Origin of the sequence: Dendrosporobacter quercicolus (assembly GCF_900104455.1) — a bacterium.
GTDB classification, from domain to species: domain Bacteria; phylum Bacillota; class Negativicutes; order DSM-1736; family Dendrosporobacteraceae; genus Dendrosporobacter; species Dendrosporobacter quercicolus.
On the sequence record NZ_FNHB01000003.1, the window covers coordinates 1 to 57,671 of the forward strand.

General features: G+C 48.1%; 57 protein-coding genes (1 of these 57 running past the window's edge). 43 read left to right on the plus strand and 14 right to left on the minus strand.

What is annotated here, in order from left to right; translation table 11 throughout:
* Positions 1-624 precede the first annotated feature (624 nt).
* From BLR06_RS08175 to aguB, 10 genes are all read left to right on the plus strand, one after another.
* Positions 625-1,983: a putrescine aminotransferase gene (locus BLR06_RS08175; RefSeq protein ID WP_217636865.1), complete on the plus strand. Its 1,359-nt coding sequence runs from the start codon at positions 625-627 to the stop codon at positions 1,981-1,983.
* Between the two features lie 19 nt (positions 1,984-2,002).
* Complete coding sequence (locus BLR06_RS08180) at positions 2,003-3,388, plus strand: amidohydrolase family protein (RefSeq protein ID WP_092071192.1); 1,386 nt, start codon at positions 2,003-2,005, stop codon at positions 3,386-3,388.
* Between the two features lie 215 nt (positions 3,389-3,603).
* The gene (locus BLR06_RS08185) at positions 3,604-4,812 is read left to right on the plus strand and encodes a PucR family transcriptional regulator (RefSeq protein ID WP_092071195.1); all 1,209 of its coding nucleotides are present in this window, start codon (positions 3,604-3,606) and stop codon (positions 4,810-4,812) included.
* A 276-nt stretch (positions 4,813-5,088) separates the two neighbouring features.
* Complete coding sequence (locus BLR06_RS08190) at positions 5,089-6,564, plus strand: aldehyde dehydrogenase family protein (protein WP_092071199.1); 1,476 nt, start codon at positions 5,089-5,091, stop codon at positions 6,562-6,564.
* Between the two features lie 22 nt (positions 6,565-6,586).
* On the plus strand, positions 6,587-7,708 hold the full coding sequence (locus tag BLR06_RS08195) for an ABC transporter ATP-binding protein (protein ID WP_092071202.1): 1,122 nt from the start codon (positions 6,587-6,589) through the stop codon (positions 7,706-7,708).
* A gap of 48 nt (positions 7,709-7,756) precedes the next feature.
* Positions 7,757-8,659 (plus strand): ABC transporter permease, encoded by a 903-nt coding sequence (locus BLR06_RS08200; RefSeq protein WP_245698078.1) that lies wholly within the window; start codon positions 7,757-7,759, stop codon positions 8,657-8,659.
* A complete protein-coding gene (locus BLR06_RS08205; protein ID WP_092071205.1) occupies positions 8,659-9,441 on the plus strand; it encodes an ABC transporter permease in 783 nt (260 codons plus the stop codon). Before BLR06_RS08200 ends, BLR06_RS08205 begins: the two co-directional genes overlap by 1 nt.
* 105 nt (positions 9,442-9,546) lie before the next feature.
* A complete protein-coding gene (locus BLR06_RS08210) occupies positions 9,547-10,617 on the plus strand; it encodes a polyamine ABC transporter substrate-binding protein (protein ID WP_092071916.1) in 1,071 nt (356 codons plus the stop codon).
* A gap of 101 nt (positions 10,618-10,718) precedes the next feature.
* Positions 10,719-11,753, plus strand: coding sequence for an agmatine deiminase (gene aguA, locus BLR06_RS08215; RefSeq protein ID WP_092071208.1), 1,035 nt, complete (start codon positions 10,719-10,721; stop codon positions 11,751-11,753).
* A gap of 17 nt (positions 11,754-11,770) precedes the next feature.
* Entirely contained in the window at positions 11,771-12,652 is an 882-nt protein-coding gene (gene aguB / locus BLR06_RS08220) for an N-carbamoylputrescine amidase (RefSeq protein ID WP_092071211.1), read from the plus strand.
* 119 nt (positions 12,653-12,771) lie between these two features.
* Here aguB and BLR06_RS08225 read toward each other — a convergent pair whose 3' ends face one another.
* Complete coding sequence (locus BLR06_RS08225; protein WP_092071214.1) at positions 12,772-13,341, minus strand: nitroreductase family protein; 570 nt, start codon at positions 13,339-13,341, stop codon at positions 12,772-12,774.
* A 487-nt stretch (positions 13,342-13,828) separates the two neighbouring features.
* Here BLR06_RS08225 and BLR06_RS08230 point away from each other — a divergent pair, with 487 nt between their 5' ends.
* Genes BLR06_RS08230 through tsaA form a run of 7 tightly spaced genes read left to right on the plus strand, consistent with a single transcriptional unit; the run spans position 13,829 to position 21,740 of the window.
* A complete protein-coding gene (locus BLR06_RS08230; RefSeq protein ID WP_173812985.1) occupies positions 13,829-15,913 on the plus strand; it encodes a TonB-dependent receptor plug domain-containing protein in 2,085 nt (694 codons plus the stop codon).
* A gap of 28 nt (positions 15,914-15,941) precedes the next feature.
* Positions 15,942-16,688: a DUF364 domain-containing protein gene (locus tag BLR06_RS08235; RefSeq protein ID WP_092071220.1), complete on the plus strand. Its 747-nt coding sequence runs from the start codon at positions 15,942-15,944 to the stop codon at positions 16,686-16,688.
* Between the two features lie 2 nt (positions 16,689-16,690).
* Positions 16,691-17,779 (plus strand): ABC transporter substrate-binding protein, encoded by a 1,089-nt coding sequence (locus BLR06_RS08240; protein WP_173812983.1) that lies wholly within the window; start codon positions 16,691-16,693, stop codon positions 17,777-17,779.
* 16 nt (positions 17,780-17,795) lie between these two features.
* Positions 17,796-19,025 carry an ABC transporter substrate-binding protein gene (locus tag BLR06_RS08245; protein ID WP_092071226.1) on the plus strand — a complete coding sequence of 410 codons (1,230 nt, stop codon included), beginning with the start codon at positions 17,796-17,798 and terminating at the stop codon, positions 19,023-19,025.
* A 37-nt stretch (positions 19,026-19,062) separates the two neighbouring features.
* The gene (locus tag BLR06_RS08250) at positions 19,063-19,908 is read left to right on the plus strand and encodes an ABC transporter ATP-binding protein (protein ID WP_092071229.1); all 846 of its coding nucleotides are present in this window, start codon (positions 19,063-19,065) and stop codon (positions 19,906-19,908) included.
* Positions 19,902-20,927, plus strand: coding sequence for a FecCD family ABC transporter permease (locus tag BLR06_RS08255; protein ID WP_092071232.1), 1,026 nt, complete (start codon positions 19,902-19,904; stop codon positions 20,925-20,927). The genes BLR06_RS08250 and BLR06_RS08255 overlap by 7 nt, the downstream gene beginning before the upstream one ends.
* Before the next feature lie 24 nt (positions 20,928-20,951).
* On the plus strand, positions 20,952-21,740 hold the full coding sequence (tsaA, locus tag BLR06_RS08260; protein ID WP_092071235.1) for a tRNA (N6-threonylcarbamoyladenosine(37)-N6)-methyltransferase TrmO: 789 nt from the start codon (positions 20,952-20,954) through the stop codon (positions 21,738-21,740).
* Positions 21,741-21,841: 101 nt separating this feature from the next.
* Here tsaA and BLR06_RS08265 read toward each other — a convergent pair whose 3' ends face one another.
* Positions 21,842-22,756: a hypothetical protein gene (locus tag BLR06_RS08265; RefSeq protein ID WP_092071238.1), complete on the minus strand. Its 915-nt coding sequence runs from the start codon at positions 22,754-22,756 to the stop codon at positions 21,842-21,844.
* Between the two features lie 226 nt (positions 22,757-22,982).
* Positions 22,983-23,915 (minus strand): helix-turn-helix transcriptional regulator, encoded by a 933-nt coding sequence (locus tag BLR06_RS08270; protein ID WP_092071241.1) that lies wholly within the window; start codon positions 23,913-23,915, stop codon positions 22,983-22,985.
* A 289-nt stretch (positions 23,916-24,204) separates the two neighbouring features.
* Between BLR06_RS08270 and modA the strand changes: the two genes are divergently transcribed.
* The 4 genes from modA (at position 24,205) to BLR06_RS08290 (ending at position 26,868) form a co-directional block, all read left to right on the plus strand.
* Complete coding sequence (gene modA / locus BLR06_RS08275; RefSeq protein ID WP_092071244.1) at positions 24,205-25,005, plus strand: molybdate ABC transporter substrate-binding protein; 801 nt, start codon at positions 24,205-24,207, stop codon at positions 25,003-25,005.
* Positions 25,006-25,122: 117 nt separating this feature from the next.
* Positions 25,123-25,842: a molybdate ABC transporter permease subunit gene (gene modB / locus BLR06_RS08280; RefSeq protein ID WP_245698092.1), complete on the plus strand. Its 720-nt coding sequence runs from the start codon at positions 25,123-25,125 to the stop codon at positions 25,840-25,842.
* Entirely contained in the window at positions 25,823-26,464 is a 642-nt protein-coding gene (locus BLR06_RS08285; RefSeq protein WP_092071250.1) for an ATP-binding cassette domain-containing protein, read from the plus strand. The genes modB and BLR06_RS08285 overlap by 20 nt, the downstream gene beginning before the upstream one ends.
* Positions 26,465-26,661: 197 nt before the next feature.
* A complete protein-coding gene (locus BLR06_RS08290) occupies positions 26,662-26,868 on the plus strand; it encodes a TOBE domain-containing protein (protein WP_092071253.1) in 207 nt (68 codons plus the stop codon).
* Positions 26,869-26,991: 123 nt separating this feature from the next.
* Here the strand turns inward: BLR06_RS08290 and fba are convergent, their stop codons facing one another.
* From fba to BLR06_RS08310, 4 genes are all read right to left on the minus strand, one after another.
* Entirely contained in the window at positions 26,992-27,921 is a 930-nt protein-coding gene (gene fba / locus BLR06_RS08295) for a class II fructose-1,6-bisphosphate aldolase (protein ID WP_092071256.1), read from the minus strand.
* 104 nt (positions 27,922-28,025) lie between these two features.
* Positions 28,026-28,898, minus strand: a complete 873-nt coding sequence (locus BLR06_RS08300; RefSeq protein ID WP_092071259.1) for an RluA family pseudouridine synthase — start codon at positions 28,896-28,898, stop codon at positions 28,026-28,028.
* 275 nt (positions 28,899-29,173) lie between these two features.
* Positions 29,174-29,641 carry a hypothetical protein gene (locus BLR06_RS08305; protein ID WP_092071261.1) on the minus strand — a complete coding sequence of 156 codons (468 nt, stop codon included), beginning with the start codon at positions 29,639-29,641 and terminating at the stop codon, positions 29,174-29,176.
* A gap of 71 nt (positions 29,642-29,712) precedes the next feature.
* Positions 29,713-30,036, minus strand: a complete 324-nt coding sequence (locus BLR06_RS08310; protein ID WP_092071264.1) for a hypothetical protein — start codon at positions 30,034-30,036, stop codon at positions 29,713-29,715.
* Between the two features lie 217 nt (positions 30,037-30,253).
* Here BLR06_RS08310 and BLR06_RS08315 point away from each other — a divergent pair, with 217 nt between their 5' ends.
* Positions 30,254-30,508, plus strand: coding sequence for a hypothetical protein (locus tag BLR06_RS08315; RefSeq protein WP_092071266.1), 255 nt, complete (start codon positions 30,254-30,256; stop codon positions 30,506-30,508).
* A gap of 16 nt (positions 30,509-30,524) precedes the next feature.
* Complete coding sequence (locus tag BLR06_RS08320; protein WP_092071269.1) at positions 30,525-31,019, plus strand: YajQ family cyclic di-GMP-binding protein; 495 nt, start codon at positions 30,525-30,527, stop codon at positions 31,017-31,019.
* 152 nt (positions 31,020-31,171) lie between these two features.
* Here BLR06_RS08320 and uraA read toward each other — a convergent pair whose 3' ends face one another.
* A complete protein-coding gene (gene uraA, locus BLR06_RS08325; RefSeq protein WP_092071272.1) occupies positions 31,172-32,422 on the minus strand; it encodes a uracil permease in 1,251 nt (416 codons plus the stop codon).
* A gap of 246 nt (positions 32,423-32,668) precedes the next feature.
* On the opposite strand from uraA, the gene BLR06_RS08330 reads away from it, so the two are divergent.
* From BLR06_RS08330 to BLR06_RS08375, 10 genes are all read left to right on the plus strand, one after another.
* The gene (locus BLR06_RS08330) at positions 32,669-33,784 is read left to right on the plus strand and encodes a hypothetical protein (protein WP_092071275.1); all 1,116 of its coding nucleotides are present in this window, start codon (positions 32,669-32,671) and stop codon (positions 33,782-33,784) included.
* Positions 33,785-33,882: 98 nt separating this feature from the next.
* Positions 33,883-34,278: a class II SORL domain-containing protein gene (locus BLR06_RS08335; protein ID WP_092071278.1), complete on the plus strand. Its 396-nt coding sequence runs from the start codon at positions 33,883-33,885 to the stop codon at positions 34,276-34,278.
* A gap of 242 nt (positions 34,279-34,520) precedes the next feature.
* The gene (locus tag BLR06_RS08340; protein ID WP_092071281.1) at positions 34,521-35,747 is read left to right on the plus strand and encodes an aspartate kinase; all 1,227 of its coding nucleotides are present in this window, start codon (positions 34,521-34,523) and stop codon (positions 35,745-35,747) included.
* Positions 35,748-36,108: 361 nt separating this feature from the next.
* Positions 36,109-36,972 (plus strand): hypothetical protein, encoded by an 864-nt coding sequence (locus BLR06_RS08345; RefSeq protein ID WP_092071284.1) that lies wholly within the window; start codon positions 36,109-36,111, stop codon positions 36,970-36,972.
* Between the two features lie 152 nt (positions 36,973-37,124).
* A complete protein-coding gene (locus BLR06_RS08350) occupies positions 37,125-37,328 on the plus strand; it encodes an alpha/beta-type small acid-soluble spore protein (protein WP_092071287.1) in 204 nt (67 codons plus the stop codon).
* Positions 37,329-37,647: 319 nt separating this feature from the next.
* The gene (locus BLR06_RS08355; RefSeq protein ID WP_092071290.1) at positions 37,648-38,895 is read left to right on the plus strand and encodes a pyridoxal phosphate-dependent aminotransferase; all 1,248 of its coding nucleotides are present in this window, start codon (positions 37,648-37,650) and stop codon (positions 38,893-38,895) included.
* Positions 38,896-38,979: 84 nt separating this feature from the next.
* Complete coding sequence (locus tag BLR06_RS08360) at positions 38,980-39,162, plus strand: hypothetical protein (RefSeq protein ID WP_092071293.1); 183 nt, start codon at positions 38,980-38,982, stop codon at positions 39,160-39,162.
* Between the two features lie 234 nt (positions 39,163-39,396).
* Positions 39,397-40,023, plus strand: a complete 627-nt coding sequence (locus BLR06_RS08365; RefSeq protein ID WP_092071296.1) for a DUF47 domain-containing protein — start codon at positions 39,397-39,399, stop codon at positions 40,021-40,023.
* Complete coding sequence (locus BLR06_RS08370; RefSeq protein ID WP_092071299.1) at positions 40,016-41,005, plus strand: inorganic phosphate transporter; 990 nt, start codon at positions 40,016-40,018, stop codon at positions 41,003-41,005. Before BLR06_RS08365 ends, BLR06_RS08370 begins: the two co-directional genes overlap by 8 nt.
* A gap of 156 nt (positions 41,006-41,161) precedes the next feature.
* Positions 41,162-42,829 carry a nucleoside kinase gene (locus BLR06_RS08375; protein WP_092071302.1) on the plus strand — a complete coding sequence of 556 codons (1,668 nt, stop codon included), beginning with the start codon at positions 41,162-41,164 and terminating at the stop codon, positions 42,827-42,829.
* Positions 42,830-42,935: 106 nt separating this feature from the next.
* On the opposite strand, the gene BLR06_RS08380 is transcribed toward BLR06_RS08375, so the two are convergent.
* Entirely contained in the window at positions 42,936-44,282 is a 1,347-nt protein-coding gene (locus BLR06_RS08380; protein WP_092071305.1) for a pyruvate carboxylase subunit B, read from the minus strand.
* A 364-nt stretch (positions 44,283-44,646) separates the two neighbouring features.
* A complete protein-coding gene (locus BLR06_RS08385) occupies positions 44,647-46,890 on the minus strand; it encodes a diguanylate cyclase (protein WP_245698079.1) in 2,244 nt (747 codons plus the stop codon).
* An 87-nt stretch (positions 46,891-46,977) separates the two neighbouring features.
* Between BLR06_RS08385 and BLR06_RS19220 the strand changes: the two genes are divergently transcribed.
* Positions 46,978-47,211, plus strand: a complete 234-nt coding sequence (locus BLR06_RS19220) for a hypothetical protein (RefSeq protein ID WP_139164466.1) — start codon at positions 46,978-46,980, stop codon at positions 47,209-47,211.
* Between the two features lie 55 nt (positions 47,212-47,266).
* The gene (locus BLR06_RS08390) at positions 47,267-47,656 is read left to right on the plus strand and encodes a DUF1540 domain-containing protein (RefSeq protein ID WP_092071308.1); all 390 of its coding nucleotides are present in this window, start codon (positions 47,267-47,269) and stop codon (positions 47,654-47,656) included.
* Between the two features lie 156 nt (positions 47,657-47,812).
* Here BLR06_RS08390 and BLR06_RS08395 read toward each other — a convergent pair whose 3' ends face one another.
* Complete coding sequence (locus BLR06_RS08395) at positions 47,813-48,685, minus strand: LysR substrate-binding domain-containing protein (protein ID WP_092071311.1); 873 nt, start codon at positions 48,683-48,685, stop codon at positions 47,813-47,815.
* A 114-nt stretch (positions 48,686-48,799) separates the two neighbouring features.
* Between BLR06_RS08395 and BLR06_RS08400 the strand changes: the two genes are divergently transcribed.
* Positions 48,800-49,048 carry a hypothetical protein gene (locus tag BLR06_RS08400; RefSeq protein WP_092071314.1) on the plus strand — a complete coding sequence of 83 codons (249 nt, stop codon included), beginning with the start codon at positions 48,800-48,802 and terminating at the stop codon, positions 49,046-49,048.
* An 86-nt stretch (positions 49,049-49,134) separates the two neighbouring features.
* Here the strand turns inward: BLR06_RS08400 and BLR06_RS08405 are convergent, their stop codons facing one another.
* The 3 genes from BLR06_RS08405 to dat all read right to left on the minus strand — a co-directional run bounded on the left by BLR06_RS08405 (position 49,135) and on the right by dat (position 51,473).
* On the minus strand, positions 49,135-50,295 hold the full coding sequence (locus BLR06_RS08405; protein ID WP_173812981.1) for an MFS transporter: 1,161 nt from the start codon (positions 50,293-50,295) through the stop codon (positions 49,135-49,137).
* Between the two features lie 32 nt (positions 50,296-50,327).
* Positions 50,328-50,519: a DUF896 domain-containing protein gene (locus BLR06_RS08410; RefSeq protein WP_245698080.1), complete on the minus strand. Its 192-nt coding sequence runs from the start codon at positions 50,517-50,519 to the stop codon at positions 50,328-50,330.
* Between the two features lie 99 nt (positions 50,520-50,618).
* On the minus strand, positions 50,619-51,473 hold the full coding sequence (dat, locus tag BLR06_RS08415; protein WP_092071323.1) for a D-amino-acid transaminase: 855 nt from the start codon (positions 51,471-51,473) through the stop codon (positions 50,619-50,621).
* Between the two features lie 232 nt (positions 51,474-51,705).
* Here dat and BLR06_RS08420 point away from each other — a divergent pair, with 232 nt between their 5' ends.
* The 7 genes from BLR06_RS08420 to BLR06_RS08455 form a co-directional block, all read left to right on the plus strand.
* Positions 51,706-52,464 (plus strand): flavin reductase, encoded by a 759-nt coding sequence (locus BLR06_RS08420; RefSeq protein WP_092071327.1) that lies wholly within the window; start codon positions 51,706-51,708, stop codon positions 52,462-52,464.
* Between the two features lie 16 nt (positions 52,465-52,480).
* A complete protein-coding gene (locus BLR06_RS08425; RefSeq protein ID WP_092071331.1) occupies positions 52,481-53,386 on the plus strand; it encodes an NAD(P)/FAD-dependent oxidoreductase in 906 nt (301 codons plus the stop codon).
* Positions 53,387-53,639: 253 nt separating this feature from the next.
* On the plus strand, positions 53,640-53,909 hold the full coding sequence (locus BLR06_RS08430; protein ID WP_092071334.1) for an ACT domain-containing protein: 270 nt from the start codon (positions 53,640-53,642) through the stop codon (positions 53,907-53,909).
* Between the two features lie 68 nt (positions 53,910-53,977).
* Positions 53,978-55,336 carry a PFL family protein gene (locus BLR06_RS08435; protein ID WP_092071338.1) on the plus strand — a complete coding sequence of 453 codons (1,359 nt, stop codon included), beginning with the start codon at positions 53,978-53,980 and terminating at the stop codon, positions 55,334-55,336.
* A gap of 160 nt (positions 55,337-55,496) precedes the next feature.
* Complete coding sequence (gene nth / locus BLR06_RS08440) at positions 55,497-56,132, plus strand: endonuclease III (protein WP_092071341.1); 636 nt, start codon at positions 55,497-55,499, stop codon at positions 56,130-56,132.
* Between the two features lie 152 nt (positions 56,133-56,284).
* Entirely contained in the window at positions 56,285-56,737 is a 453-nt protein-coding gene (locus BLR06_RS08445; protein WP_092071344.1) for an N-acetyltransferase, read from the plus strand.
* A 541-nt stretch (positions 56,738-57,278) separates the two neighbouring features.
* A protein-coding gene (locus BLR06_RS08455) for a bifunctional 3-deoxy-7-phosphoheptulonate synthase/chorismate mutase (RefSeq protein ID WP_092071350.1) crosses the window boundary here: on the plus strand, positions 57,279-57,671 show its start. It continues 423 nt past the right edge of the window; the window shows 393 of its 816 coding nt (coding positions 1-393); it begins with the start codon at positions 57,279-57,281; its stop codon lies beyond the right edge, outside the window.

Below are 57,671 nucleotides of genomic sequence, written 5' to 3' on the forward strand. Positions count from 1 at the left end.
GCGACGGCCCAGAAAGGGCCTAGTGCTGATGCCATTATGGGCATACAGTGCGACGGCCCAGAAAGGGCCTAGTGGCTGATGACACTATGGCAAACGGCCTGGGAGGACAAGGAAATGGCCGGTTGAAAAAGGTTCATCTTAGGATGAGTTTTTTTGTTTTAGGGACAAGAAGGCTGCTTCGATCTGTTCCATACCATCGTCGCCTTCCTGGTGTATGTTGTACAATAGAAACGAAGCTTTTTTGGTAAGGGTTAATATATACAGACTTTATTCGTAGTGTTATAATTTTTACAAGAAGTTAGCGGCGTTAGGTAGCAAAGCTGGGCTAGATATTATTGTTTGGCGGAAGCTGGGTTTAAAGATGAATAATTGAAGCAAAGGCGCTTTTCATTGATACTTGTATCAGAAGAAGAGCGCCTTTTTAGCATCCCAGCTGCCTATTGTACAATGCGTTGTAATAGCGCCGAGCCGCTTTTTACAAAAATAATGGAATCTACGGGAAAACTTCCTGTGCCTCTGGGCTCGAATGATTCTTAAATGATCATAAAGGATGCTGATAACAACACATGGGTATTGAATGGTCTGATGTCATAAGAAAATAATAATAAGGGGGACGTAAACATCTTGAGCCAAAACTGTGAAGCTATTTATGAATATTCTGCAAAGGTGCTTGATTTGATTAGCAAAGCGGATGTAGACCAAACCGAAGCGAGCTGGATTACCAAACAGACGGTGGAGGGATTTAGGGAATATGTCAATCCCGGTTTTTTAGCCTACCGTAAATCTGTTACGAAAGGCGGGCAATACGCTTCAGTGGAGTGGCGTGATTCCGGGCCAAATTGTTTTATTGACCTTCATGGCAAGGAATATATAGACTGCCTGGGGGGATTTGGAATTTATAATGTGGGCCACCGTCATCCTAAGGTTATAAAAGCGGTCAAGGATCAAATGGATAGGCAGGCGCTTCATAGTCAGGATTTACTGGATCCATTGCGGGCAATGCTGGCAAAGATACTAGCCGAGTTGACACCAGGGGATTTAAAGTATTCATTTTTTACCAATAGTGGTACAGAATCAGTGGAAGCCGCCATAAAAATGGCTAAAATCCATCAAAATAATAAAGGAAAGCATACATTTCTTGCCACAACCAGGGCTTTTCACGGTAAAAGCATTGGCGCACTTTCCGGGACAGCCAAGAGTGGTTTCCGAAAGCCTTTTTTACCATTGGTTGGCGGTTTTCGCCATGTTGCTTTTGGCGATATTGATATGATGCAGAAAACAATGCAGGCTTGCGCAATGGTCGGGGAGGATGTTGCGGCGATTTTGGTTGAGCCGATACAGGGTGAGGGCGGCGTAATTATTCCGCCTGATGATTATCTGCGCAATCTGCGGGAGTTGTGCGATCAATATGAAGCCTTGCTGATTTTTGATGAAGTGCAGACCGGGATGGGACGTACGGGCAAAATGTTTTGCAGCGAGCATTATCAGGTAGTGCCGGATATCATGTGCCTGGCCAAGGCTTTTGGCGGCGGTGTTATGCCGGCCGGAGCAACCATTGCTTCAGAAAAAGTGTTTGCCAACTTATTTGAAAATCCATTTTTGCATACAACAACTTTTGGCGGCAATCCCCTGGCTTGCGCGGCGGCTATTGCGACAATAAATGTCCTGTTGGAGGAACGGCTGCCTGAGCGGGCAGCCGAAATCGGCAGCTGGTTTTTGGCGGAACTAAAAAACGCGGTAAGCGGTCATGAAGATAAGGTGCTGGAAGTAAGAGGCAAGGGCTTATTAATCGGGCTTGAATTCCTCAATGACCAAATCGGCTATGAAGTTTCCAAAGGGCTGTTTGATCATGGTATTCTGGTAGCCGGAACTCTGATTAATGCTAAGACCATTCGAATTGAGCCGCCGCTGACCATTACAAGAGAACAATGCACCAAGGTGTGCAATGCCCTGCGCAGTGTGCTGGCAGGCCTGACAAAATAAGGCAGAGGAACGTTGAACAATGCATGAATTTGAGCTGGTAATTGAGAACGGAACCCTGGTTGACCCGGAGCGAAATAAGATCACTGTGGGAAATCTGGGTATTTGCCGTGGCAGGATTGTGGCAATTACCCGGGAACAATTGTCGGGGCGGCAACACATAGACGCCGGCCTGGCAGTTGTATGCCCCGGTTTTATTGATATTCATACGCATGTGGATAATGGCCTGGATGGCGCCTATGCTATGCTCAAACAGGGGGTGACAACAGCGGTTGGCGGCAATTGCGGGATGGGAACAGGCGATATGGCTGGATTTTTCCAGCCGTTTGAGTACGGCGGTTTTCCCATTCATCAACTCATGTTTGCCGGTGAAAGCTTTACCCTGCGGGAAAAAGCCGGTATTGTAAATCCATATCAACCGGCCACAGCCGAGCAAATTAGACAAATCGCTTATTTAGCCGAGGAAGCGTTAGAACAGGGCGCTGCCGGTATTTCTTTCGGCTTGGAATATGCGCCCGGAACTTCCTTTGAGGAAATTGCAGCTGTCAGCCGGGTGGCCGCCCGCTATGGGAAGCTGGTTGCCATACATACCAGACATGACGGCTGGGCAGGACTTGGCGCCATCAAAGAAGCAATTGACGTTACCCGTCTGACCGGGGCTGCTGTGCAAGTGTCCCATTTGGTCTATATGGTGGGGATGGGCATGATGGCTGATGCGATAAGACTATTGCAAGAGGCTGTGGACAGCGGTCTGGACATCACCGCCGATAGCGGAATGTACCATGCGTTTGCCACGCATATTGGCTCAGCGGTGTTTGCCGCCGGTTGTGTCGAAAAATGGGAATGCCAGTATAGTGATTTGCTGGTTTGTACAGGTCCTTTTGCCGGTGAGCGTTGTACTAAAGAGCTTTATGAAGAGCTGCGCAGCAATTATCCTGAAGAACTGGTTGTGGCTTATGTGGGTAAGGAAGCGGATATTTACACCGCTCTGGCGGCTGAATTTGTCATGGTTTCAAGTGATGGAGGACTGGGCAGTTTTATTCCGGGAACAGGTCATCCTCAGAATGTGGGAACTTTCCCCCGCTTTTTTCAGACTATGGTCCGGGAACGACAGCAGTTATCGCTGCTAGAGGCAGTTCGGCGTTGTACTTTACTGCCCGCCGGACGCCTGGGTTTAAAAAATAAAGGACGGCTAAAGGTAGGCTGTGATGCCGATTTAGTCATCTTTCACCCTGCGCGGATTAAGGACTGCGCCGCTTATTTGGGAGACGGCAGGCCTGATGCGGAACCGGCGGGACTGGAGTGCGTTATCGTAAACGGACATATTGCCGTGCGGCAGGGCGAACTTGGCGCGGCTGTGTCCGGCCGGTCAATGAAAGTTGAAAACCGCTGCTGGAACTGGATGTAGCAGTAAAGAGCAAACCGAGGTATGGCTGCCTTGGTTTGTTCTTTAACCAGCGATGATCATCCGCCTGTCTGGTCTGGTGTTTCGCGCCGGTAGGCAACAAGAGGATTTTACATTGAGATAACGAAATAACTATAAAAAATATATTGTGGACAACAAAGAGGCAGCTATTGTTGCCCGCTTACAGGTTTTACAGCCAAGGAGAGAGGAGGAAAACTATGGTAAGCTGTAAAGACCTTTTGGAACTGGCTTCCTTAAAAAATTTAAAAATCAGAGGGGGCCAAGGCGGGTTAGATAGGGATGTGCGCTGGGTTCATTTTATCGACCTGCCGGACGTTCTGCCCTGGGTGCAAGGCGGTGAACTGCTATTTATTACCGGTATTGCGCTTACAGCGGTCGAGCAGGACTTGTTAAAGCTGCTAAACGGCATAGCGAGCAAGAACCTGGCCGGTTTAGTCATTAATATCGGGCCGTATATAGCGGAAATCCCGGCATCAGTGATTGCTCTTGCCGACGAATTGGCGTTCCCGGTATTTGAACTGCCGTGGGAAATGAAGATGGTTGATATTACGCAGGATGTTTCACGCTATATTGTGATGAAACAGATGGAAGAAAAGTCGATCAATGACTTACTGGAGAATATTTTGTTTAGCAGCGGCTATGATGCCGCAGCTTTAGCCCGGCGGGCGGCCTATTACGGCTATGATTTAAGTCAGCCCCATCAAATTGGGATCGTACGGGCAAGTGATTTTAACAATTTTTTGCCCGAGCACCAAGATGAAATAGCCCGGATGAAAATGCGGGAGAGGTTTGAAGGGGCAGCGCGGGAAATATTGAACAAATACTATCATAAAGTACTGTCCATCATTAGAATAGACTCGATCATTTTTTTAATGCCGGAGACGGTTTATAAAAACCGCAGTAAACTTGATAATACGGCGATCGGCGAGGAAATTGTCAGTCATTGTCAACTGAAATTGCCGCAACTGAATGTGAGTATGGGCTTGGGTAATTGCTTTACCGATATAGAGCAGGCTAAAATCAGTTTTGATCAAGCCCGCCTGGCGTTAAAGTTCGCCGATTTTAGCGGTGAGCAAAACCGGCTATATTGTTATCAAGATTTGGGCGTGTATAAATTATTATTTGAACTGGACGAGAGAGTGCTGGAGGCTTATTATCAGGAAACCCTGGGTGAACTGGCCGAGTATGATGATAAGCACGGAGCGGAATTAATTCCTACTTTACTGGTGTACTTACAGGAAAACGGCAACTCCATTCAGGCTGCCAAGAAATTATTCATCCATAAGAATACATTGATCTATCGGCTGAAAAAGGTGGAAACAATCACTGGCAAAAATGTTGATAAAATGCAAGACCGTATTACACTGCTGATGGGGTTGATTATCGGCAGGCAGATTGTTTATTAAGGGGGCAAGACGTAATATGCTCACAAAAAGCCGGATATATTTTTGTGCAAGTTGCACATAGACGTCTGATGATTGTTGTGTTAAAATTTTGCCATGTATTTTCAGGTAAAAACCAACTGATAAAAATATTAGTGACCGGAAAACAAAGCAGTTTTCTTTCGTACATGAATTTGTAGTGTACTAAAGAAAACTTTTTTTATTTTATCGCAGTGTCGCGGCGATGAACGCTAAGACGTTAATCAGCCAAGTTCCGTAAACAGGAGGAGGTTTATATAAATGTCAGAGGTATTGAAAATGTATATTGATGGCGAGTGGGTCTTAGCCGCAGCCGGCGGAGAAAGAAAAATTATCAATCCTGCAACCGGAGAGGTAATTGCAACTGTTGCTGAAGGAACCGAGGTGGATGTCCGCAAAGCAGTTGCGGCTGCCAGAAGAGCTTTTGACGGGTCTGAGTGGCAAGATTGCAAAGGCAGCTCGAGGTCGAAGTTATTATTTGGCTTGGCTGATTTAATTGAGGAACAGGCGGAGGAATTCGCCGTGCTGGAGACAACGAACAGCGGCAAGCCGTTGCGCGAGTCGCAGTTTGACGTCAGTGACTGCTGCGCTTGTTTCCGGTATTATGCCGGCCTGACGAATAAGCCGCAGGGACAGACCTACGAAGTGGCGGATCCGATGCAGGCATTAACGGTACGGGAACCGATCGGCGTATGCGGACAAATTGTGCCGTGGAATTATCCCCTGCTAATGGCCGCCTGGAAGATGGCGCCGGCTTTGGCGGCAGGCAATACCGTGGTATTCAAGCCGTCGGAGCTTACCCCGCTGACGGTGATCAAATTATTCGAACTCATTGACAAGGCCGGTTTCCCCAAGGGCGTGGCAAACCTGGTTTTAGGGGCTGGCGCAACTGTGGGGCATGAATTGGCGGTAAATGAGGCGGTTGATAAAATTGCATTTACCGGCGGGACGATAACCGGCAAACATATTATGCAGTCGGCAATCGGCAATTTAAAAAAGGTTTCGCTGGAGCTTGGCGGGAAATCGCCTAACATTGTTTTTGCTGACGCCGATTTTGAAACTGCGGTTGATTATGCTTTATTTGGCATTTTTGCCAATCAGGGCCAGGTTTGTGCAGCCGGATCGCGGCTATTGCTGGAAGATGAAATTTATGATAAATTTATATCCAGGCTGGTTGAACGGGCCAGGCTGATCAAAGTCGGGGACGGCTTAAATGCAGGCGTTGAAATGGGGCCGCTGATATCCGCGGCGCAGATGGAAAAAGTCTTAAACTATATAAAAATCGGCCTGCAGGAAGGCGCTGAGCTGCTATGCGGCGGCAATCGTCTAACCGCCGGGGATTTGGCTAAAGGATATTTTGTTGAGCCAACCATTTTCGTTAATACTACGGAAGATATGCGCATTGTAAAAGAGGAAATCTTTGGTCCGGTGCTGGTTGTTCAAAAGTTTACCGGCGAAGCCGAGGCAGTTCGAATGGCCAATAATAGCATTTACGGACTGGCCGGGGCAGTGTTTACCAATGACGGCGCCCGGGCTTTGCGCGTCGTGAAAAAACTCCGGGCAGGCATTACCTGGGTGAATTGTTATCATCCTACTTATAACGAAGCTCCGTGGGGCGGTTATAAGCAAAGCGGCAACGGCCGGGAGCTTGGCAGCTACGGCTATGAGCAGTACACTGAGGTAAAACAGATCAATATCAATTTACAGGTAGAACCGACAGGCTGGTTTGCAAAATAATTACTCGAAGGGGTGCTGACAGATGCAGGATACGGCGGTGCAGCTCATCAATTTAGTAAAGGAATTCGCCGGACATACAGCAGTTAACGATATTAGTATGGATATCAAACAAGGTGAATTTTTGACATTGCTGGGACCAAGCGGCTGCGGAAAAACTACCACCTTACGGATGATCGCCGGTTTTGAACAGCCGACAAGCGGCATTATTCTATTGGATGGACAGCATGTTGAACATACGCCGCCTTATGCGCGTAATGTCAATACGGTATTTCAAAGCTATGCGTTGTTTCCTCATATGAATATTTTTGATAATATTGCGTTTGGCTTGACAATGAAGAAGCTGCCCAAAGACCGAATTAAAGAAAAAGTGGCTGAAGTCCTGGCGTTAGTCCAACTGGAGGGGTTCGCCAGCCGCAGGCCTGAGCAGCTCAGCGGGGGTCAACGCCAGCGCGTCGCCATTGCCCGGGCTTTGGTAAACAGCCCCAAGGTTTTGCTGCTGGATGAGCCGATGGGCGCTCTGGATTTGCAGCTGCGCAAGCAAATGCAGATTGAACTAAAGCGGCTGCAAAAAAAGCTGGGCATAACGTTTATCTATGTTACGCATGATCAGGAGGAAGCCTTAACAATGTCAGACCGGATTGCGGTCATGAATGCCGGTGTGATTGAACAGATTGGCAAGCCGGATGAGATTTATGAACATCCGGCAAGCCGTTTTGTAGCCGGGTTTATTGGGGAAACCAACTTATTTGAAGGTACGGTTGCCAGTGTGGATGGCAAATATGCCGTGATCAGTCTGGGCAGCAGCCGTGTTCCGGTGCTCAATCGTAATTTAAGCGTTGGCGAGATTGCTTATATTGCCGTCCGCCCTGAGCGGCTGGAAGTGAGCAATTCCTCCAGCGGAAAAGCCTTTGCTCTGCAAGGAACCTATAAAGAGCAAATTTATGTGGGTGCGCAAATGAAAACAATTTACAATGTTGGCAATCAGATGGAGGTTGTTGTCAACGAACCGGTTGGGGGCAGTTCATATGAAAAGCTGCAGCGGGATAAAGCGATCTTCATTTCCTGGAATCCTGACTGCGCCACTGTGGTTAAAGACCGTCAAAGCGAAGAAAAAATCGTTTTTTCAAAACAGCTGGCAGGCTGAACCGAATGAATTTCAATAATAAAGGCGATAAAGATAGAAGGTGTTTTAGTGAAAAATAGCGATGGTGCTGTACCAACAGCGATAACGGCAGTTAAAAAGCCGGGACATGGACGGCAGTTGCTGGCGATGATTGGTCCGGTAGCTTTCTGGATGGGAAGCTTTGTCGCTTTACCGCTGGTGCTGGTCATTCTGGTCAGCTTTATGCAAAGAGGCTTGTATGGCGGTATTGAATATCAGTTTACTATGAGTAATTATGCTAAACTGATCAATCCAATGTATTTTAAAATATTGTGGAGTTCGCTCGAATTATCTTTGTTAACAACGGTTATTTGTCTGCTGGCCGGCTATCCCTTTGCCTATTTTATTGCCAAATCGCCAAAGTCAATCCGGGGAATATTACTGATGTTAACCATTTTGCCGTTTTGGACAAATTCGCTGGTAAGAACCTATGCCTGGATTATGCTGTTGAGAACAGAGGGCTTAATCAATCGTATCCTGTTGGACTGGGGGCTGATCCAGGCTCCGCTGGCCATGCTGTATAATGAAACCGCTGTACTGGTGGGGCTTGTGTATGTATTGTTTCCTTTTATGGTGCTGCCGCTGTATACTTCTATCGAGAAGCTTGATCCGGCGCTGCTGGAAGCAGCCGGAGATTTGGGAGCGGCTCCCTTTAAAGCCTTTTTAAAAGTAACGCTGCCTTTGACCAAGCCGGGCATTATGGCTGGTTCAATTTTAGTGTTCATTCCGTCTCTCGGCTATTTTTTCATTCCCGACCTGATGGGCGGAAGTAAAACAATGCTGATCAGCAATCTGATTAAAAACCAGTTTCTTACCGCCCGCGACTGGCCCTTCGGTTCAGCGATTTCCATTGTGCTCATTGTCATTACACTGGTTATTCTGTTTCTTTACTTCCGCAACGCCGGCAGTAAAGAGAAACTGGAGGTATTTTAATGAATGCCAAGCTCTTCCGGTGGACATCTATCCTGTATGCCTGTTTAATTTATTTATTTTTATATATTCCTATTTTGGTGTTAATCGCGTTTTCCTTTAATGATTCCAAACTAAATATTATCTGGACAGGTTTTACGGTAAAATGGTATACAACGTTATTTGACAGTCCCGAAATTCTTAATGCCTTTAAGGTTAGCCTGCTATTGGCGGTGCTGAATACCATTGTTGCGGCAATGATCGGAACTTTGGCCGCTGTCGGAATGTACCGCTACAACTTTAGGGGAAAAAGCATTCTGGATGGATTATTATATATACCGATCCTAATACCGGAAATTGTTATGGGGATAGCTTTGCTGGCGTTGTTTACCATGCTCAGCATTCCGACCGGTTTTTCAACATTGTTGTTGTCGCATGTGGCATTTAGCATCCCGTTTGTGGTAATCGTGGTCAGAGCCCGTCTGGACGGGTTTGACCGGTCAATTGAGGAAGCGGCCATGGATTTGGGAGCCAATCACTGGCAGACCTTTACCAGGGTAGTGCTGCCGATTATTATGCCGGGCATTGCCTCCGGGGCATTGCTGGCCTTTACCCTGTCGCTGGATGATGTGATCATTAGTTTCTTCGTATCCGGTCCGGACAGCCTAACTTTGCCGCTGAAGATTTTTTCCATGGTAAAATTCGGCGTTACACCGACAATTAATGCCTTATCGACAATTTTGTTGCTGCTTACGCTGTTGCTGGTGCTGGTTACTGAATATCTGAACAAAAAGAAAGTGGCTTAACCAGGCAATAGCCGTGAATAAGGAAGCAGAGCAGGCGAGCGGCCGCATCCATCGGCCGGCCTGGAGGAAAAAGTATTTTGAGAGGTGGCGGAAACATTGAAAAAGATGAGAAGTTTAACCATATTACTGGTCCTATGCAGTTTTTTGGCAGTGGTGCTGACCGGATGCGGCAGTAAGCAAAACGACGCGGAAGATAAGGAAAAACTGGCCTCCCAATTAAATTTGTTCATCTGGTCTAATTATATGCCTCAGGCGGTATTGGACAAATTCCAGGAAAGATACGGAATCAAGGTAAATCAGGCGAACTATTCTTCGAATGAAGAAATGCTGGCTAAATTGCAGGTTGGCGGCTCCCGGTACGATTTGGCGGTAGCCAGTGATTACATGGTTGAAATTATGCTCAAGCAAAAAAAGCCGATCCTTCAAGGCATTGATTTAGCCAATGTGCCGAATTTAAAGAATATCGATCCGCAATACAAAAATAAAGACTTTGATAAGGATAACAAGTATTCCATTGCCTATATGTGCGGCAGCGCTCTGCTGGCTGTAAATACGGATAAAATTAAAGAACCTGTGAAAAGCTATAGGGATTTAATGGATCCCAAATTCAAAAATTCCCTGGTTGTTTTAGATGACCAGAGAGCCATTATTGGTATGGGTCTTAAAATGCTGGGTTATTCTTTAAACGAAACTGACCCGGCTAAAATTAACCAGGCTAAAGCCGAGGTAGCTAAGCTGCTGCCCAATATTAAAGCCTATGACAGTGACAGTCCTAAAACTTTGTTAATCAATGGCGAGGCTGCGGCCGGCCTGATGTGGAGTGCGGAGGCTTCACTGGCTAAGCGGGAAAATCCCAATATTGCCATTGTCTTCCCGGAGGAAGGCATGTATTTGTGGCAGGATAATTTTGTTATTCCCCAGGGCGCGCCGCATAAGAAAGAAGCCGAGTTGTTTATCAATTTCATCTTAGAGCCGGAAATCAGCGCCATGATTGCCCAGCAGCTTCCCTATACCAATCCTAATCTTGAGGCTCATAAGCTGATGGATAAGGCAATACTGGAGGATATATCGGCTTACCCGCCGGATGAGGTATTGGCGAAAGGCGAGTTCTTGCGGGATGTCGGTGAAGCAACCCAGGTATATGACCAAGCCTGGTCCGAACTGAAGCAAAAATAAACAGCAATTGTTAGCTGTATTAGGCAAGAGGCGTCATGATAGAGAAGCAGCCATTCTTGCCATGACGCTTTTGCCGGTAATATAGGACGGGAGATAGCATAATGGTACCAGCAAAGATGGGGTTTCGCATGCCGGCGGAATGGGAGCCGCGGGAGCGTACGTTTATGGCCTGGCCGGTAAGAACTGAAATATGGCCTGACGGCTTAAAGGAAGCCCAGGAGGGTTATGCCCGCATTGCCAGGGAAATCGCCGCTTTTGAAGAAGTGGTTATGTTGGTCCAGCCGCATTTGGCGGACGAGGCTGGAAGGATGTGCGGAGCCGCAGTTGAAATTTTGCCGATGGAACATGATGATTCGTGGCTGCGCGATAATGGACCGACTTTTCTGATCAACGGCCAGGGTGAGCTGGCGGCGGTTAACTGGCAGTTTAACGCCTGGGGCGGCAAATACCAGCCGTATGATCAGGACAATGCGGTAGCCGGTAAGCTGCTGGCGCGTTACGGGGTACCGGTCTTTGAAGCGCCGCTGGTGCTGGAAGGCGGCTCTATTCATGTGGATGGTGAAGGCACGCTGATGACTACCGAGCAATGTTTGCTGAATAAGAATCGCAATCCACAGCTTGGCAAGCGGGAGATTGAGCGCTTGCTTGGTCAGTATCTGGCAGTGGATGTCATTTTCTGGCTGAAGCAAGGGCTGGCGGCTGATGAAACTGACGGACATGTCGATAATGTCGCCTGTTTTGTCAGACCGGGCGTTATTGCCATACAGGCTTGTCATGATCCTGCTGATTTAAATTATTCAGCCAGCCAGGAAAATTTAAAGCTGCTGGCTGACTTTACAGATGCCCAAGGCCGGAGAGCCGAGGTAGTTCAGATTGAACAGCCGCCGGTGCGTTACTGGCGCGGGCAGAGACTGAGCATGAGTTATCTCAATTATTATCCGGTGAACGGCGGCATTATTGTTCCGGTGTTTGGGGGAGACGCCCAGGCTACGGATGAAGCGGCAGTCCGTACCTTGCAGCGGCTTTATCCTGACCGAAAAATTGTACCGGTTGATGGTATGCCAATCATTAAAGGCGGCGGCAATGTGCATTGCATTACCCAGCAAATGCCGGCAGGAATTCCGGCCAGGCTGTAGTAAAGGAGAGCAAAGCGATGGGAAGGGTAAAAGTAGCGGCCACGCAAATGTCTTGCGGCTGGAATCTGGCCGACAATATCGCCAAAGCGGATAAGCTGGTGCGGGAGGCGGTCCGTCAAGGGGCGCAGATTGTTCTGTTGCAGGAATTGTTCGAAACGCCGTATTTTTGCCAGAAAGAAAAGCCGGAATTTTTTCAATACGCAACAGAGCTGGAACAAAATATTGCGGTTTCGCACTTCCGGGCAGTGGCGGCAGAGCTGGATATTGTGCTGCCGGTCAGTTTTTTTGAGCGAAAAAACAAAGCCAAATATAATTCTCTGGCGCTGATTGACGCCGGAGGCGAAATACTGGGCGTATACCGTAAAACACATATTCCGGATGGACCGGGTTATGAGGAGAAGTATTATTTTAATCCGGGGGATACTGGTTTTCAGGTCTGGCGTACGAAGTATGGCGCCATCGGGGCCGGCATTTGCTGGGATCAGTGGTATCCGGAAACGGCCAGAAGCCTGGCTGTGCTGGGCGCCGAACTGATCTTTTATCCCACTGCTATTGGTTCGGAGCCGCAAAATCCCGGATTTGACTCGCGGGATCATTGGCAGCGTTGCATGCAGGGCCATGCCGCCGCCAATCTGGTGCCGGTTATTGCCTCAAACCGGATTGGGGTTGAAACCATTGACGACTCCAGCATTACCTTTTATGGCTCCTCGTTTATTACCGATCATACGGGCCGGAAACTTCAGGAGGCCGGCCGGAGCGAGGAAACGGTTCTGGTACAGGAATTTGATCTTGATGCCATGGACAAGGCCCGGTCCTGCTGGGGAATTTTCCGGGACCGGCGTCCGGAAATGTATCAAGCGTTATTAACCTATGACGGGATTACCGGCGGCAGACCATGAAACCAGCAACCGGGGGTGTCTGAAAACGCAACAGCGTTTTCAGACACCCCCGGTTTGCATTCTGACGGCGCTTAGCCAGGATTTCCTGAAATGAACCCTTCCCTGTTGGTAAGCCCTGACTAATTCAACAGGATATCCTTTAGTTTACGCTTAGGTACATGATGTACGGCCTGTTCGTCACGCCAGTATTTGATGTCGCCGTCCCGGTCAATTTCGTCGATAACAACCGTTTCTTTCGGTTTACCGAGCGCAATTGCCAGGACAATTTCATAGTTCGCGGGAATGCCCAGCGCTTCACGGAGCTGTTCCTTCTGGATGCTGGCAATGATGCAGCCGCCCAGTCCCAATTCGACGGCGCCCAGCAGAATTGTCTGGGCGGCGATACCGCTGTCCGCCGGTGTCGCCATTTTAAAGCCTTCTTTCTGGACAACAATGATGTAAGCGGATGGGCGTTCGCCGGCCTCAGGACCGGGCCAGGCAGGCAGGTAGCCGGCCCAGGCCAAGGTTCGGAAAATTTTCTCATTTTGTTCCGGCGCATTGGCAACGTAGTATTTTAAGGCTTGCTTGTTGGCGCCTGAAGGCGTCAGCCGGGCGTAATCTACTAAGTTTACCAGCGTCTCCCGGTCAATTTTTTCGTTTTCGTTGAAACGCCGGTAACTGCGATTGGCTTTTACAAGGTCACGAAACATAGTTTTCCCTCCTGATTGTTTAATTTAACTTGCTGTACTTAGCTGATTGAGGATTTCAAGCAATGAAGCGCTGCATGCTGATAAGAGTCCAAAGATCAGCCATAAATGTTCCCTGCTTTTCTCCATGTTATCAGTTTGCGATTTGGAAGACAAGTCTAATTATTCCATTTATAGTATCCACTTTTGCATCCCGGACATGCCTTGTGGGGCTGATTGAGCCGCAAAAGGATTTAATCCATAATATAAACAAACAAAAACCAATTTAAATGTAAAAATATCCATACTTAGTTGAGTTCTGTTTGGTTATATGGTATTATGTTTGAGTAAAGTTAATAAGCAAGCAAGTTAACACACCTTCCTCGGCAATAAGCAAAGCTGCTTTGATCGTCAGGACATGTGTGTTTTTTATTTGGCAGAGGAGGGATTGGCAAGGCACACTGCAATGAGAAGAGCAAGCAATAGCAATAGCATAAGGGGGAGCAGTTTTATGGCAAATAGCGGTATGCGCAGTTTGGCGCTTATTCACTGTATTTTACTGGCATTGTCCGGTTCGGCGCTGGCGGATGGAACAACTGATGAGGCTGGCGGCGAGATCACGTTAGAGGAGGTGGTGGTGACGGCAGCCCTGCCTTTGGACAAATATCTTGTTACAAGCAGCGTAATTACCGCTAAGGAGATTGAGGAAAAAGGCGCAAAAAATTTAAGTGAGGCTTTGATTGATGTGCCGGGGCTCAATATGCACAGAGGCAAGAAAAATGCCAATACAGTCGATATCAGAGGCAGCTCGGTGTCCTATTCGAAAATCTATATTGATGGTGTGCTGGTCAATCCTTTGGCTAAGGTCAATGGTTCGGACTCAGTGGATTTGGATATGTTTCCGGTGGGAAATATTTCAAAAATTGAAGTGATTAAGGGGCCGGCTCCGGTTGCTTACGGTACCGACGCCATTGGCGGAATTATTCTGATTACCACTAAGTCGGGCCGGGAGCAGCCGGGCGGAAAACTTTCGCTGTCCGGCGGTTCAGACAATACCCGGAACGGTTCTTTTTCTTATGGCGGCTATGAGGGCCGGCTGAATTATTTTTTTAATGCGGGAACAGAGCATACGGACGGATTTGTCGATAATGCCGAACGCAAAAGCAATTATTTTAATACAAAAATGAGCTGGAATCTTAGTCCGGGTGAGCTGCTAACTTTAGCCGGAGGATACTCAACTACCGATAAAGGAACAATGAACGCCATTGATCCGGTCGACGGTCATGTGATTAGCACCAAAAGCGGATTCTGGCCGGCGTTGAAAAACTGGAAATTTAAAGACTGGACCAAAACCAGCTTATCCTTGGATTATGCGAAAAAGGCGGATGCCAAGCTTGACTACAACTTAAAGCTTTACCGGTTTACCGAAAAGCAAACGATGCTGGCCAATGGCGCTGATTATGACGCCGCCGCCGCGGCCGAGCTGGGACTGTCGTTCACCGGCGGCGTCTACCAGGGCTCCGCTAATCGGGATGTCGGCTACAGCACAACCCGCTGGAATTACAGCCCGTGGGAAAGCGCCTTAAAAGGTCTGGAACTAGCCAGCAATTACAAGCTGACCGATGTACATACATTAAGTTACGGCCTGCTGTACAATAGTGTTGACTGGAAAAATTCAGCCTCAATTGATCCGGTAAATGATCCGTATCATCCTGACCGGCTCTACTGGAAACGCTATGAAAGCAAGCGTTACGGTTATTATCTGCAGGATCATTTCACTCCGGATGATAAAACGGCGATTACGGTCGGCGTCCGGCGGGATACCAATGAAGTAATCAATACCGACAAAAGCAGCATCAAAGATTCGGATACCAATCCGACCGTCAACATTGTCCGTCAACTGGATGAGAATACTACTGTCCGGGCTTCCTATGGAGAGACTTCCAGCTTTCCGTTGATTAACCAGCTTTACGGCACCTATGGCAATTCCCGTCTGAAGCCGGAGAAATCGAAGAATTATGAATTTGGCCTGAAGCATCGTTTTGACCGGAATTTATCCGGAGATATTGCTTTTTTTAAAAACGATATCAGCAACCGGATTGATACTGACCCGGTAACCAGAATATACTACAACCTGACTTCAGCGACAATTAAGGGGGTTGAGCTGGAGCTAAAGCAAAAGTTTTCGCCCCGTTTGCTGGGTTTTGTTAATTATACTTATCTGGAAACCAGTTCTGTTCAAAATGACGGAACGGTGAAAGAACTGACGTATACGCCGAAAAACCATTTCAACTATGGCGTTCATTATCAGGCCGGCAATGGGTACAGGCTTAATCTTACCGGTCGCTGGATTGACGCGAGGGCTACCGATGACACCGGCCAAGCCGACACCAGAACCGGAACCGACGGAGCGAAACCTGTTTATCGCACCTTGTCCAGTTACCATGTGGTCGATGTACAGCTAAAGCGGCAGGTAAACCCTTCATTTGACTGGTATGTCGCCGTTTACAATTTATTTGATAAACATTATCAATCGCGTTTGTTTTATCCGGCAGCCGGCCGGAGTGTAATGATTGGTACTGATTACAAGTTTTAAAAATAGCTGAGTAAAGAGGAATTTTGCAATGTGGACAATGTATGATCATCTGCTGGATTTACTGCCTGAGGATGTCAAAATCCGGGAATGCCTGGTGGGGTTAGCCTGGTTTTTGGTGCGTTCGGAAGGGGTGGGCATAGCCATGACGCCGCCGGAGGGCAACCGGAATTTTTGTTTTACCGGAAAAGTCGCCGGCGCCGGCGTAAGGGACGTTGCCTGCTGGCTGAAGTCCTGGAACTTCTTTGAGGCCGCTATGGGCCTGGCGGCAATCAATTCTGTGTTGAATACACCGGAACGGTTACAGGCGGATTTAGGCCTTAACTTAACCGGCCAACCGGAGAAGCATATTTTTTTACATATGCTTGACCAGGTGCGCGGCAAAAAAGTGGCGGTCATCGGACATTTCCGGGATTTAGAGCTATTAGCCCCGGTTTGTCAATTGTCAATTCTGGAGCGCCGTCCATTCGGCGATGATTTTCCTGATCCGGCCTGCGAATATATCTTACCCCACCAGGATTATGTGTTTATTACGGCAACCACTCTGATTAACAAAACCCTGCCCCGTTTGCTGGAATTAAGCCGCCAGGCTTATGTTGTCTTGGTCGGACCAAGCACGCCGCTGACACCGCTCCTGTTTGACTATGGAATTGATATGCTGGCCGGTACTGCCGTAATCGAGCAGGAGCAGGTGTGGCGGCTGATACAGGAAGGCGACCGGAAAGAATTCTTCCATGCAGGCGCACAGATGGTTAAATTCAGCGCTGCGGGTCAATGACGATGAGGCTGGCAAAGGCAATTACGGCCGTTATTTTCGCAGCGGTGCTGAGCCTGCTCACTGCCTGCGGCGGTTCTGAACAGGCGGCCGGCATTCCGGCGGCCAGAACTATCACCGATGCCGCCGGCCGGACGGTTAGCGTACCGGAACAGATAAATTCCGTCTATTCCGTCAATCCGGTGGGAACCATTTTTATGTATACTCTTGCGCCGGATAAGATTGCCGGGCGCAATTGGGAATTGGCGGCGGCGGAAAAAAAATATACTCTGCCCGCTTATCAGCGCTTGCCGGTGCTGGGCGGCTATTTTGGCAAGGATAAAGTAATGAATAAAGAAGAAGTGCTCAAAGTAGGGCCGGATATCCTACTGAGTATGGGCGAGGTAGACAGTGCTGCAGCGGCCAGCGCCGACAGCCTGCAGCAGCAGCTGGGCATACCGGTGGTGGTTGTCGGGCTGGAACTGGAATCAATGGCTGAAACCTATGCGTTTATGGGAAGCCTGCTGGGCGTTGAAGAACGGGCCGGTGAGCTGGCTCAATATTGCCGGGAGGCGCTGGCCGCTGTTCAGGAACAGATTCTGGCTATACCGGCCGACAAGCGGATCCGCGTGTATTATGCCGAGGGTGATCAAGGCCTGGAGACAGACCCGCAGGGCTCCAGGCATACAGAAGTGCTGGACCTGGTCAGGGGAATCAATGTGGCGGACGTGGCTTTGCAAAGCGGTTACGGGCGGGCCCGGGTATCAATTGAACAGTTGCTGATCTGGGAGCCTGAAGTGATTATTGTTTGTTATGATCAGAGCTTTCAGGCGCTGAATAATCCTTTGCGGTTCATCCGGGAAGATGCTAACTGGCGGCAGCTTAAGGCTGTCCGGCAAAATAAGGTTTATCAAATTCCCTATGCACCGTTTAACTGGTTTGACCGTCCACCGTCCGTCAACCGGCTGATTGGTGTAAAGTGGCTGGCCAACCTACTGTATCCCGGTCAGTTTCATTACAATATGGCAGCTGAAACCAAGAAATTTTACCGGTTGTTTTACCATCTGGAATTAACTGACCAGGAGGTAGCGGAAATTCTGCAGAATGCACAATAAGCAATGAGGTGAGTGAATGAACAGAATTCATCCTGAGATGACAATAGGCGAACTTCTGACCAAATATCCTGAAGTTTTGCCGGTATTCAGTGCAAATGGCTTTCCGGCAGCGACCAGGGATGAACTGCTGGCATTGCTTAGCCCGCAATTGCTGCTGAAAAGCGCTTTAGCGCTGAAAGGCTACAATGGCCGCGTTTTTACCGGCCTGCTGGAAGAGAAAATAACCGAGCATCAGGCTATGCTGAAGCTGCAGGCAGCTGAGCCGGTTGGCAAAACCGTGGATTTTCTGGGCTATACCTATTGTCCTATCAAACATATTTTTAAAGAGTGTTTTGAGCAGGCACTGGAAAAATATCTGGCCCAAACGCAGGATGATGCTTTTACTTATTTCGTCCCGTCCGGTTGTACCGGTGAAGATGATCCTTATGCAGGCATCTGGGAGGTCGAGGATATTGATGATTTTCCTGATGTCGTTGCAGCGGGCGGCTATGGTGATTTTTTTCGCCAAAAATTTGTTGACCGGTTTGTCAGCAAGGGTTATTTCCGGAGTGTCGGCCGCATGGAGGTTCACGAGTATTTTGCCAATACCGGCTGTGAGGATCCGCAGGGTCATTATGGAGTGTACGCCGCGATGCCAATTGTCATGCTGGTTGACCGACGCAAATTAGGGGATTTACCGATGCCGTCCCGGTGGAGTGACCTGCTGGACCCGGTGTATCATAACAATATTATCATTGGTGGAGCGCCGGATGATATTTATGAAGATATACTGTTCTTTACCTACAAAGACCATGGCGAAGCCGGTTTGGTCAAATTGGCGGCCAACGTTAAGACTGCTCTGCATGGCGCGCAAATGGCCAAATTGGCGGGAACGGCCAATTCCCAGGGGGCCGCAGTTTACGTTATACCGCTGTTGTTTGCTAAAGCCTGTCCGAGAACGGCAGCCACCCAACTGGTCTGGCCGGAGGATGGCGCGCTGATAACGCCGCTGTATCTGCTGGTTAAAGCGGCGCCCAGGCGAAATCTGCAGTTGTTTATCGACTTTGTAACAGGCGTGGAATATGGGCAGAAGTCTGCTGACAATGGTTTTCCGGTATTAAACTCCGCCGTTGACAACAAACTGCCGGCGCAGGCAGCCTTTAAATGGCTGGGCTGGGATTTTATCCGGGCGCAGCCGCTGGAGCAATTGTATGAACGGGTAATGACCATCTTTACCAAAGCCTGGCGGAAGCCGGGAACCCCATGAGCGGTCAGTGCATTCTGCAATAAGGAGAGATCCGGTTATGCTTGAAGTACAAGATATTTGCTTTGGCTATGACAATAAACGGCAGCTATTGCAGCATGTTTCTTTTTGCGTGCCTGCCGGCGCAGTTCTGTGCCTGCTGGGGCCGAATGGAGCAGGCAAAACAACTTTGCTCAGGTGCTTGCTGTCCCTTAATCGGCCCAGCCGGGGGCGGATTATTGTCGGGGGTCGTGACCTGCAGGCAATGACCGCCAAGACCAAGGCCCGTTATGTTGCTTATGTGCCGCAAAGCACAACTGCCGTATTTTCGTATCAAGTGCTGGAAGTTGTACTTATGGGACGAACACCGCATTTGACCTCAATGGCAACACCGGGGCAAAATGACCGGAAAATTGCCGAACAAGCGCTGGAACAACTGGGCATTGGCCATTTGGCCGGGCGGCAGTTTGATGAATTAAGCGGTGGGGAACGGCAGCTGACGCTGATTGCCCGGGCGCTGGCGCAGCAAGCGCCGGTCCTGATTATGGATGAGCCTGCCGCCAGTCTTGATTATGGCAATCAAGTCCGTATTCTTAAGCTGATCCGCCAGTTGTCCGGGCAGGGCTACACGATTATGATGTCTACCCATTTTCCCAATCATGCTTTTTGGGCCGGCAGTCAGGTTGTATTATTGCAGGATGGCAGGGTTCTGGCGGCAGGAGCGCCTGCCGAGGTGGTAACGGCCGAGAATTTAACAAGCTTGTATGGGACCCCAATGTCGGTACTGACGGTTACGCCTTCTGAAGGTTCCGGTAAAACCATAACAGTATGCGCGCCGCTAATGGATGAACAGGCATCCAAAGCAGAAGACCAAGGCAGGAAAACTGGGGTTGGGCAGGCATGTTGAATTTTCAACGGATTTCCAGCGATACGGTTAAGCTGCTGCTACTGGGGGGGTTGTTGCTGCTGTTGGTTTTAGCGTCTTTTCTGATTGGCCGGTATCCGGTTACTCCGGATATGGTTTTTACTGTTTTGGCGGGAAAACTGTTTCAGTGGCCGCAAAGCTGGACGCCGGCGATGGAAATTGTCATACTGAAAATACGCTTGCCGCGTATACTGGCGGCAATGCTGGTAGGCGGAGCATTGGCGGTCGCCGGTGCAGCTTATCAGAATTTGTTCCGCAATCCCCTGGTATCCCCGGCAATTTTAGGGGTTTCAGCCGGCGCTGGCTTTGGCGCGGCTCTGGGCATGCTGCTGCAATACTCCTGGGTTTGGGTTCAGATAATGGCTTTTGCCGCCGGCTTGCTGGCTGTTAGCTGTTCATTCATCATCAGTGCTTTTTTCGGGGGTAAATCAGTTACCTCGCTGGTCTTGGGAGGTATGGTTGTTTCAGCCTTATTTCAGGCGTTGATCTCAGCGGTCAAGTATGCCGCCGATCCTCTTGATACCTTACCGGCGATAACCTTCTGGCTAATGGGCGGGCTAGCCAAGGTGACGATGCAGGAGGTCATATGGATAATACCGCCGATTATTGCGGCTCTGCTGGCGTTGTACGCCGTCAGATGGCGCATTCATGTACTGGGCGCCGGCGAGTCCGAAGCGCAGTCACTGGGTGTCAATATCCGGCTTGTCCGGCTGATTGTCATTGCCGGAGCCACCCTGATGACAGCCGCGGCAGTAAGCATCAGCGGTATGATTGGCTGGGTGGGCTTATTGATTCCGCATATGGCCAGGATGCTGGTTGGTGCGCGGTTTACCGTACTGCTGCCGGCCACTATGCTGATGGGCAGCGGTTATTTACTCCTGATTGACGGCATAAGCCGCAGCGTTGCCGCCGTAGAAATTCCTGTCGGTATTTTGACTGCCGTTATTGGTGCGCCGTTTTTTGTAGTTTTGCTGGCCCGTTCCCGGCGGAACTGGCTATAATTCTTGAGGCTGAGGAGGAGTATAATGGAGGAAAAAGTAAAATCACTTGTCGGAGAATTGCATCCGATAGGCTTTGTCATTAGTGACTGTCGTTCTACGGAAACTGTACCGCTCTATGGCAAAACGGCAGTGATTCAAATTTTGGACAGTTATCTGCCTGCCTTGCATCGTTTAACCGAGCATAGTCATTGCTGGATTTTAAGCTGGTTTCACGAGGCTAAACGTTCTATTTTACGAACCAGACCGGTCAGGGTAAACGCCGATTTGCCGGAATACGGGGTGTTTGGTCTCAGGTTTCCTTCGCGCCCCAATCCGATTGCCCTTACACTGGTCAGGATTGAACAGCTAGCGGTCAATCAATTGGCAGTGACCGGGCTGGATGCAATTGACGGCACGCCGGTACTTGATATCAAACCTTATTATGAAGCTGATATTATTTTTTCACCGCGCACTCCCTATATAGTTTCGAAAAACCCGGAAATGCGCCGGGGCAATTTGATCAAGCAGGCCCTGGCCCACCATGGGGAAGCCTGTGAGAGCCTGGAACTGGGGGTCAAGATGACCCTGCTGGCAGAACAGTATTTCGGACAAATTCAAGCGCCGGATTTAACTGTTGTGGTCAAAGGAAACGCCTGTCTGGCGGATGTTATCCAAGGGCTTACCAGGGCCAGGCTGGCCAATCCGCCCCGCTTTCGTTTTGTTGAGCAAGCCGCAGCCGAAGTATGTTGGCAAAAAGGCGGTCAGCGGCTGGTCATGAGCCCGGGACCAGGCCAGGCAGTGAGCATTGCCGGCCGGGACGCAGGAACGGTTTGAACGCCTGGTGCTGTAACCTGGGCAAAGGGGAGCCTGTAAAATGCATCTGCATTTTACAGGCTCCCCTTTGCTCCGCCTGACTGCTGTCAGCGGAAAATGGACTAGTCCAGGGTCAGGCGCATACATTGGCCAAATTCGACATAGGATAAAAAATCGCGGCGCTGGTGAAAGGAATGGGTAAAATTATATTGAATCAACCAGCGCTTAAAGGCTGATTCGATGTATGCGGGCGCTGTCTGATATAAGCGCAGGCCTTCAAAAAAATGGCTCAGCAAAAATTTGTGAAAGCTGTCGACAGTGCCAAAGGATGACGGCGTTTCCTGCCAGGACAAGCCCCAACCCTTTGCTGCCGCTGAAACGGATAAATCTCTGATGATAGCGGTTTTGGTTGAACACATAACGGTGGATAATGTGGACTGACGGTGGTGGTAAAAAGGCCTGATCGTATTGACTAACAGCTCGTAGCCAATCTGGATAGAACGTTCCGGATGAAAGATTGCAAAAGAATAGCCATTAAACCGGTCGATGAACAGGTGTAAATATCGCTGTCCGTTAATTTTATGCTGCAGCCGGCGGGAGGAGAGACAGTCATACAGCATCAACTGCCCAGGCCGGTCAGCCTTAAACGCACGGTCGCGAAACGCCGGATTCAGCCGTTCAATAAATCTGATTTGCTGCTCAGTGAGGTTCAAACCGGCGTGATAAAAATTCAGCAGCTTGTGATACACGGCAATCCGGCTGCCGACGCCGTTTTGGCTTTTCAGGTAATGTAAATCCTTTAAAGACAGGTTGAAGCCGTGACGATCAAAGTAATGCAGTAAGCGAAAATCATTCCAGAAAGGATTCGATAAACAGATGCTGTGAATAAGTTCATGCAGCTTTGCAGCCATTTCAGGGTTCAGCGCAGCCAAGCCGGCGGAAAGAGCTTCCGGCTGCTGCTCCAGTTCAGGGCCGCCCTGTGGTGCGGAATAGCTCAAAGCGTTTTCCATCAGCAATAAACGTAAACCGGCAGTCATAATTCGTACCTCCTGTAATCAGAAAGTTTATGGATGCGCTTTACAGCGGCGATTATTCCGCCATAAAAAATAAAAGCCAGCCCGGCGTGGACGCCGACCGGGCTGGCACTGCAGTGTGACCAAAAAATTAATCTTACAATGCTATTATATACGGTGAAGCTGTTAATTGCAATAGTTTTCGTTAGCTTATGTTGGTTTATGTTAGTTCTAGTTTGGTGCAGCAGCATTAAACTTCGGAGATAATACTGCCCATTTGCGCAATATCATAACCGCCCATGCCGGAAATTTCGTTGCGAAAGGAGTCTGATTTTAAGACAGCAAGTACTGCCTGGAACTGAGGTTTGGGCAAATCTTCCTTGCGGATAACCAGATCATAACGTTCCCGCTGCAGCGGGACAAAATCTATACCTGCTACCTGCAGGGCAGCTTTTTCAATGCCGATGCCAACATCGGCATCGCCGCGGGCGACACAGCTGGCAACGGCCAAATGGCTCATTTCTTCATGTTTATAGCCGATAATTGCCTGTTGGTCGATATTCAGCTTATGCAGCTTTTCATCCAACAGTACCCTGATGCCGGCGCCGGGTTCCCGATTGACAAAACGAATGCCGGGTTGAAGCAAATCGGTCCAGGTATGAATAGCTTTGGGATTGCCGGCGGCAACGTAGAAGCCGGCAAAACGGTAGACTAGGTTAATGATAACGGCTTTATGACCTGGCAGCATACGACGGACATAGGGCGTATTGTACTGATCGGAATCGCCATCCCAAAGATGGGCGCTGACTAAATTGGCTGTTCCGCGATACAAAGCCATTAACCCGTCAATACTGCCGATGTAATTGCGCAAAAACTGTATATGCGGCATTTGGCGTTCTAAATGACGGGTCAGAATATCAAGAGAAATGTCCTGACCGCAGATGATGAGGCCGTCTTGGGTCAAAAAGGGCGGGGCGGCCGGCCCTGGCTGCTGGGTTGCATGGAATTGCAGGCCTTTGGCGGCTTTTTTATAGTTTTCCAGATCGGTTGCCTCTACGCGGACCTTGCGGCCAATTTTGTAAGCGGTTAATTCACCTCGTTTAATCAGTTCATATACGGTAAACCGGGATATTTTCAGAATTTTGGCAACTTCCTCCGGCGTATAAGAAATATCTTCAGGCATAGGCGTTCACCTCGAATATTAGTGTTGACTTCTATTATATCACACTATATAATGATTGATAAAATAATCTATGTTGACTTATGTTGGTTTATCATAGCTTAAGGCTGGCAGTGCTGAATGGTTTTGTGTTGTTTTTTAGGATATAGCACATGAAACACAATACAACAAAGCTTACGCTATGGTAAAAGTGACAATCCTCGAGCTATATGTGGGTATTTTTGCTATAATCGTCGCGGCGCAGTGCCTGAGGCTAAATGGTACATAAAATAACGAAAAGGGGAGAGGAAACATGAAATTATCTAAATTGATGCTGCTATTCTTAGTACTGGCAGTCAGCATGGCTTTGGTTGCCGGCTGTAGCGGAACCAAGCAGCCGGCTCCAGCGGCGGCCCAGCCGGTAGAATTGAACATTGCGGCCGCTGCCAGCCTGAAGGATGCAATGGGGGAAATTCAGAAACTGTATACGGCAAAAAAGCCTGAAGTTACGCTTGTTTATAACTTTGCTTCCTCCGGTGCATTGCAAAAGCAAATTGAGCAAGGGGCGCCGGCGGACTTGTTCATTTCAGCGGCCGCCAAACAAATGGACGAGCTGGAAGGCAAAAATTTGATTAAGAAGGAAACCCGTAATAACCTGGTGGAAAATTCGCTGGTCATTATTGTACCGAAAGATTCGCAGCTTAACTTAAGCAAATACGAGGATTTGACGCAGACCGCAGTCAAAAAGGTCGGCATTGGTGAAACCGAAACTGTTCCTGCCGGCCAATATGCCCAGGAAGTATTAAAAAAATTAGCCTTATGGGATACGATTAAGGCCAAAGCCGTAATGGCCAAAGATGTTCGCACCGTATTGACTTATGTAGAAACCGGTAATGTTGATGCCGGCATTGTCTACGGTACAGATGCGGCAGTCAGTGAAAAAGTGAAAGTTGTTGCCACCGCGCCGGCTGGTTCACATCAGCCAATTGTTTATCCTGTGGCAGTCTTAACCGGGGCAAAGCAGCCCCAGGCAGCTGATGAGTTTCTGGCCTTTCTCAATGGGTCTGAGGCCAAAGCGGTGTTTGAAAAATACGGTTTTACGGTGAGTAAATAAGCTAACGCACAAGGAGGTGTCTTTTAAATGCGATGCATTTTGAGGCACCTTGTTTTTTCCCGGTGTATTTGCCGGTGCGGCATTCAGTATGTGCTGAAGTTAAGATGATTGCAGGTGATGAGGTTGATTGATTGGCAGCCGGTAATTTTATCATTGAAAGTGGCGGTAGTTTCATTGCTGTTTATCTTTGTACTCGGTATTGCCACGGCTTTACTGATGACCAGAAAGCAATTTCCGGGCAAAGCGGTGATTGAGTCGCTCATCACGATGCCGATGGTACTGCCGCCAGTAGTTACAGGGTTTGCCTTATTGCTGCTGATCGGTAAAAACGGTCCTGTCGGCAAGCTGATGACAGCCTGGTTTGACGTCCAGCTGATGTTTACACAGACGGCTGCAGTGCTGGCAGCCGTGGTCATTGCTTTTCCGCTCATGTATCAGAGTGCAAAGGCCGCTTTGCAGAGCATTGACAATTCCTTGGAAGATGCAGCCCGGACACTGGGAGCGAGTGAACTGCGGGTGATATTGACCGTCACTTTGCCGCTGGCTGTTCCCGGTTTGGTCGCGGGCGGGGTGCTGGCTTTTTCCCGGGCTTTGGGTGAATTTGGCGCGACCATCATGATTGCCGGCAACATTCCCGGTAAAACCCAAACCATTCCAATTGCAATTTATTTTGCCGCCGAATCAAACGATTTAACAGAGGCCGGTTATTATGTGGCGGTAATCAGCATCATTACTTTTGGCGCTATTTTATGGTTAAATACCTGGTCTAAAAAACATTCCTGGTATCCTGGAACCATACGGGGAGGCAGGCCGCATCGTGTTAACAGTGACAATTAAGAAAACGCTGCCCGATTTCGAGCTTAACCTGGAGTTTAGGGTGAAAAATAATATCCTGGTATTGTTCGGCCCTTCCGGCTGCGGTAAAACTACTACCTTGCGCTGTATTGCCGGTTTGGAGAAGCCTGATGACGGAGAAATAACGTTAGGCCGGGAAACGTTTTTTTCCGCGCGGCAGAGGATATTTATGCCGCCGCGCACACGCGGCGTCGGTTATATGTTTCAGGATTACGCTTTATTTCCCCATATGAGCGTTGAAAAAAATATCTGGTATGGCGTAAAACAGCGGGAAAAGGCGCAGGAACTGTATGGCAAACTATTATTGCTGTTAAAAATAAGGCCGCTGGTTAATCGCGGCATTAAGCGGCTGTCCGGCGGCGAGAAGCAACGGGTAGCTTTAGCCCGGGCCTTAATGGCGGAGCCAAAAATATTGTTGCTGGATGAGCCGCTGTCGGCGCTGGATGCGGAAACCCGCCTGGAACTGCAGGCGGAACTGAAGCAACTGCACAGCATTTGGCGCATTCCCTTCATTATGGTTACTCATGACCGGGACGAAGCCGAAAAATTAGGCGATCAGATTATTTTTATGCGCCAAGGGGAAAAAGTCGCCGGCAGTTTTTAGCTGAGGCAGCCGGAATGATTTTATCTGCTTTCTCACTTGTAATGTTGCCGGGAAGGATATATAATCTATACATAAATCATTGGACAGGTAAAGAAGCGTTTATTAATCCGAGGCCCGGCTTGCGTATGCTTGCCAGTTGTATAAATAAGACTGAATTGGCAACGATATACTAATCATTTATTAAGGAGGCGCTTGCAGTGAGTAAAATCAGCGGCAGAAATCAGCTTAAGGGTACCGTAAAGGAAGTGGTGAAAGGCGCGGTAATGGCTAAAGTGGTGATTGACTATAAAGGTGAACTCATTACCGCCACAATTACCACTGACTCAGTTGACGATTTGGATTTAAAACCAGGGGATACAGCGACTGCTTTGATTAAATCCACCGAAGTCATGATTATTAAATAACAATCTCTGTAAAGTACAAGGGAGCGCCTGCAATGCACAGCATTTCAAGGCGCTCCCTTTTTTCTTTGCAAGCAAACGGATACCCCGTCCTGTATGACCATGCCCCAGCGTCCTGGAGAGGACTTACAGGCGGTTACTGCAATTCAGTACATTGCGGATTTTGTGCTTGACCATATTTTTTATCGCTTCACGGGCGGGTTTTAAATATTGCCGCGGGTCAAAATCGCCGGGATGAGTGGCCAGATGTTCGCGGATCGAAGCCGTCATTGCCAGACGCAAGTCAGTATCAATGTTGATTTTACAAACGCCCAGCTTTCCTGCTTCCAGCAGCATAGCTTCAGGAACGCCCTGGGCGCCTTTCAGCTGTCCGCCAAAGTCATTGCATTTCCGAACGAATTCCGGCAGGACTGTTGATGCGCCATGGAGCACAAGCGGATAGCCTGGCAGCATTCTGGTGATTTTAGCCAAGCGTTCAAAATCGAGCTCCGGTTCGCCCTTAAACTTATAAGCGCCGTGACTGGTGCCGATCGCAATCGCCAGTGAATCAACCCCGGTGCGTTCAACAAATTCTACCGCCTGATCCGGATCGGTATAGGTGGCGTCTTTGGCGCTAACGTTAACGGCGTCCTCAACGCCCGCCAGGCGGCCAAGTTCCCCCTCGACGACTACACCGCGCGCGTGAGCATAGTCAACCACTTTTTTGGTGAGGGCAATGTTTTCTTCAAATGGCAGCTTTGATCCATCCACCATAACCGAACTGAAACCGCCGTCAACGCAGGATTTGCAAATTTCAAAATCTTCGCCATGGTCTAAATGCAGACAGATCGGCAGCCCCGAATCTTCCAGAGCAGCTTCGACTAATTTGATTAAATAAGTATGATTGGCATATTTTCGAGCGCCTGCCGATACTTGCAAGATTAACGGGGCCTGTTCTTCTTTAGCGGCTTCAACAATACCCTGAATGATTTCCATGTTGTTAACATTGAAGGCGCCAACTGCATATTGTCCTTCATAGGCCTTGGCAAACATCTCTTTCGAAGTAATTAATGGCATATGTTCCCCTCCTACGGTTAGTATAGTCCTTACTTAATTATACCATACAACGGCGGCCTTCCATAGGTGGGACAGGGGCTATATTGGTAAAAAAAGGCTGGTTTTCAGGGGTTTTTAAGGGTATTGATGGCGAACTCCATGTCTTTGGGTAAAGGACAATTTATTTGGATAAGTTTCCTGGTCAGAGGGTGTTCAAAGCTGAGGCTGCTGGCATGTAAAGCCTGGCGTTTCATGTGGGTGAGCGGGCCGCCATACAAATCGTCGCCAAGCAGCGGGTGGCCAATATGGGCAAAATGGACGCGGATTTGGTGTGTGCGTCCGGTTAACAGTTCTATTTCGACCAGGCTGGCATTGGCGTAAGCGGCTAGTTGACGGTAACGGGTAACGGCAGGCTGGCCGGTATCGCAAACTGTTCGTTTAATAATGCTGTCAGGGCAGCGTCCGATGGGCGCTGTGATACAGCCGGAATCAGCGGCCAGGCTGCCGGCTGCAACAGCCGTGTAAATTCGTTGCAGTCTATGGCTGGCTGACAGTAAAAATTGAATGTGGGCGATTTTGGCGATGGCAATTAAGCCCGAGGTATTCTTGTCCAAACGGTGGATAGGATGATAGGCAAAAGGCAAATGGCGCTGACGGTAATAAAATAACACGCCGTTAGCCAGCGTATGGGCGGATTCCTTGACGGTGGGATGAACCAGAAGCCCCGCCGGCTTATTGATGATTAACAGGTATTCGTCTTCATAATAAATATCCAGCGGCATCTCTACCGGGGTGATGTCGCAGTTTTCAGCCCACACCAGCGTGATGAGATCGCCGGGGGCAATTGTGCTGTTGGGGGCGGCGGGGTTGTTATTGATCGTGATGGCACCGCTGGTTTTAAGTTTTCGCCAGGCGCTGAGCGATAAGCCGGCCTGCCGGCGGAGAAAGTCTTTTAATCGCTGCTGCGGCGCGTTTAAGGGGACGGATAGTTTCAGCATCGTTCCTCCTAAAGATGGTACTGTGCTACTATTGTATCACTTTTTAGAGGTTAGGCAAGCAATCTAGCCGGCCAAGTCTAAAGCTGGGGGAACAATTACGTCCGGCAAGGCGAAGGAGCCGCACCTATCGGGCATTATATAAGTTGTTGCCCTTATGCCGTACGGATGAGGCGGCAGTGCGAAAAAAGATGCGCTGGCTAAGCTGAAATTTAACTTTGTCAAGACACTAGGAGCGATCAAAATTGATCGCCCCCGGTTTAGGTCTACTTGATGTATTACATAGAGCTGTGAATCATTGTGATTAGATCAGCCATATGTTCACGTTCCATTGTCAGAGATTCCTTAAGGTAGTCATTCATAGGCTCCCCGCGCAGGCTATAAACATAGACCATACGACGATGGCGGCGAATGAGCGCCGTCAGCAGGAATAGTAGTAGCAGGCGACTGATTCCAGGCTGTTGTTCCCGTTTGTCGAAATTATCGTCGCGCATTTTAACCCCGAATTTTTTTAGGGCGTTATTCATGGCTTCATCGTGCATGCAGATCATATGGAGTACATCCATATAGGCCTGCCAATGGTTTGCGGCCATCGTGTCAAGATTATCCCGCATCGTGTCTTTGGCCTGTTCGGCTGCTTCCAGAGCGGTTTTTAGAAGGTCCAGCTGTTCAATAGCTTCTGCATGCAGTGTTTGCATATGATCCAAATCAATTGATATAGCTTGTTTGCTGCGTAGTTTTCGCAAAGGATTTCCCTCCCGGCGATTTTTGCTATATCTTATGCCGAATTTGGATAATATGTGTAAGGGCAAGCTGCTTAACCCTTAAATGGTGCGATGAATCTGAGCATGCAGATCGGAATATGCATAGAGACTGATTTGCGGCGCATACAAACATTAACGATGATAAAATCGCAGCCGACATAGCATAAGGTGCCGCAGAAAGATTCACGGCCGCAGAGACGGGCGTCCACTGAAAATAAAACTTCATCACCTAACAGGCATAACAAACGATCTCTAAATGTTGCATCCGGAAACGCATGAACTTTAGGCCCGCTATATTCACACAGATCTTTTTCCGGATAATCGCAACAATGATCCCTATTTTCTTCTTGATACCAATGTGGATATTTGCTATCCATAAAACCAACATCCTCCCTTTATTGTAATAGAATTGAAAGTCTTTGGAGTGCCTACCTGATACATCATATGAATGGCCTAGACATAATGCTACTGTCCGTAAACATTTTTCATCGGTTGGAGCAAAGCAAGGCGGCGAAATGAGAAAGTAGATGCGATTGCAGGAATAGCCCGAATAATCCCGAATTATAAAAATTAACTGCTTAGAAGGAGGAAATTATGGAAATATCTAAATATAGCTATGTCATTCTGGTGGGCTTTTTTGTTTGGCTGACAATTGCTCCCCGCAATAGCAGTCCGCGTTTTGGCGAACTATTTTTGGCCTATATGGTAGCACTCTTGTTCAGTCTTGTAGCGACAAGCGAAATTATCATGATTAAGCCGGTGGCTTTCTTTTTTACCGTAGGCGGAGTTTTGGCATTTTGCTATCTTGTTGCGCGCAAGACGATAAGAGTTACGATAAAAAATAAATGACAAAGGAGTGTTGAGTATGGCAAAAGACTGTTCTTTTGATATTGTATCTGAGGTGGATCTGCAGGAAGTCGATAATGCGGTTAACCAAACCGCTAAAGAAATAGGTCAGCGCTTTGACTTTAGAAACAGCAAGTCATCTATTGCGCTGGAAGGTGAAGAGGTTAAAATGATCGGTGATGATGAGTACAAGCTTAATAGCATTATCGATATCCTGCAAACCAAAGTAATTAAACGCGGCATATCTTTAAAAAGTTTGGATTATGGCAAGATTGAACCGGCTGCGCATGGTACGGTCAGGCAAACGATAAAAATCAAAAAAGGCATCAGCAAAGAACAGGGCAAAGAGGTAATTGCAGCCATAAAGGGCGCGAAGTTAAAAGTTCAGGCGCAAATGATGGATGACCAGGTCAGGGTTTCCGGTAAGAATAAAGATGATTTGCAACAAGTCATTGCTAAACTCAAACAAATTGATTTAGACGTTGATTTACAATTTATTAATTTCCGATCGTGAGGTAATAAAAAAACAAGGGGTGTCTCAATGCAGCGGCATTGAAAGACATCCCTTGTTCGATCCATCGATTTGCCCGCCAGCCGGCAAGCAGACCGGTTAGTGCGGTATAACGGCCGACCGGTTCGGCGGCCGCCGGATTTAAATCAGCGACCTTACTGGTCGTTCGCCAGTCCGAGAAGGTCAAGCAGTTTAAAGCAGAGACTGAGTAATATGGAAACAATGGTTGCTAAGGCCATACCTTTCAGCGTAACTGTGCCAATGGTGATATTTGCTCCGCTAATGCCGATGATAAGCACAACTGCGGTTAAAATGAGATTGCGGGCCCGGCTGTAATCTACCTTGGATTCAACCAGCATCCGCACTCCGGAGGCGGCAATTACACCGAATAGCAGCAGAGAAACGCCGCCCATTACCGGAACGGGAATACTTTGAATAGCTGCGGCCAGCTTACCGACAAACGACAGGATGATGGCAAGTACTGCCGCAACGCCAATGACCCGCACACTATAAACTTTGGTAATGGCCATTACGCCGATATTCTCCCCATAAGTGGTATTCGGAGTGGAGCCAAAAAAACCTGAGATCAAGGTGGATAAGCCATTGCCCAGCAGCGAGCGGTCTAAGCCCGGGTCTTTGGTAAGGTCACGGCCGACGATATTGCCTGTGACAATCAAATGTCCGATATGTTCGGCGATAACAACCAGCGCCGCAGGTACGATAATGGCAATGGCGCTGAGATTAAATACGGGCTTATAGAATTGCGGCACGGCAAACCAGGCTGCGGCGACGATGCCTGATAAATCAACAAGGCCCAGGAATGCCGCCAGTACATAACCGCCAATTACGCCAATCAGAATGGGAATGATGGCCATAAAGCCCCGGAAAACAACTGAACCGAAGATGGTAACTGCTAAAGTGAATATTGACACAGTTACCGCTTTCGGATCAAGCGTCTTTGCCGTCAGTCCGGCCATGTCAGCGGCTACCGGCGCTAACTCAAGGCCGATTACCGCGACGATGGCGCCCATCGCAGCCGGTGGAAAAACAGTATTAATCCAGTTGGTGCCAACAACACGGATGCTTAAGGCCACGAGGGTGAAAATTGCCCCGGTAACAATAAAGCCGCCTAAAGCCGCTTCGTAGCCGTACTGCGGCAGAACAAGAAATACCGGTGATAAAAAGGCAAAGCTGGAGCCTAAATAGGCGGGGATTTTTCCTTTGCAAATAAATAAATACAATAAAGTGCCGATTCCGTTAAACAGCAATATGGTAGCCGGATTTACCTTGAACAGAATGGGTACCAGGACAGTTGCGCCAAACATTGCAAACAAATGCTGCAGGCTTAACGGCAGTGTCTGAATCATAGGAAGTTTGTCCTCAACCTGGATTACTCGATTACTCATGAAAAAGCCTCCTTGTTATAGTGGGCACACAAAAGTCTCTTACCAAAGGTAAGAGACTAAAAAGGCAGAGCTTAAGCCAACGCGCTTGTGTACCTTTTTAGTCTCGCAGGACTAAATTAAAGGATAATATGCTTTAAATTTAACATAGAATGGACTTTATGTCCATCATTTTATCAAAATATGCTGGGCAGTTTGCGCTATATTAGATACAATAGAGGTAACAGTTATGAAGGGTGGAAACATTTTATGGCAAAAAAACCGTTAGCATATGGGTCGCGCCGCACAAACAACGAAGGCGAAGCTAAGGCCTTATCTGAGCATAACTTTCGTCATGTTGATCAGATAGAAAGATGGAAACAGGAGTATGTGCGTTATACTACCGCTGAGGAGAAGCTGGCGTCCCTGAGTAAACTTAGCTACGATCCAGTTGATTATGCCCTGATGCTGGTTCCGGCGCCCTGGGTTGAACGGCAGGCGCCCGATTTCAATTATCTGATTGAGGAAGCCAGAATAGCTGCTGAAAGCAAGTTTTTTACTCCCATTGCCTATCGGTTTGCCGGATTTATTGTAAGTATAGTCATGCTGATGCTGAGCACCAGCTCTGCTTTTTTATGGATATCCGGAGTTTTGACAATGGTATTGCTGGCAAGCCTTTTTGTAGCAATACAGCAGCGTTATACCGGTATTGACGCCGCTGTCGGCAATGCCCGCGCTGAAGCACAGACCCGGACCGAGCAGATGCGGCAAATGATCGCGGAAGAAAAGCGCCGGCATGAAGAAGCGGAAACAGAACGAATTGCCGTTGTGGAAAAATTAATGGCCGGAGATATTGCTGCAATTTTTACGCGCCTTGATCATGTTTTGTCAGGGCTGAATTTTCCCGTGCCGGTCGAAGTAACTGTAAATATTTATGCCGAGATTCCGTTGATCAAGATTGTCCTGCCGCCGAAATCAATCATACCCCTGCAGTCTTGCGCCATGCTGCCGTCCGGACGTTTAAAGCATACCGACAAAGAAGCCAGAGCGGTGAACAAACAATATGTGGAATTATGCGCCGCAGTAATGATGCAAATCATGTCGGTACTTTATGCTAACATACCGTCATTTGACCGGGCGTATGTCTGGGGACTGACCAAAAATGCCACCGAGCGGGATTGTGTATTTGAACTGACGCTGAGCCGTGAAGAACTGGCTAAAGCCTGCCTGGCTGAAACCGGGATTGCTGCTGTCCGGCAGCTGCAATCCCGGTTTGAAACTGATACCGCGTTAAATCTGAAAATACTTGAAGCCGATCCACCGCCTGAATGGGAAGGGGCCCCGCAACAGCTGGTCCGCAGCATGCATATCAATCTGGCAAAATGATAAAAATATATAAAATAAATAAAGATAAACAGGAATTTGTGAATCGCGGTCAAATAGTTATCATTGAATGAAGAATTACAAATAGGGAGGAATTAGCTATGAAAATTGCTGATCTTATGCAAAGCGCCGACTGGAAAGCCGAAAAACATGCTCCGGTCATTGACGCGCCGGAGCAGGTTAAAGCGGGTGAAAAAATTGCTGTTGAGGTTAGCGTTGGCAAGGAAATTGCCCATCCCAATACCACAGAACACAATATCCGCTGGATCAAGCTTTACTTCAAGCCCGATAACGGTAAGTTTCCTTATGAAGTCGCCTGTTTTGAGTTCAATGTACACGGTGAGTCAGTGGAAGGACCCAATAAAGGACCTGTGTACACTGAACCTTTCGGCAAAGCAGTATTAAAGCTTTTGACTTCCGGAACTTTTGTAGCTACTGCGTACTGCAACATTCACGGACTGTGGGAAAGCGATAAGGCAATTAAAGTAGCGGAATAACATTGATCCCGGCTTAGGCCGGGATTTTTTGCGGTCAAAAAAATGAAGGATTGTCTGAAAAGGTGTGTAATTTGGTTAGAGGTTTCGCCAAGTCAGCCAGGTTCAGCCGGCGAATCGAAAAAAGCCTGTCTGCAAGTGTAAATTAAATGCCATCAATGTCCATTTGGGAGAGGAAAATGTGTTTTTATGAAGAATATAAATAGTCAGGAAAGTACTAATTATGCTTACATAGGGGGATGGGAATGGCGTTAATTGTAAAAAAATTTGGAGGCAGCTCGGTGGCCACTGCCGAAAAAATACAAGCTGTGGCCAAGCGTGTGCTGCAGGACACGCAGCCGGGGGACAAAGTGGTAGTTGTGGTTTCAGCGATGGGAGATACGACTGACAATTTGTTATCCCTGGCCAAAGAAATTACCGCTGAACCGTATATTTACCAGCGGGAAATAGATATGCTGCTGGCCACGGGCGAGCAAGTAACGATTGCTTTGCTGGCCATGGCTTTCCATAGCCTGGGACGGCCCGCGATTTCGCTGACCGGTCCCCAGGCCGGCGTTGTGACCAATCATGTGCATACCAAGGGGAAGATTGTTGACGTAACGCCCCGGCGGGTATTAGAAGAATTAGATCAGGGCAAAATTGTGGTAGTTGCCGGTTTTCAGGGACTGAACGGTTTGGGCGATGTCACAACATTGGGGCGGGGGGGTTCCGACACATCGGCTGTTGCCCTGGCCGGGGCCTTAAAGGCTGATAGTTGTGAAATTTTTACAGATGTTGACGGTGTTTACTCAGCTGATCCACGCGTGGTTAAATCAGCCCGGCGCATGCAGGAAATAACGTACAATGAAATGCTGGAGCTGGCTCGCCTGGGTGCAGTGGTTATGCAGCCCCGCGCAGTGGAAATGGGCAAACACTTTGGTGTGCCAATCCATGTTCGGTCGACTTTTACTCAGCAAACAGGGACAATTATCAGGGAGGTATATACAGTGGAAGAAAAAGAGTTTATCATCAGAGGAGTAACACACGATAGCAATGTGGCCAAAATCGCTGTTTTGGGAGTGCCAAACCGTCCTGGTATTGCTTATTCTATTTTTTCTGCACTGGCTGATGCGAATATTGATGTAGACATGATCGTACAAAGCATTCGCAATCTGGAAACCAATGTAATTGATATGGTGTTTACGGTAGCCTTGCCCGATTTAGCTCAGACTAAAATCATCGTCGAACAAGCCGCCCGGCAGTTAGCGGCTGCCGGCGTACTGGTGGATGAGGCGGTAGCCAAGGTATCGGTAGTTGGTGCCGGGATGTTTGGCAGCCCTGGAATTGCCGCAACCATGTTTGGCGCCCTTTCTGAAGCGGAGGTTAACATTGAAGTAATCAGTACATCAGAGATCAGTATTTCCTGCCTGATTAAGGAAAATCAGGTTACGGCGGCGGTCAATGCGATTCATGCCAAGTTTTTTCCGCAATAATCTATTTTGTTTACATAAAACCAACTTTTTGATTTAAATAATACCTGTGGTTTAAATAAGCCTGCCAATAATTGGCGGGCTTATTTAGTGTTGTCGAAAAAGGAATTATGTAAACATTATAGAATTTACTATTACAAGCAAAATTAGCTTATTAACGCTTCAGACTGCAGTGAGAAGGGAGGGAAAATCAGTTACTGCAGTCCGGCAGCGCAATAAGATAACCCGGTGTTTCGATATTCGGGAGAAGTGACTGGTCTGAGGAAACGTGGACACTCATGGCGAAAGACTTTTCAGAGTAAGAAGCAGGGTTATGGATAGAGGACTCGGTTTCAAAAATCAAGGAAAACACTGAGGAGCAAAAATGAACAAAAAGCTGTTAGCTGCAACTGTGCTTGCGGCCTTGACACTTTCCACTGCTTCCGTTTTTGCGGCTGCACCCGCTTTTTCCGGTGATACCAGAGTTGAATATGTCAACAACGATGAAGATACTTCGCTTACCAGCCGCTTTCGTTTAAATGTGGATACAAGCATTGATGAAGTTTTCAATGTGCATGCCCGTTTTACTACCGGCGACTATGATTTGCGAAACGGCCAGGAATCTGTTGACGGTTCGCTTGATCAGGCCTACATTGGCGCTACGGTTAAAGACACTGAGTTTAGAGTTGGCCGTCAGTCGCTATGGGCCGGTAAAGGTATGCTGATGGATGGCGACTCCTTTAACGGCGCTCAAGTTGGCATAGCCGATAAGGATATTAGTCTGGGCGGTTTCTTTGGGAAAGCAGCCAATGGCGACAAAACCACCCTGGCCGAAGTGGATAGCGCTTGGGGAAATGTTAATGTTGGCGCTAACTATCTTAAATTGGCCGACACTGACTATTACGGCCTTAACTTTGATACTAAGGTGATGGATAATGCTGTCTTGAATGTTGAATATGTGAACAATACCTCTGACAAAGCAGACGGCTATATTGCCGAGGTAAAGGTTGGCGAAGCCATTCGCAAAGGTGAGTTCGATTACGCTCTTTCCTACCGCAATGTCGAGTATGGTTCTGTATCCGATTATTCAACCGATACGCAGTTCAACGATTCCAAAGGCTTTCGGATTGAAGCAAACTATAAAGTAACCAACAATGCTACGCTGAATGTTAAACAGGATATTGCCAAAGATCATTCCGGCGATACCGATAAAGATCACACTGATGTGACTTTTACCGTGAATTTCTAATAAAAAATTTGGCCACAACACTCTCTCCGGCGGCTCGAACGAGCCGCCGTTACTTAATTTTATTTTGTCATTAATTTCTTGGTATTGAATTTTTCCGTCGTGGCATTCTATTAGCAGATACCACAAAATAAAACAAAACGGAGGTTTTGCGTATGTCAAGAAGCAGAAAACCTGTTAATCCGGCAGCACAACAAGCTCTCGATCGTCTTAAAGAAGAAACAGCGGCGGAAATCGGCTTAAAGGATTATAAAAACACCTATAAAGGTGCATTAACTTCAGCCGACAATGGTCGTGTAGGCGGCCAAATGGTACGCAAAATGATCCAGGCTCAGGAATCGAAATTTACCGGTAAGTAAAATTGGTTTACAGAACACGCGAGCAGGCCTGCAAAGGCCTGCTTTAATTTTTACGGTCAGGTGAGCGGTATAGCGCAGCAGGCAGCAATTTCCCGGGAATTTGCTGCCTGCTGCGCTATACCGACACCGGCGGTTACTTTAATTAGTTTAGTAAAGTTATTGTATACTTTAATTTCTAGCAGGAGTTTAGGGGTTTATGCCTAAGAATATTTAATTGGATCGGTCACTCAGCGGTGAATTTTAAAAAACGGCTTACTTTATGTGCGGACTTAACGCAGACCGATTTTTTCTGTTTGGACCATTAAAAGGAGGGAAAAGCATGACTTTTCGTCTTGCTGCATCACATGCCAGGGGTAAATTTGCTAATGATAAAATTTTTGGAGCCAGTAGTCTTGCCGGTCAGGCAATGAAGCTATATGGCAGGGAGAAAGTGGTTAATGCCACCATTGGCGCATTTATGGACGAACAGGAGGTATTGGGCTGTATTCCCACAGTGGAAACAGTGCTGCGCAATTTACCAATCAATGAAATGATTAGCTATGCACCGATTGCCGGACTGCCTGGCTATTTGCAGGCGGCTGCCGGTCTGACCTTCGCAGACTCCAGGCCCGAGGCCTATATTGAGGCGGTGGCGACAGCCGGCGGTACAGGCGTGATTCATCATACCATCTGGAATTATTCCGAAATTGGCGATACCGTAATTACCTCGGATTGGCACTGGGGTCCGTATGCACAGCTTTGTCAAGAGGCTTTGCGCAAACTGGCTACGTTTGCTTTATTTGATGAAAACCAGAACTTTAATATAAGTGCGTTTGCTGCGAAAGTTGCTGAAATTCTTAAGCAGCAGGATAACCTTATTATCATTATGAATGCACCGGCGCATAATCCCACCGGTTACAGTTTAACCGATCCTGAGTGGGAGCAGGTGGTAACTGTTTGTAAAGAGCAGGCGTTGAATACTGCCAAGCGAATTGTTTTACTTGCTGATATCGCCTATCTTGATTTTGCCGGCGATAAAAATGCCAGCCGGACCTTTTTGAAAAAATTCGGCGGCTTACCGTCTAATATTCTGACGGTGTTAGCTTTCAGTATGTCGAAAGGCTATACGATGTATGGGCAGCGTACGGGAGCAATGATTGGCGTTTCTTCAGACAGGGAGGCCATTCGTGAATTTACTGCAATCAATCAATTTACCAGCAGGGCTACCTGGTCCAATATCAATCGCGGTGCAATGAGTGTATTGGCCGCCATTTATGAAGATAAGACGATTTTAGCTCAAGTCGAGCAGGAGCGAAGGGCCTTTTATCAGCTGATTCGCAACCGGGCCGATATCTTCATCCGCGAGGCGCAGGCCGCAGGACTGGATATATTGCCCTATCGGGCAGGCTTTTTCCTGACAGTTCCTGCTCACGATCCGGATACAGTTTGCGCTAAATTGTATGACGATCTGATTTATGCTGTGCCTTTGGCCAGGGGCGTGCGTATTGCGGTATGCGCCGTGCCGTCAGCCAAGATTACCGGTATGGCAGCTAAAATTGCGAAGGCTGTGGCAGCATCCGGTATTTGATGGAAACAACAATGGGAAGAAATAATATCCATCATTAAGCTTTCCGGCTCCAGGAGATAATAATCATGGAAGGAGGCGAATGATATGGGTTGTTGGCGCAGAAAAAATACGGCTGGCGCAATGTTTGCATTGCCTGGACCCGGCTTTTGGATATTTTATGGGGTAAGCGCGCTGCTCATCTTTATGTGGGGCATGCGTTATGCAATCAGACGGGCGGCTGTGCCAATCGTAGGCTACCGGTTGCTAAAGCTGCTTTTCCGGCGCTGAGGCACAGTACGACTGCTTAAAAGGATATGCTTTCCAGCGGTAAAAATATGAGAAAGAATGATTGGAAATGTCATTCTTTCTCGCTTTTTTGATAATTATTGTGTTATATTATATAGTGGTTGCAGTAATTGTTTCCGTACGCCAGCAACTCTAATCGGTGGTTTCTAACGGGTTGCCGTTGGAGGGTCGCTCGTAAGTTGTTTAACAATCAAAGGGTATTTGGAGGGTAAGTGAATGTTTTGTCTAAAACCAAAGGAAGACCAGTTTTTTAAGTTATTTGCTGAAAGCGCGCGCTTGTTGAGAGACGGGGCCTATGTAATGAACGTCTTATTGAACGACTATACTAAGATTGAAGATACCATGGTTCAAGTATCTAATCTTGAACATGCGGCGGATGATGTGAATGACGCAATCATCGACAAGCTGAACCAGACCTTTATTACACCTCTTGACCGGGAAGATATTTATTCAATGGCTACTTTATTGGATGATGCGGTCGATTTTTTACAAGGCACAGTGGAGAGAATGTTGCTATACCGCACCGGCCAGCCAAGTCCGGGGGCCAAGGAGCTGACCAGATTACTGGTGGATTGCACGGAGGAATTGGTGCTTGCTTTTGACCTGCTGAAAAATATTAAAGGCAATCAGCATAAAATTCTTGATCATACGCGTAAGATTAACGTGCTGGAGAGTGAAGGCGACCGCATTTACCGCCAGGAAGTAGCCAATCTGTTTACCTCCTGTCCTGACCCCATTGAAATTATCAAATGGAAAGAAGTACTGGAGTATTTGGAAGGAACTTTGGACCATTGCGAAGATATCGCAGACTTATTACGGGGTGTGGTAATGAAATATGCCTGATTTACTGATTGTTGGAGTTGTTCTGTTAGCCTTGGTTTTTGATTATATTAATGGTTTTCATGATACTGCCAATGCCATTGCAACGTCGGTATCGACCAGAGCGCTGTCGCCCCGGGTTGCAGTCTGGATGGCTGCCAGCCTGAATTTTCTAGGCGCCATGTATAGTACCGGAGTCGCCAAAACCATTGGCGGAGATTTGGTAAAATCAGCGCAAATGGTCAATCAGCAAGTGATTATTGCCGCTTTGGTCGGGGCAATTGTTTGGAATCTGGTTACCTGGTGGCTGGGGATTCCCAGTAGTTCCTCCCATGCATTGGTAGGCGGGGTTGTTGGCGCTGTTTTGGTTTCCCGGGGAGTGGAAGGTTTGAAAATTGAAGGTATTATAAAAATTGTCTTATCCTTAATTGTTTCCCCGGTAATTGCAATCGTAACCGGACTAATCATTATGACGGCCTTATTTTGGCTGTTTGGTCGTATGGCGCCATCAAATATCAATTCAAAATTCAGGCGGCTGCAAATACTTTCCGCAGCCATGATGTCTTTTTCACATGGATCAAATGATGCTCAAAAAGCAATGGGCATTATCACTCTGGCCTTAGTCAGCGGCGGTTATTTAACTACTTTGGAAGTACCTACCTGGGTTAAACTAGCGGCCGCTACCGCTATGGGCTGTGGTACTGCCGCCGGCGGCTGGCGGATTATCCGCACCATGGGGGGCAAGATATTCAAGCTTGAGCCAATGAGCGGTTTTGCCGCCGACCTCAATTCGGCGCTGATTGTATTTAGCGCAACCTTACTGCATTTGCCGGTAAGTACCACCCATGTGGTTTCAGGGTCCATCATGGGAGTGGGAACAGCTAAACGGGTTAGCGCCGTCCGCTGGGGAGTTGCCCAGCAGATGGTAATGGCCTGGATTCTGACCATTCCCAGCACTGCACTTGTCAGCGCTATTACCTATCAACTTATCGTCACCTTATGTTAGTGTCTTGGCAAAGTTATGAATTAGAATTAAAGCTACGCTGGCTAAGCTAAGATTTAACTTGGTCAGGGTACTGGTACCTTGCGGCGCGTCTGAAAGGTGACGGCATTGGCATGACGGCTAAACAGCCAATTTCTATTTGGGGCAGGGGGCGTTAGCATGGAAAATCAGATTACCATACAATTTGTGAATGGCGAGGAGCGGGTTTATCCCCGGGGGACATCGCTTAGAGATGTTGCCCGGGATAGGCAGGGGCTTCACGCTTCCGCAATTGTGGCCGCAAAAGTCAACAATAGCATCAGGGATTTGCAGGCAGTGCTTACCGGCCCTTGCAAAGTGGAATTTTTGGATTTACATACGGAAGATGGCAGTAAGACCTATCAACGTTCACTGACTTTTGTCATGATTGCGGCCATTTCCGAGCTCTTCCCCCACGGCGAAGTGACGGTTGAGCATTCGTTAAGCAAGGGATTATATTGCGAAGTCTATTTAGGCCGCGACTTAACCCCGGAAGATGTGGTTAACATTGAGGAACGGATGCGGCGGATTGTTGCTGAAGACCGGCCGATCATTAAACAGGAGCTGCCTTTGGCTGATGCTATCGCGTTGTTTGAAAAGGTTGGACAAACGGAAAAGGTGAAATTGCTGCAACAGTTAAAGCGCAGCAGCGTTACCATCTATTATTGCGGAACCGTTTATGATTATTTGTCCGGTACAATGGCGCCAAGCAGCGGTTATTTGCCAATTTTTGAATTAAAGTATTACCAACCGGGTTTAATTCTTCGTTTTCCCGGCAAAGAACAGCCTGACCGTATTCCGCGATATGAAGAACAACCCAAGCTGGCCGAAATTTTTGCCGAAGCTGAACGCTGGGGCAAAATATTAAACTGCGGCTATGTTGCAACACTCAATACCTACGTGCAAAATGAGCAGTTTGTCGATATTATCAGGGTGGCGGAAGCCTTACATGAAAAAAAGATTGCTCAGATTGCCGATTTTATTTCAGAACACCGCAGCGAAGTCAGGGTAATATTAGTTGCCGGCCCATCATCGTCAGGAAAGACAACTTTTGCGCAGCGGCTGGGCATTCAGCTGCGGGTAAATGGCGTTCGTCCGGTTTCGATTTCACTTGATGATTACTTTGTAGACCGGGCGCATACACCGCGGGATGAAAAGGGCGACTATGATTTTGAATCAATAGAGGCAATCGAGCTGACGTTATTCAATGACCATTTGACCAGGCTTTTAGCCGGGCAGGAGGTCGAAATACCGTACTATAATTTTCTTAACGGGCAGCGGGAATACCGCGGCGACAAAATCAAGCTTGACCAGGACCAGCCGCTGATCATTGAAGGCATTCATGGGCTTAATGAACGTCTGACAACGGCTGTTTCGCGGGAGCATAAAGTTAAAATTTATATCAGTGCGCTGACGCAGTTATCGATTGATAACCATAACCGGATTCCCACCACGGATGCAAGATTAATCCGCAGGATTGTCCGCGACAGTCAATTTCGCGGACATGACGCCATCAAAACCCTTAAGATATGGCCGTCGGTCAGACGCGGTGAAGAGCGAAATATTTTTCCTTATCAGGAGGATGCCGATATTATGTTTAATTCCGCCTTGATCTATGAACTGGCAGTCTTAAAGCACTATGCCGAGCCGCTGCTGGAGAAAGTGACCAAGACCGAGCCGGAATATTCTGAGGCCAGACGCTTATTGAATTTCTTGTCGTATTTTGAGCAAATCAACGATTGTGATGATATTCCAACAAACTCAATTTTACGGGAGTTTATTGGAAAATCGTGCTTCCACCGGACTTGATGAACGATACAAGCAAAAAAAGACCGCTCAGGCTACTAATGCCTGGCGGTTTTTTGCCAATCATAAACGCCCGCATACTTGAAGTGTGCGGGCGTTATTGATAAAATTAACGGTTGTTTTTAAAGAATTCCAGCGCAACGTCGGGGAAAACAGCGTAGGATAATACATCTTCCACTGACGCGTTTGGATAACCCTTTTCAGCCAATTGCGCTTTAAGTGTCTCAAGCTGCGGCGGAATATCATCGGCAGGGCGATATTCGATGATCGGATCGGAGCCAATAATCTTTTCCCGAACTTCGGCTGCCACCGGCTGCGGCGTACGGCCGTATTTGCCGCGGGCCAAATCCTTAACTTCGCGGGGAACCATTTTATAGCGTTCGCCCAGCATAACATTGAAGGTAGCCATTGAACCGACAATCTGGCTGGTTGGCGTAACCAGCGGAGGATAGCCAAGATCAGCCCGTACACGGGGCATTTCTTCGAGCAATTCCTGATATTTGTCTTCCATGCCTTGTTCTTTAAGCTGATTATAAAGGTTGGAAAGCATACCGCCGGGAATTTGGAAGTCGAGGACGTTGGTATCAACATCAAAATAAGTTTTGAGCTTGAAGTCGTTCGCCAGGCTTTTCTTAACCTCACCGAAATGCAGGGCAATTGGTTTGAGCTTTTTCCGGTCCAGGCCGGTATCGCGCTCAGTACCCTCAAGGGCGGCAATCATGGTTTCAGTGCAAGGCTGTGAAGTGCCAAGCGCAAATGGCGAAAGCGCACAGTCAATGACATCAACGCCTGCTTCAATTGCTTTAAGGTAAGTCATTGAACCAAAACCGCTGGTGTAATGGGTATGTAATTGAATCGGAACTTTAATTTCAGCTTTCATTGCCTTAACCAGATCATAAGCGACATAAGGGGCTAATAAGCCGGACATATCTTTAATGCAAATGGAATGTACGCCGCGGTCTACAAGATCATGGGCAAGCTTCAAATAGCTTTCTTTCGTATGGAAAGGGCTGATGGTATATACGCAAACACCTTGCACATGAGCGCCTGCTGCCAAGCCGGCTTTAATCGCAACTTCTAGGTTGCGAACATCATTCAGCGCATCGAACACCCGGATAACGCCAATTCCATGCTCAACCATTTTTTTAACAAACATTTCTACAACATCATCGGCATAGTGATTATAGCCTAGGATATTTTGGCCTCTCAGCAGCATGGAAATCGGAGTTTTCAGGGTTTTTTTCAGGAATTTAAGACGCTCCCAGGGATCTTCATTCAAGAAACGCAGACAGCTGTCAAAGGTTGCGCCACCCCAGGCTTCTAATGCCCAGTAGCCGACATCATCAAGAGCTTGCAGTTGAGGAACCATATCCGTGATACGCATGCGGGTAGCCGCTAGGGACTGATGACCGTCACGCAGCACTGTCTCCATAATTTTAACTGGATTTTTGGACATTAAGTAATCTCCTCCTAGTTTTGTATGTGGGCCATTCTAATGAATTAATTTCGATTCTAGACCTAAAAATAGGCAATTCAGTGAATTGCGAATTTAGATACTTGATCGATTTTATTGAACAGTTTCATTATAGTTATTTCTGCAGCTTTTGTCAATTAGCTGGCGGTTATTAATTGTGATTTTTTTAACATGCGTACTGCGGCGGAAGGTGGTAGTGTCAGGACCTTGCCGGCTTAACATAATGGCTGCCCCGTAAGCGTTTTTATTGGCTTACGGGGCAGCGCTGTTGTACGGACAGCAGGCAGCAGTGACAAGGCGGCCGGCTGAAGGCTTCGCCAAGCGAGCAGCGGCAGCCAGAGGGCAATTACTCTAGAACGCTGGCGGAAATCACCCGGTTCCGGCCTTGCTGTTTAGCCTTATATAACGCTTTGTCGGCAATGGAAATGATTTTTTCCGTATCCGGGGGACAGGCGGTCAGGGCCGGGTCGTAGGTTGCTATACCCAGGCTTGCCGTAATGCGGGCGGTAAAGGCTCCGGCATTGTCAGGATAATGATTCTGCTCAATTGTTACCCGCAGTTTCTCGGCGACAACCGTTGCTTCAGCGCTGCTGCATTCAGGCAGGATAATGCTGAATTCTTCACCGCCATAGCGGGCCGGCAGATCAATGTTACGGACGTTGTGATGAAGGATTTGACCAATTTGGGCTAATAACTTGTCACCGACAAGATGGCCGTAAGTGTCATTGTAGTTTTTGAATTTATCCAGATCCAGCATAATGAGACTCAATGGCCGTTTAAGCGAGGCGGCTCTTCGAAGCTCGGTTTTAAGAAACATATCGAAATTACGCCGGTTGGCCAGACCGGTTAAACCGTCAGACAGGGCCATTGATTTTACCTGATTATACAGATGGGCTTTTTCCAGGCCAAGGGCAATCTGCTGTGCCATGATTTTGGCGAAAGAAATTCTTTTCAGCCGCTCCGGCGTAATAAACCGCTGCCAGCCGATCAGGAGAAAACCCAGTAAGCGTTGATCGACTGCCAAGGGCAGTACCATGATATGGCGGACATCAATTTTATCACAGGAGTGGGTAATCGGTTCAAAGACCTCAGCCGGCGCTGTAACCGGTTTTAGTCCGCTGACCAGGGTATTCAGTTCAGGATAATCAGTCAAAGCAATATCCGGCAGCTTACAGGAAAAATTGACTGCCGCCGCTACCCGGTAGAAATCAGGCGAATTGCCGAGCAGAAAACCTATGCCGATATCGCCGCTGAGCGCTTTTACCGCATGTGTACTGCATTGTTCAACAATCGTGTCGGTATCGATCGTGGCAGCGGCTGACTGAGCGATTTCCGACAGGAACTTTTCTTCTTCCAGGCGCAGTTTTGTTTCTTCGTACAGCATAGCGCTGGCAATCGCTGCACCGGCATGATGTCCCAGCGCTGTCAAGAATAAGGCGTCATGCTGATCATAAGCGGCGGTTTCACTGGAATACACTTCGATTACGCCGATTACCTGACCGTCATTGATGAGTGGAGCGGCAATAATCGAACGGATATTGGAAAATATAAGCTGGGGGCGAAACATATCCGGCTGGCTGGAAAGGTCGGAGATATACAAGGCTTTGTTAATTTCGATGACCTGACCGCCGAGGCTGTGCTGCCAGGGCAAAAGGGACGGCGGAGTATTAATCCCGTAAGTCGCGACAACCTGTAACTGGGATTGATCAGTGCTAATCAGGGCAATGACGCTTTGGCTGGAATTCATCATATCGGCGACCATATCCGCAATAGCGTCGAGGGTATCGCGCAAGTCCAATTGGGAAGAAATGATTGCGCCAATTTTAGCCAGGGCATTTTCTACTAAATTGCGCTGCTTTTCCGATTCTTTGTATAACTGGGCATTTTTGGCCACCAAATCTTCCAGACGTTCTTTTAAATTGACCAATTGTTCATAAGGATATTGCACGACCAGCCGGAATACCGCCTGGAGCATGTAGAAAGAGGCAAGAAGTTTGAAGATGTGAATGGAAAAATCAAGGTCAAAAGGAGCCAGGAGGCTGAGCGCATAGCCTGCATTGGTGAGAATATCAAACAGCAATGCAATTTGGAGCCGGTTTGCTGTGACGTAGTTTGCATAGTGTCGCCGCAAGATGATCAGTGCCGCAACATCCGGCACAATGGCAGTGAGTAAGACCATTGGCAGCAGCGATTGAGCATAGCCGTTAATCAATAAGCACGGCCATGTTTCCGAACTAAAGATAAGGTTGGCCATTAATATTCCTACGATGATCAGCAGCGTGTACAAGAGGGAAGTGTTTCTGCAGCCATTCAGTTTCGCCGGGAGGTAAACCGCGTAGAGCAGGGCGCAGGACCAGATGAGACGGGCGAGGACAAATAGAACGAAGGAATTGACGGGAAGGCCGGAGCCTAGCATTTTTGCGGAGGTCATCAGGTGTATCAAGTCCAGAATAGTTGCAAATAATATAGCAACACCGGCGGCCTTAAACTTATTGTTATTGTTTTGCGTTGTGTTAAACCAGGCAATAATGAAAATGGTAAATCCCAAGACGATGCTGGTCATATCAAGTATGTTATGAAGAGTAAGCACAGTACCGACCCCCAATAGTTAAGGCATTCTGTTATATGATATGCGGTGACATAATGAGTAGTGCCTGACCGGATCTGAGGTGAAAAAGTGGCTAAAGTCTGCCCGTTATGTAATGCCCTGCAAACACTCGCCCAAGAGTGCCCGCGCTGTGGACAGCCAATGGTTGACGGCGGTATGCTGGAAAACTATTTTGGCCCGTACGGACCGTACAGAACGGAGGACGGCAAGAGCGGCCCGGACGACAGTTGCTGCGGGCATTTATACTACTGTCCCAATTGCGGCTATGATGAGCGTTTGGCAGTTTCAATGGTAAATATTTAAAGGATAAAAGATTCTTTAAATACGAAAACTAAAAAAAACTGGAGGTGATTTTTTGATGTCCAGCGCTAATCCTTTGGTTAAATGTACTGTGGATCAATGTACTCATTATATGCCGGGCGACCAGTGCATGGCGGCCAAAATCAGTATTTATAATGATGAAACAGCAGCACGTTCTTCCCGGACGACGGATACTTTATGTAAAGCTTTCCATCCGCGCAAGACGGTTGGCGATATTGTTGGCGCTTTTCATAACTCTAATATAGGCGGAGTTGTGTCGGCGGCTTTTTTAAGTGGTACGCAAGTGACGCCTAGTGTCGAATGCTTTGTCAGCAATTGCAAGCACTGGCAGGAAAGCAACCTGTGCAGCGCCAGGTCGATTGCAGTCAGCGGAATCAATGCTTCGTTAAATGAGGACACGGACTGTCAGACCTTTGAACCGAAATAAAGCAAAAGGGCAATGTTGGCTTAAATGACCGTCTGTCTATGCCGATGGTTTTCATGGCGATTGCTCCAAGCAAAAAGATGAAACAGGCGCGCCGTCAAAAAGATTTGACGGCGCGCCTGTTTTTGCGCGGAAAAAAGAAAAGTGGTTGAGAAAGGATCAACGGTACAGTTCCGTGATAAAATCCATAAAGGCTTTGGCCGGTTTGGACAAATACCGGTTGCTTTTCCAGGCCATCACAATCTTGAAAAACAGCGGGTTAGCCAGCGGCCGGGAGCAAATATTGGCATAACGGGAAACAACCGCATCAAGCAGAAAAGAAATTCCCATGCCTTGCTCCACCAGGCCTGTAATGGTCCCGATCTGGTTGGAGGAAAAGCGGATGTGCGGCTGAAAGCGGTGGCGGCGGCATTCTTCCAGGATAATATGGCGGTTGTAAGAGTCTTCATGGAAAAGAATAAAGGGCTCCCGTGCCAGTGCCGTAAAGGGGATATGCTCCAGTTCAGCCAAAGGATGCCCGGGCGGCAGACAGACCAGAATTTGATTTTCGGCAAGCGGCGCTGTTTCCAGGTTGGGCGACAGCTGCGACAGCAAAATGATTCCCAGGTCCAGCACATCCTGCTCCAGTTGTTCCCGGATGGTCATCGTCCCCGCCTCTGTGGCCACAATTTCCACCAGGGGGTACCGTTTGCCGAATTCCGCATAAATGTGGGGAAACAAAAACGTACCGATCATGGGCGGGATGCCGATCCTGATTGTCCCCTTTTGCAGCCTTTTGTAATCGTTCATTTCCACCGCAATATCCTGAAGCCGGCTCAGGACATCCCGAATTCGCTGCAAAAAGACTTCGCCTTCCCCGGTCAGCGTGATCTGTTTCTGACGGCGGTCCAAAAGCAGCACACCCAGCTCCTCCTCCAGCTTCTGGATCGCCATGGACACCGACGGTTGCGACACATGCAGCCGCTCTGCCGCTTTGGTAATGCTTTTCAGTTGACAGGCCATCTGGAAATATTGCAGCTGACGGATTTCCATTCTACCCCTCCAGCATAAATTATTTTTATCATATTATAGTAAACGTATATTTTACATTTATATTAATGTATTTTATACTAAAATCAATACATTATACAGATTGAGGTGCCCTGCATGCTTAGAAGTAATTTCCCCCAATATCCCCTGTTTGTAACGGGCTGTATCCAAAGAGGCAACGCCTTTCTCCAGGAGTACCGCCAGCCTTCTCCGCCAATCGTTACCGATCAGCTGAATTGTGGAAAGCTGTCGGCGCTGTTTCGTTATCTTCTAAAACGAAAAGGCGTCAGCCTGCAGCAGGATAAAAGCGATGAACACGAGCGGCTGGATCAATGTCATCAGGACCTTGCCGGCAATCACCATTAAAATAAACCAACTTGCCGTTTCGTAAGGATAACAAAAAAGCGTGCCGCATTGCGTTGTTTAAAACGTTTTGCGGCACGCCCTTTTGTTTATTTCACGGAAAACGTTTGAGGAGACTGTCGGGCCGGCGCTTCGTCCGGAATGCCAAAGGTAAGGGGGATAGCCAGGATAAGCGGGACAACGGTCCATAATAATGCCTGCGGCAAGCCGATATAATCAGCGACCGCTCCGGTGATTGCCGTTCCTGCGCCTCCCAGCCCAAAGGTAAGGCCGAGCATCATGCCGGAAACCATTGCGGCATTGCCCGGCAGAATGGTTTGCGCCCAGACGATGGAGGAAGGAACCATGCTTTGCAGCAAAGCACCGCTGAGGGCGAGCGACAGCCAGGTGAGCCAGTTGATCGTGCTGGCCGACAATAAGTAATAGGTTGGCGGCAGACAGAAAATAAGCGACAACAGGATGCACTTTTTATGGCCGGCCTTATCGCCGCTGTAGCCGCCGACAAGGGCGCCCGCCGCGCCGCCCAGCAGGAATACGGTCAGCATATGACCGGCCAGGAGCGGCGGATGGCCCTGGCCGGCCAGCAGGACGGGCAGAAAGGTGGGAATGGCGACCTGCGGCCAGGAGCGTAAGGCCATAACGACATTGAGCATCAGAATATTTTTGGACTTATACCAGGGGGGATCTTCCGTAAGACGCTGCCGGGCAACTCTCAGATCGGTTTTATACAAGCCGCTGCTATACAAGGCCACTGTCAGCAATAGCGCCGGAATAATGAGCCACGGCAGATAGCCGATTCCCCAGTGGACCAGAACATAAATGATCACAAAAGGGGCAAAGGCAAATCCCAGGTTACCGCCGCCAACAAATAAGGACATGGCCAATCCCTGGCGGCCGCTGACCACCGTCCGGCCTACCAGGCTGGACGCAAGCGGGTGAAACAGGGAGGCGGCGATACCGGATACAGCAACCGTGCCAAACAAATACAGCGTATTGGAAGCCAGTCCGCTGGAACAGATAAAAACGGCGCTGACAGGCAAAGTGACCAGCAGCAGCCAGGCATAGCTGCCTTTATCCATAAAATAACCGCAGACAGGCTGGAGCATGCTGGAGGTGACGGCGAACACCATGACCAAAAGGCCGCTTAATGTCAGGGATAAGCCCTGACTTGCAATAACTGCCGGCAGCAAAGCCGGCAAAAAATTGGTGTAAAAGTCGCTAAAGAAGTGACCGGCAGTCAATAAAAGCAAATAGAACCAGCTTTGGCGGCCGGAAGAAGCCATCATCGCCATTCGTTTGCAGTGGAGCGCGGCACTGTTTCAATACAGTCCAGATGAGTTTTCAGCTGTGCTTTAATATTATCAATATAAATACGGCGAAGCTTCGCCTGCTCGGCGCATTCTTCCTGATTCAAACCGCATTCACGCTGTTTTTTGGCCAGGGCATTGATACGGGAAATTATTTCGGGAGTCATCACAACCATCCTTTTCATAACGGCTTTATTGAAAGAATATTATCATAATCTTCTTATGCCGTCAAATGACGGCAGGGCGGGGGGCCATTGCGGCGGCGTTTAGCGCTTGCACTGTTTGTCAATGAGCATTTGATAGGCTTGTTGGAGTTTTTGGGTTACCGGTCCGGCGGCCCCATCGCCGACAACGGCGCCGCTCAGGCTGATGACCGGCGTAATCTCCGATGTTGTACCGCAAATAAAGGCTTCATCAGCTTTATGCGTAAATTCGGGGCTGAATGGCTTTTCCAGAACGGTTAGACCAAGCGACGGAGCAAGGGTTTCGATAATAATGGAACGTGTTACCCCGCTTAGAATCAGATTCGACAGCGGATGGGTCCATAATAGTTCGTCTTTAATGATGAAAAAATTGGTGCTGGTGCCTTCGGTTACAAACTCATTGCGAATTTGAATTGCTTCAACGCAGCCTGCTTCCTTGGCGCGTTGTTTGCCAAGAACGTTGCTCAGCAGATTGAGTGATTTGATGTCACAGCGCAGCCAGCGTTCATCCGGAATAAAGAGCGCTTTGATCCCATCCGCCTGGAGCCGGTTATTGGCGGCAACCGGGCGAATTGACATGGTCAGGCGGGGAACAACATTCTCCGGAAAGCCATGCCCCCGGGGGGCAACGCCGCGGGTAATTTGAAAATAGATTGCGCCGTCTGAAATACCGCTTTCAGTAATGAGCAGATGATGCATTTGAGCAAATTCCTCATAAGTATGGACTGCCGGTATTTTTAGCTGGCGCAGCGAACGGTAAGCTCTTTCGATATGTTTTTCAAGAGCAAAGCATCTGCCGTTATAAACTCTGGTTACTTCATAAATTCCATCGCCAAATTGGTGTCCGCGATCTTCCAAGGGTACGGCATTTTCAGTTAAATCAATGATTGTTCCATTGGCAAATCCTAGTGAACGCATAGTTAAGCCTCCTGTAGGTAAGTCTGATTGTTTTAAAATTCCCGCCAATAGGCGCTTAGTCCTGCCCGAATATTACTTAACTAAAAAATACGATGGTTATAGCAGGTTTGATCAGGAAAAAATAAGAGAAAGCTGACAGGCCGCATTGCCATAAAGGGGAATGCGCATTTAATACGAATATTTACTTTAATGGCTAAGTATTCCAACAATTTAGAAGAAAGGGGATTGAAGAATGAAGATATGGCGGTGTATGGTTTGCGGTTACGAACATACGGGGGATAATCCGCCGGAAAGTTGTCCGGTATGCGGGGTGGGCCCGGAGGAATTCTCCATAAAAAGCGGCGATTCAGGCAATGCCGGCGGCGTTAAGCGGTGGAAGTGTACCGTATGTGATTATATTCATACCGGTGAGCATCCTCCGGAACGCTGTCCGCTGTGCGGCGTTGGCCCGGAGTTATTTGTGCTGCTGGAAGAAAAAATCGCTGCGCTTGATGCCCAGGTAATTGCCGATACCGATATGGGGACAATCCGGGCTGCTTTAAATATGATCAGTTACGGATTGTATGTCGTTGCAGCGGCCAAAGACGACAAACATAACGGAATGTGCGCCAACACGGTATTTCAGCTTACGGATGATCCCCCGCAGATTGCGGTGTGCATTAACAAGAACAATCTGACGCATGAGTACATAAAATACAGTGGCACCTTTACTGTATCGATTTTAGGCCGCGAACAATTAGCGGCAGTTAAGCACTTTGGTTACCGTTCAGGCCGGGGAACGGATAAATTCGCCGGCATTGACTTTTTGCCAGCGCTTAACGGCTGTCCGGTTTTACGAAACTGCATCGCCTATTTGGAGGCAACGGTTATTCCGGCGAAAACAACCGATGTCGGAACACATACGCTGTTTGTGGCCGTAGTCACCTCCGGCCGGATGGTGTTGAATGAGGAAGGGCTTACCTATGCCTATTATCGCCAAAACAGGACGTAAGTAAGGATGGTGAAAAATGTATGATGTTATAATTATCGGCGGCGGGCCAGCCGGTTTAACGGCTTCTGTTTATACGGCCCGTAAAAAACTGAATACACTGGTTCTTACCAAAGACTTCGGCGGACAGCCCATGTGGACAACTGAAATTGAAAACTACATGGGCTATCAGTTTATTACCGGCCCGGAATTGATGGAGAAGTTTGACGAGCAGGCCAGACATCATTCGGACAATATTAAGTACGAAGAGGCCCGGAAACTGACAATCAATACCGACAATACCTTTACCGTAGCCACCGGGAACGGTCAATATCAGGCCAAAGCCGTTATCATCGCTTCAGGAAAGCGCCCGCGCCGGATGGAAGTGCCGGGCGAGGTCGAGTTTACCGGCCGGGGTGTTAGTTATTGCGCAACCTGCGACGGCCCATTGTTTGCCAACAAAACGGTAGCGGTTGTGGGCGGCGGTAATTCCGCAGTACAGGCGGCTTACGAATTAAGCGGCGTTGCCGAAACCGTTTATCTGATTGTACGCAACCGTTACAGCGCCGACCCGGTAATGCTGGATAAGCTGCAGCAGGCGAAAAACGTCATTGCATTGCAAGGCTATATTTCCAAAGAGGTACAAGGCAATCTTTTTGTCGAAAAGTTTATTGTTGCCCGAAAAGACCGCGGTGAGGAAACCGATTTGGCTGTTCAGGGAATTTTTGTGGAAATCGGCCTTAATCCAAACACTGAATTTGCCGAAGGGGTGATTGCCTTAAACCAGCGCCGGGAAATTATGGTTGACTGCCGCTGCCGGACCAATGTTTCCGGCCTCTTTGCCGCCGGTGATGTAACTGACGGCATTGACAAGCAAATTGTCATTGCCGCCGGCGACGGAGCCAAAGCTGCTTTAATCGCCTATGAATATCTGCTGCACCGTTAAGCTTTGTATATTTTGTATATGGTGAAAAAGCCGGCCAGAGAAAGGGCCGGCTTTTCTTTTGACATTATCAGAAAATAAAAACATTGCAAAAAAACCTTGGCTTTTGCTACAATTTACGTATAATGAATATAATTGTTATCTTTTTTAAGGCGATAAATGTTTTCGGACCGAATACAAATTTGTATCAACAGTCAGCAGACTGCCTGGTCCGGGGAAGAAATTTTATTTGAACAATTACTGAGGAGTGTGGAGCATGAAAATCGTAGTTACGATTGTTGGACAAGACCGGGTAGGAATTATTGCTATGATCAGCAATATTTTAGCTGAAAACAACGTCAATATTTTAAACATCAATCAGAATATTGTGGATGGGTTTTTTAATATGGTCATGATTGCCGACATGGCCGGCGGAAAAATCAGCTTAAAAGATTTACAGCAGTTATTGCGGGGAAAAGGCGCGGAAATCGGACTGGATATCAAAGTTCAGCATGAGGATATCTTTCAGAGCATGCATCGCATTTAGCTTGGTTTAAGCTTGACAGAATCTCTTTGAATAAAAATACAGTTTATTTAGCATTTGGAGGATATGTAATGTTAACCATTCAGGATATATTAGAGACCAATCGCATGATTGCCGAGAACAAGCTCGATGTCCGGACAATCACCATGGGGATCAGCCTGCGGGATTGCGCGCATCCCAACATTAAACAGTTCTGTGAAAATATTTATGAGAAGATTACCCGTTCCGCCGAATACTTGGTACAAACCGGCGAAGATATTGAAGCTGAATATGGCGTACCCATTATTAACAAGCGGATTTCGGTAACTCCGATCGCCATTGCCGCTGAAAGCTGCCGGACCGACAGCTTTGTGCCGGTGGCGGAAGCGCTGGATGCAGCGGCTAAGGCAGTTGGCGTAAATTTCATTGGTGGATTTTCCGCACTGGTGGAAAAAGGCTATACCAATGGCGACAAAGTACTGATCAATTCCATTCCCCAGGCGTTGGCCACCACCGACAGGGTTTGTTCATCGGTAAATCTTGGCTCAACCAAAGCCGGAATCAATATGGACTGTGTAAGGGAAATGGGCGAAATTATTAAGCGTACGGCTGAACTGACCAGGGATCGTGATGCGCTGGGCTGCGCCAAACTGGTGGTTTTTGCCAATGTGCCTGAGGACAATCCGTTTATGGCCGGCGCTTTTCACGGCGTGGGCGAGCCGGAGAAAGTCATTAATGTCGGCGTTAGCGGTCCGGGGGTTGTGAAACGGGCGCTGGAAGATATCAAAGGAGCCGACTTCAGTACCGTTGCCGAAACCATTAAGAAAACAGCCTTTAAGATAACCAGGGTCGGCCAGCTTGTCGCCCAGCAGGCATCCCGCCGCCTGGGCGTACCTTTTGGAATTATTGATTTATCTCTGGCGCCCACTCCCGCGGTGGGGGATAGTGTAGCTCATATTCTGGAAGAAATGGGCCTGGAAAGCTGCGGCGCTCCAGGGACTACCGCCGCACTGGCTTTGCTCAATGATGCGGTGAAAAAAGGCGGTTTGATGGCCTCCTCTCATGTCGGCGGGCTAAGCGGCGCCTTTATTCCGGTTAGTGAAGACGCGGGAATGATTGCGGCTGTTGAATGCGGTAGTTTAAGTCTGGAAAAGCTGGAAGCGATGACCTGTGTTTGCTCTGTGGGCCTTGACATGATCGCCGTCGCCGGTGATACTACAGCCGCAACAATATCCGGCATTATTGCCGATGAGGCGGCGATCGGCATGATCAATAATAAAACCACCGCTGTACGGATTATTCCGGTTCCCGGGAAAAAAGTCGGGGATACTGTTGAGTTCGGCGGTTTACTGGGGTACAGCCCTATTCTAAAGGTAAGTAAATTCAGTTCGGAGTCTTTTATTGCCAGGGGCGGGCGAATTCCCGCACCTATCCGCAGCCTGACGAACTGACTAGTAGCAGGGAGAAATAGCACTGATTCTCAATGGCAGGCGGTAATTACCAGCCTGCCATTCGTACTGCGCATTGGCCGCTGTTGGCGTTTCCTTCGAGTACCTGTCTATGTTGCGAGTCGCTGTCTTAAGGAAATTTAAAAAATCCGAGGTGATCACTATGCGGGTGACGAAAGCTGTAAAAGCGCAAATGCTGGATATCCTGGCCCGTACTTATGCCGGTACCAAAACCGCCCTTCATTATTCTTCCCCGTTTGAACTCTTAATTGCAGTGGTGTTATCCGCCCAGTGTACTGATATACGGGTGAATAAGATTACCGCCCGGATATTTCCCGAACTCAATACGCCGGCAAAGATTCTCGCCCTGGGGCAGGAACGTCTGGAGGAGGCAATTCGGGACTGCGGCCTGTTTCGCAGTAAAGCCAAAAATATCCTGGAAACCTGCCGGATATTATGCACAGAATATGGCGGTGAAGTTCCTGCGACCTTTGATGAACTGGTAAAGCTGCCCGGTGTGGGGCGAAAGACGGCCAATGTTGTATTAAGCCAGTTATTTGACGTTCCGGCCATCGCTGTAGATACCCATGTATTTCGGGTCTCCAACCGGCTGAAACTGGCGACAGGCGCAACCCCGCTGGAAGTAGAGCAGGGGTTAATGAAGGCAATTCCCCGTCATCAATGGAGCCAGGCTCATCATTGGTTAATCTGGCATGGCCGGTTAGTATGTAAAGCCCGTGTACCCGAATGCGACAATTGTCCTCTGGTTTCCTTATGTCCAAGCGGCAAAAAGAGTTGATGCAGACCGTTGCATAAATATAAAAATTTTATTATAATTATACAGTAGTCTAGTCTGATCCACTTGCGATGTCAACGCGGTCAAGCGAAAAAAACGTAAAAGAACCCGGAGGGATATAGGTTGCAGAAAAACCAGCGAGGGGAGGGGTATTGATGCTTTATCGTAAACCTAAATTTAAAGATGTGGAAACCATTCATAAGCTGATTAACCATTATGCGGACCAGGGACTGATGCTGCCCCGTTCGCGCAATATATTGTATGAAACGCTGCGGGATATGATTGTGGCGGAGCAGCATGGCGCTGTTGTCGGCGTAGGCGCTCTGCATTTAGTCTGGGATGAACTGGCGGAAATCCGGGCGATGGCAATTGCCCCGGAAGCAGCCAAGCAGGGCGTTGGCCGCAGCATTGTTGAAGCTCTGGTTCTTGAGGCCCGGGAACTTGGTGTAAAGACGTTATTTACATTAACCTATCAACCAGGCTTTTTTGCTAAACTGGGCTTTGCGGAGGTTGGTAAAGAAGCGCTGCCGCATAAGGTCTGGAAAGAATGTATCAACTGTCCTAAGTTTCCCAACTGTGATGAGACGGCAATGATAAGAACAATCTAACAGCCAAGTCATTAGCCCGAAAATGCTGAAAATGCAAGAGCATTGAGATGCTCCCTGCGGCATGGCTGATCATAGGAATAGTTAACTGCTTTGCGGGCTTAAACGATCCCCGGGGGCTGTCTTTGCGCGATTTTTTTAATGGCCGCGCAAGACAGTCCTTTTTATATGAAAAAGCGCTGACTGGACGCGACGGGCAAAGAGCTTGCAGGGGAGCGGGAATGGAGCTTTTACTGCTTAAGTTGAAAGTGATGCGTTTTACCTATAATTGGAAGATAATGAAGGATAAAAGGCGCAAATAACACCATTATTTATAAAAATTAGAAATTTTAACCAATAATAAGCTTTGACAATAATTATCATTATCACTTAAGCTAGCGTTATGAATTCTTTCTCTTAATCAACAAGGGGACAGGTCAAAAAGCAGATGTACCCGCCGGGTTAAGGGCTGATAAGGTACTACAAAGGTGGCCTGTCTTTTTCCGGACAGGCGGAACGAAATTGTCTGCAACGCAAACAGCAGGGACTTAGAAGGAGGAAGAAAATGAATGGGTTGTTGAAAATAAAGAAACAGCAAAAGGATCATAAAACGATTATTGATTTTGCCGGAAGTAAAATAGGCAATGGAAACTTTGTTGTGATCGCCGGTCCGTGCGCAGTGGAAAGCCAGGAGCAGATGTTTATGACTGCAAAGGTAATCCAGGATATGGGAACCATATTTATGCGGGGCGGCACCTTTAAACCAAGAACAAACCCGTATTCATTCCAGGGGCTGGGGATTGATGGATTAGGTATTTTGGAACAGGCCAAAAAGAAATACAATGTCATTGTTAGTACAGAAGTGATGAGTACGGAAATGGTTGACGTTGTTTCCCGCAATGTGGATATTTTACAAATCGGGTCAAGAAATATGCAGAATTTTGATTTATTGAAGAAG

What these genes read in the sequence shown, in the direction of transcription:
- BLR06_RS08180 (WP_092071192.1), top strand. Translation starts at nt 2,003, where the DNA reads ATGCATGAATTTGAGCTGGTAATTGAGAACGGAACCCTGGTTGACCCG.
- BLR06_RS08185 (WP_092071195.1), top strand. Translation starts at nt 3,604, where the DNA reads ATGGTAAGCTGTAAAGACCTTTTGGAACTGGCTTCCTTAAAAAATTTA.
- BLR06_RS08190 (WP_092071199.1), top strand. Translation starts at nt 5,089, where the DNA reads ATGTCAGAGGTATTGAAAATGTATATTGATGGCGAGTGGGTCTTAGCC.
- BLR06_RS08195 (WP_092071202.1), top strand. Translation starts at nt 6,587, where the DNA reads ATGCAGGATACGGCGGTGCAGCTCATCAATTTAGTAAAGGAATTCGCC.
- BLR06_RS08205 (WP_092071205.1), top strand. Translation starts at nt 8,659, where the DNA reads ATGAATGCCAAGCTCTTCCGGTGGACATCTATCCTGTATGCCTGTTTA.
- BLR06_RS08210 (WP_092071916.1), top strand. Translation starts at nt 9,547, where the DNA reads ATGAGAAGTTTAACCATATTACTGGTCCTATGCAGTTTTTTGGCAGTG.
- aguA (WP_092071208.1), top strand. Translation starts at nt 10,719, where the DNA reads ATGGTACCAGCAAAGATGGGGTTTCGCATGCCGGCGGAATGGGAGCCG.
- aguB (WP_092071211.1), top strand. Translation starts at nt 11,771, where the DNA reads ATGGGAAGGGTAAAAGTAGCGGCCACGCAAATGTCTTGCGGCTGGAAT.
- BLR06_RS08225 (WP_092071214.1), bottom strand. Translation starts at nt 13,341, where the DNA reads ATGTTTCGTGACCTTGTAAAAGCCAATCGCAGTTACCGGCGTTTCAAC.
- BLR06_RS08230 (WP_173812985.1), top strand. Translation starts at nt 13,829, where the DNA reads ATGGCAAATAGCGGTATGCGCAGTTTGGCGCTTATTCACTGTATTTTA.
- BLR06_RS08235 (WP_092071220.1), top strand. Translation starts at nt 15,942, where the DNA reads ATGTGGACAATGTATGATCATCTGCTGGATTTACTGCCTGAGGATGTC.
- BLR06_RS08240 (WP_173812983.1), top strand. Translation starts at nt 16,691, where the DNA reads ATGAGGCTGGCAAAGGCAATTACGGCCGTTATTTTCGCAGCGGTGCTG.
- BLR06_RS08245 (WP_092071226.1), top strand. Translation starts at nt 17,796, where the DNA reads ATGAACAGAATTCATCCTGAGATGACAATAGGCGAACTTCTGACCAAA.
- BLR06_RS08250 (WP_092071229.1), top strand. Translation starts at nt 19,063, where the DNA reads ATGCTTGAAGTACAAGATATTTGCTTTGGCTATGACAATAAACGGCAG.
- BLR06_RS08255 (WP_092071232.1), top strand. Translation starts at nt 19,902, where the DNA reads ATGTTGAATTTTCAACGGATTTCCAGCGATACGGTTAAGCTGCTGCTA.
- tsaA (WP_092071235.1), top strand. Translation starts at nt 20,952, where the DNA reads ATGGAGGAAAAAGTAAAATCACTTGTCGGAGAATTGCATCCGATAGGC.
- BLR06_RS08265 (WP_092071238.1), bottom strand. Translation starts at nt 22,756, where the DNA reads ATGACTGCCGGTTTACGTTTATTGCTGATGGAAAACGCTTTGAGCTAT.
- BLR06_RS08270 (WP_092071241.1), bottom strand. Translation starts at nt 23,915, where the DNA reads ATGCCTGAAGATATTTCTTATACGCCGGAGGAAGTTGCCAAAATTCTG.
- modA (WP_092071244.1), top strand. Translation starts at nt 24,205, where the DNA reads ATGAAATTATCTAAATTGATGCTGCTATTCTTAGTACTGGCAGTCAGC.
- modB (WP_245698092.1), top strand. Translation starts at nt 25,123, where the DNA reads ATGAGGTTGATTGATTGGCAGCCGGTAATTTTATCATTGAAAGTGGCG.
- fba (WP_092071256.1), bottom strand. Translation starts at nt 27,921, where the DNA reads ATGCCATTAATTACTTCGAAAGAGATGTTTGCCAAGGCCTATGAAGGA.
- BLR06_RS08300 (WP_092071259.1), bottom strand. Translation starts at nt 28,898, where the DNA reads ATGCTGAAACTATCCGTCCCCTTAAACGCGCCGCAGCAGCGATTAAAA.
- BLR06_RS08310 (WP_092071264.1), bottom strand. Translation starts at nt 30,036, where the DNA reads ATGGATAGCAAATATCCACATTGGTATCAAGAAGAAAATAGGGATCAT.
- BLR06_RS08315 (WP_092071266.1), top strand. Translation starts at nt 30,254, where the DNA reads ATGGAAATATCTAAATATAGCTATGTCATTCTGGTGGGCTTTTTTGTT.
- BLR06_RS08320 (WP_092071269.1), top strand. Translation starts at nt 30,525, where the DNA reads ATGGCAAAAGACTGTTCTTTTGATATTGTATCTGAGGTGGATCTGCAG.
- uraA (WP_092071272.1), bottom strand. Translation starts at nt 32,422, where the DNA reads ATGAGTAATCGAGTAATCCAGGTTGAGGACAAACTTCCTATGATTCAG.
- BLR06_RS08330 (WP_092071275.1), top strand. Translation starts at nt 32,669, where the DNA reads ATGGCAAAAAAACCGTTAGCATATGGGTCGCGCCGCACAAACAACGAA.
- BLR06_RS08335 (WP_092071278.1), top strand. Translation starts at nt 33,883, where the DNA reads ATGAAAATTGCTGATCTTATGCAAAGCGCCGACTGGAAAGCCGAAAAA.
- BLR06_RS08340 (WP_092071281.1), top strand. Translation starts at nt 34,521, where the DNA reads ATGGCGTTAATTGTAAAAAAATTTGGAGGCAGCTCGGTGGCCACTGCC.
- BLR06_RS08345 (WP_092071284.1), top strand. Translation starts at nt 36,109, where the DNA reads ATGAACAAAAAGCTGTTAGCTGCAACTGTGCTTGCGGCCTTGACACTT.
- BLR06_RS08350 (WP_092071287.1), top strand. Translation starts at nt 37,125, where the DNA reads ATGTCAAGAAGCAGAAAACCTGTTAATCCGGCAGCACAACAAGCTCTC.
- BLR06_RS08355 (WP_092071290.1), top strand. Translation starts at nt 37,648, where the DNA reads ATGACTTTTCGTCTTGCTGCATCACATGCCAGGGGTAAATTTGCTAAT.
- BLR06_RS08360 (WP_092071293.1), top strand. Translation starts at nt 38,980, where the DNA reads ATGGGTTGTTGGCGCAGAAAAAATACGGCTGGCGCAATGTTTGCATTG.
- BLR06_RS08365 (WP_092071296.1), top strand. Translation starts at nt 39,397, where the DNA reads ATGTTTTGTCTAAAACCAAAGGAAGACCAGTTTTTTAAGTTATTTGCT.
- BLR06_RS08370 (WP_092071299.1), top strand. Translation starts at nt 40,016, where the DNA reads ATGCCTGATTTACTGATTGTTGGAGTTGTTCTGTTAGCCTTGGTTTTT.
- BLR06_RS08375 (WP_092071302.1), top strand. Translation starts at nt 41,162, where the DNA reads ATGGAAAATCAGATTACCATACAATTTGTGAATGGCGAGGAGCGGGTT.
- BLR06_RS08380 (WP_092071305.1), bottom strand. Translation starts at nt 44,282, where the DNA reads ATGTCCAAAAATCCAGTTAAAATTATGGAGACAGTGCTGCGTGACGGT.
- BLR06_RS08390 (WP_092071308.1), top strand. Translation starts at nt 47,267, where the DNA reads ATGTCCAGCGCTAATCCTTTGGTTAAATGTACTGTGGATCAATGTACT.
- BLR06_RS08395 (WP_092071311.1), bottom strand. Translation starts at nt 48,685, where the DNA reads ATGGAAATCCGTCAGCTGCAATATTTCCAGATGGCCTGTCAACTGAAA.
- BLR06_RS08400 (WP_092071314.1), top strand. Translation starts at nt 48,800, where the DNA reads ATGCTTAGAAGTAATTTCCCCCAATATCCCCTGTTTGTAACGGGCTGT.
- BLR06_RS08410 (WP_245698080.1), bottom strand. Translation starts at nt 50,519, where the DNA reads ATGACTCCCGAAATAATTTCCCGTATCAATGCCCTGGCCAAAAAACAG.
- dat (WP_092071323.1), bottom strand. Translation starts at nt 51,473, where the DNA reads ATGCGTTCACTAGGATTTGCCAATGGAACAATCATTGATTTAACTGAA.
- BLR06_RS08420 (WP_092071327.1), top strand. Translation starts at nt 51,706, where the DNA reads ATGAAGATATGGCGGTGTATGGTTTGCGGTTACGAACATACGGGGGAT.
- BLR06_RS08425 (WP_092071331.1), top strand. Translation starts at nt 52,481, where the DNA reads ATGTATGATGTTATAATTATCGGCGGCGGGCCAGCCGGTTTAACGGCT.
- BLR06_RS08430 (WP_092071334.1), top strand. Translation starts at nt 53,640, where the DNA reads ATGAAAATCGTAGTTACGATTGTTGGACAAGACCGGGTAGGAATTATT.
- BLR06_RS08435 (WP_092071338.1), top strand. Translation starts at nt 53,978, where the DNA reads ATGTTAACCATTCAGGATATATTAGAGACCAATCGCATGATTGCCGAG.
- nth (WP_092071341.1), top strand. Translation starts at nt 55,497, where the DNA reads ATGCGGGTGACGAAAGCTGTAAAAGCGCAAATGCTGGATATCCTGGCC.
- BLR06_RS08445 (WP_092071344.1), top strand. Translation starts at nt 56,285, where the DNA reads ATGCTTTATCGTAAACCTAAATTTAAAGATGTGGAAACCATTCATAAG.